This window comes from Marinobacterium litorale DSM 23545 (assembly GCF_000428985.1).
Taxonomy (GTDB): Bacteria; Pseudomonadota; Gammaproteobacteria; order Pseudomonadales; family Balneatricaceae; genus Marinobacterium_D; species Marinobacterium_D litorale.
In genome coordinates, this window is the sequence record NZ_AUAZ01000015.1 from 1 (window position 1) to 57,671 (window position 57,671).

Annotated in this window: 50 protein-coding genes (1 of these 50 running past the window's edge); 22 read left to right on the plus strand and 28 right to left on the minus strand. The window is 56.3% G+C overall.

Features of this window, described 5'->3' with window-relative positions:
* The 3 genes from G403_RS23135 to G403_RS25675 all read left to right on the plus strand — a co-directional run.
* Positions 1-345 (plus strand): integrase core domain-containing protein (locus G403_RS23135; RefSeq protein WP_027854176.1); only part of this gene is annotated, 345 nt, incomplete at its 5' end.
* Between the two features lie 361 nt (positions 346-706).
* The gene (locus tag G403_RS25670; protein WP_281171145.1) at positions 707-1,024 is read left to right on the plus strand and encodes an SAM-dependent methyltransferase; all 318 of its coding nucleotides are present in this window, start codon (positions 707-709) and stop codon (positions 1,022-1,024) included.
* The gene (locus G403_RS25675) at positions 993-1,397 is read left to right on the plus strand and encodes a tRNA (adenine(22)-N(1))-methyltransferase TrmK (RefSeq protein WP_281171146.1); all 405 of its coding nucleotides are present in this window, start codon (positions 993-995) and stop codon (positions 1,395-1,397) included. Before G403_RS25670 ends, G403_RS25675 begins: the two co-directional genes overlap by 32 nt.
* A 111-nt stretch (positions 1,398-1,508) precedes the next feature.
* On the opposite strand, the gene G403_RS0111805 is transcribed toward G403_RS25675, so the two are convergent.
* The 9 genes from G403_RS0111805 to G403_RS0111845 all read right to left on the minus strand — a co-directional run bounded on the left by G403_RS0111805 (position 1,509) and on the right by G403_RS0111845 (position 10,108).
* Positions 1,509-1,856 (minus strand): DUF3024 domain-containing protein, encoded by a 348-nt coding sequence (locus tag G403_RS0111805; RefSeq protein ID WP_027854177.1) that lies wholly within the window; start codon positions 1,854-1,856, stop codon positions 1,509-1,511.
* 64 nt (positions 1,857-1,920) lie between these two features.
* Complete coding sequence (locus G403_RS0111810) at positions 1,921-3,618, minus strand: DUF2326 domain-containing protein (RefSeq protein WP_027854178.1); 1,698 nt, start codon at positions 3,616-3,618, stop codon at positions 1,921-1,923.
* Complete coding sequence (locus G403_RS25880; RefSeq protein WP_027854179.1) at positions 3,605-3,838, minus strand: ABC-three component system middle component 6; 234 nt, start codon at positions 3,836-3,838, stop codon at positions 3,605-3,607. The genes G403_RS0111810 and G403_RS25880 overlap by 14 nt, the downstream gene beginning before the upstream one ends.
* A complete protein-coding gene (locus G403_RS0111820) occupies positions 3,825-4,373 on the minus strand; it encodes a hypothetical protein (protein ID WP_027854180.1) in 549 nt (182 codons plus the stop codon). The genes G403_RS25880 and G403_RS0111820 overlap by 14 nt, the downstream gene beginning before the upstream one ends.
* A gap of 4 nt (positions 4,374-4,377) precedes the next feature.
* Complete coding sequence (locus tag G403_RS0111825) at positions 4,378-4,632, minus strand: hypothetical protein (RefSeq protein WP_036233629.1); 255 nt, start codon at positions 4,630-4,632, stop codon at positions 4,378-4,380.
* 119 nt (positions 4,633-4,751) lie between these two features.
* Positions 4,752-5,852: a DUF6602 domain-containing protein gene (locus tag G403_RS0111830; RefSeq protein WP_156899689.1), complete on the minus strand. Its 1,101-nt coding sequence runs from the start codon at positions 5,850-5,852 to the stop codon at positions 4,752-4,754.
* 275 nt (positions 5,853-6,127) lie between these two features.
* Positions 6,128-6,331: a hypothetical protein gene (locus G403_RS0111835; protein WP_027854183.1), complete on the minus strand. Its 204-nt coding sequence runs from the start codon at positions 6,329-6,331 to the stop codon at positions 6,128-6,130.
* 440 nt (positions 6,332-6,771) lie between these two features.
* Positions 6,772-8,139, minus strand: coding sequence for a DUF1329 domain-containing protein (locus tag G403_RS0111840; RefSeq protein WP_084404020.1), 1,368 nt, complete (start codon positions 8,137-8,139; stop codon positions 6,772-6,774).
* Positions 8,140-8,161: 22 nt separating this feature from the next.
* Complete coding sequence (locus G403_RS0111845) at positions 8,162-10,108, minus strand: DUF1302 family protein (RefSeq protein WP_084404021.1); 1,947 nt, start codon at positions 10,106-10,108, stop codon at positions 8,162-8,164.
* 242 nt (positions 10,109-10,350) lie between these two features.
* Between G403_RS0111845 and G403_RS0111850 the strand changes: the two genes are divergently transcribed.
* From G403_RS0111850 to G403_RS0111865, 4 genes are all read left to right on the plus strand, one after another.
* Positions 10,351-11,409: an AraC family transcriptional regulator gene (locus G403_RS0111850; RefSeq protein ID WP_027854186.1), complete on the plus strand. Its 1,059-nt coding sequence runs from the start codon at positions 10,351-10,353 to the stop codon at positions 11,407-11,409.
* A 124-nt stretch (positions 11,410-11,533) separates the two neighbouring features.
* A complete protein-coding gene (locus G403_RS0111855; protein ID WP_027854187.1) occupies positions 11,534-13,276 on the plus strand; it encodes an acyl-CoA dehydrogenase family protein in 1,743 nt (580 codons plus the stop codon).
* A gap of 50 nt (positions 13,277-13,326) precedes the next feature.
* On the plus strand, positions 13,327-14,418 hold the full coding sequence (locus G403_RS23145; protein ID WP_051298928.1) for a YCF48-related protein: 1,092 nt from the start codon (positions 13,327-13,329) through the stop codon (positions 14,416-14,418).
* Positions 14,415-16,784: an efflux RND transporter permease subunit gene (locus G403_RS0111865; RefSeq protein ID WP_051298930.1), complete on the plus strand. Its 2,370-nt coding sequence runs from the start codon at positions 14,415-14,417 to the stop codon at positions 16,782-16,784. The genes G403_RS23145 and G403_RS0111865 overlap by 4 nt, the downstream gene beginning before the upstream one ends.
* On the opposite strand, the gene G403_RS0111870 is transcribed toward G403_RS0111865, so the two are convergent.
* Positions 16,781-17,533 carry a siderophore-interacting protein gene (locus G403_RS0111870; RefSeq protein WP_027854189.1) on the minus strand — a complete coding sequence of 251 codons (753 nt, stop codon included), beginning with the start codon at positions 17,531-17,533 and terminating at the stop codon, positions 16,781-16,783. The genes G403_RS0111865 and G403_RS0111870 overlap by 4 nt on opposite strands.
* Positions 17,534-17,725: 192 nt before the next feature.
* Here G403_RS0111870 and G403_RS0111875 point away from each other — a divergent pair, with 192 nt between their 5' ends.
* Positions 17,726-17,992, plus strand: coding sequence for a DksA/TraR family C4-type zinc finger protein (locus tag G403_RS0111875; protein WP_027854190.1), 267 nt, complete (start codon positions 17,726-17,728; stop codon positions 17,990-17,992).
* 48 nt (positions 17,993-18,040) lie between these two features.
* Here the strand turns inward: G403_RS0111875 and fadA are convergent, their stop codons facing one another.
* The 4 genes from fadA to G403_RS0111895 form a co-directional block, all read right to left on the minus strand.
* Positions 18,041-19,219, minus strand: coding sequence for an acetyl-CoA C-acyltransferase FadA (gene fadA / locus G403_RS0111880; RefSeq protein ID WP_027854191.1), 1,179 nt, complete (start codon positions 19,217-19,219; stop codon positions 18,041-18,043).
* Positions 19,220-19,233: 14 nt separating this feature from the next.
* Positions 19,234-21,402, minus strand: coding sequence for a fatty acid oxidation complex subunit alpha FadB (fadB, locus tag G403_RS0111885; protein ID WP_027854192.1), 2,169 nt, complete (start codon positions 21,400-21,402; stop codon positions 19,234-19,236).
* Positions 21,403-21,664: 262 nt separating this feature from the next.
* Positions 21,665-22,594 carry an electron transfer flavoprotein subunit alpha/FixB family protein gene (locus tag G403_RS0111890; RefSeq protein WP_027854193.1) on the minus strand — a complete coding sequence of 310 codons (930 nt, stop codon included), beginning with the start codon at positions 22,592-22,594 and terminating at the stop codon, positions 21,665-21,667.
* Positions 22,595-22,604: 10 nt separating this feature from the next.
* Positions 22,605-23,354, minus strand: coding sequence for an electron transfer flavoprotein subunit beta/FixA family protein (locus G403_RS0111895; protein ID WP_027854194.1), 750 nt, complete (start codon positions 23,352-23,354; stop codon positions 22,605-22,607).
* Between the two features lie 274 nt (positions 23,355-23,628).
* On the opposite strand from G403_RS0111895, the gene katG reads away from it, so the two are divergent.
* Positions 23,629-25,800, plus strand: a complete 2,172-nt coding sequence (gene katG, locus G403_RS0111900) for a catalase/peroxidase HPI (RefSeq protein ID WP_027854195.1) — start codon at positions 23,629-23,631, stop codon at positions 25,798-25,800.
* Positions 25,801-25,949: 149 nt separating this feature from the next.
* Here the strand turns inward: katG and G403_RS0111905 are convergent, their stop codons facing one another.
* Positions 25,950-26,720 carry a helix-turn-helix transcriptional regulator gene (locus G403_RS0111905; RefSeq protein WP_027854196.1) on the minus strand — a complete coding sequence of 257 codons (771 nt, stop codon included), beginning with the start codon at positions 26,718-26,720 and terminating at the stop codon, positions 25,950-25,952.
* 185 nt (positions 26,721-26,905) lie between these two features.
* Between G403_RS0111905 and G403_RS0111910 the strand changes: the two genes are divergently transcribed.
* The 4 genes from G403_RS0111910 to G403_RS0111925 are packed head-to-tail and all read left to right on the plus strand — an operon-like array spanning position 26,906 to position 30,709.
* Positions 26,906-28,039, plus strand: a complete 1,134-nt coding sequence (locus G403_RS0111910) for an aromatic ring-hydroxylating oxygenase subunit alpha (RefSeq protein WP_027854197.1) — start codon at positions 26,906-26,908, stop codon at positions 28,037-28,039.
* Positions 28,040-28,068: 29 nt separating this feature from the next.
* Positions 28,069-28,389: a 2Fe-2S iron-sulfur cluster-binding protein gene (locus tag G403_RS0111915; protein ID WP_027854198.1), complete on the plus strand. Its 321-nt coding sequence runs from the start codon at positions 28,069-28,071 to the stop codon at positions 28,387-28,389.
* Between the two features lie 19 nt (positions 28,390-28,408).
* On the plus strand, positions 28,409-29,617 hold the full coding sequence (locus G403_RS0111920; protein ID WP_027854199.1) for an NAD(P)/FAD-dependent oxidoreductase: 1,209 nt from the start codon (positions 28,409-28,411) through the stop codon (positions 29,615-29,617).
* A 39-nt stretch (positions 29,618-29,656) separates the two neighbouring features.
* Positions 29,657-30,709 (plus strand): TRAP transporter substrate-binding protein, encoded by a 1,053-nt coding sequence (locus G403_RS0111925; protein ID WP_027854200.1) that lies wholly within the window; start codon positions 29,657-29,659, stop codon positions 30,707-30,709.
* 151 nt (positions 30,710-30,860) lie between these two features.
* On the opposite strand, the gene G403_RS0111930 is transcribed toward G403_RS0111925, so the two are convergent.
* The gene (locus G403_RS0111930) at positions 30,861-31,448 is read right to left on the minus strand and encodes a hypothetical protein (protein ID WP_036233632.1); all 588 of its coding nucleotides are present in this window, start codon (positions 31,446-31,448) and stop codon (positions 30,861-30,863) included.
* A gap of 209 nt (positions 31,449-31,657) precedes the next feature.
* Between G403_RS0111930 and G403_RS0111935 the strand changes: the two genes are divergently transcribed.
* Positions 31,658-31,972 carry a co-chaperone GroES gene (locus G403_RS0111935; protein WP_027854202.1) on the plus strand — a complete coding sequence of 105 codons (315 nt, stop codon included), beginning with the start codon at positions 31,658-31,660 and terminating at the stop codon, positions 31,970-31,972.
* The gene (groL, locus tag G403_RS0111940; protein WP_027854203.1) at positions 31,969-33,600 is read left to right on the plus strand and encodes a chaperonin GroEL; all 1,632 of its coding nucleotides are present in this window, start codon (positions 31,969-31,971) and stop codon (positions 33,598-33,600) included. Before G403_RS0111935 ends, groL begins: the two co-directional genes overlap by 4 nt.
* Before the next feature lie 48 nt (positions 33,601-33,648).
* On the opposite strand, the gene G403_RS0111945 is transcribed toward groL, so the two are convergent.
* The 10 genes from G403_RS0111945 to G403_RS0111990 all read right to left on the minus strand — a co-directional run bounded on the left by G403_RS0111945 (position 33,649) and on the right by G403_RS0111990 (position 45,815).
* Positions 33,649-34,395 (minus strand): enoyl-CoA hydratase-related protein, encoded by a 747-nt coding sequence (locus G403_RS0111945; RefSeq protein WP_027854204.1) that lies wholly within the window; start codon positions 34,393-34,395, stop codon positions 33,649-33,651.
* 2 nt (positions 34,396-34,397) lie between these two features.
* Complete coding sequence (locus tag G403_RS23150; protein ID WP_051298932.1) at positions 34,398-35,363, minus strand: NAD(P)H-dependent flavin oxidoreductase; 966 nt, start codon at positions 35,361-35,363, stop codon at positions 34,398-34,400.
* Between the two features lie 12 nt (positions 35,364-35,375).
* Positions 35,376-35,939, minus strand: coding sequence for a DUF2889 domain-containing protein (locus G403_RS0111955; RefSeq protein WP_027854205.1), 564 nt, complete (start codon positions 35,937-35,939; stop codon positions 35,376-35,378).
* Entirely contained in the window at positions 35,926-37,617 is a 1,692-nt protein-coding gene (locus G403_RS0111960) for an AMP-binding protein (protein WP_027854206.1), read from the minus strand. Before G403_RS0111960 ends, G403_RS0111955 begins: the two co-directional genes overlap by 14 nt.
* A 125-nt stretch (positions 37,618-37,742) precedes the next feature.
* A complete protein-coding gene (locus G403_RS0111965) occupies positions 37,743-39,539 on the minus strand; it encodes an acyl-CoA dehydrogenase C-terminal domain-containing protein (protein ID WP_027854207.1) in 1,797 nt (598 codons plus the stop codon).
* A gap of 333 nt (positions 39,540-39,872) precedes the next feature.
* Positions 39,873-41,240 (minus strand): TRAP transporter large permease, encoded by a 1,368-nt coding sequence (locus G403_RS0111970; protein ID WP_027854208.1) that lies wholly within the window; start codon positions 41,238-41,240, stop codon positions 39,873-39,875.
* A 23-nt stretch (positions 41,241-41,263) separates the two neighbouring features.
* Positions 41,264-41,860, minus strand: coding sequence for a TRAP transporter small permease subunit (locus tag G403_RS0111975; RefSeq protein WP_027854209.1), 597 nt, complete (start codon positions 41,858-41,860; stop codon positions 41,264-41,266).
* Between the two features lie 38 nt (positions 41,861-41,898).
* Positions 41,899-42,969: a TRAP transporter substrate-binding protein gene (locus G403_RS0111980; RefSeq protein ID WP_027854210.1), complete on the minus strand. Its 1,071-nt coding sequence runs from the start codon at positions 42,967-42,969 to the stop codon at positions 41,899-41,901.
* 76 nt (positions 42,970-43,045) lie between these two features.
* A complete protein-coding gene (locus G403_RS0111985; RefSeq protein ID WP_027854211.1) occupies positions 43,046-43,828 on the minus strand; it encodes a 3-hydroxybutyrate dehydrogenase in 783 nt (260 codons plus the stop codon).
* Positions 43,829-43,865: 37 nt separating this feature from the next.
* Positions 43,866-45,815 carry an acetoacetate--CoA ligase gene (locus G403_RS0111990; protein WP_027854212.1) on the minus strand — a complete coding sequence of 650 codons (1,950 nt, stop codon included), beginning with the start codon at positions 45,813-45,815 and terminating at the stop codon, positions 43,866-43,868.
* Positions 45,816-46,022: 207 nt separating this feature from the next.
* Here G403_RS0111990 and G403_RS0111995 point away from each other — a divergent pair, with 207 nt between their 5' ends.
* Positions 46,023-47,468, plus strand: coding sequence for a sigma-54 interaction domain-containing protein (locus G403_RS0111995; protein WP_027854213.1), 1,446 nt, complete (start codon positions 46,023-46,025; stop codon positions 47,466-47,468).
* A gap of 76 nt (positions 47,469-47,544) precedes the next feature.
* Entirely contained in the window at positions 47,545-48,726 is a 1,182-nt protein-coding gene (locus tag G403_RS0112000; protein WP_027854214.1) for an acetyl-CoA C-acyltransferase family protein, read from the plus strand.
* Positions 48,727-48,734: 8 nt separating this feature from the next.
* On the opposite strand, the gene G403_RS24530 is transcribed toward G403_RS0112000, so the two are convergent.
* Entirely contained in the window at positions 48,735-50,633 is a 1,899-nt protein-coding gene (locus tag G403_RS24530; protein WP_051298934.1) for a sensor domain-containing diguanylate cyclase, read from the minus strand.
* Between the two features lie 194 nt (positions 50,634-50,827).
* Between G403_RS24530 and G403_RS23160 the strand changes: the two genes are divergently transcribed.
* Entirely contained in the window at positions 50,828-51,733 is a 906-nt protein-coding gene (locus G403_RS23160) for an ADP-ribosylglycohydrolase family protein (protein WP_036233634.1), read from the plus strand.
* A gap of 39 nt (positions 51,734-51,772) precedes the next feature.
* On the plus strand, positions 51,773-54,205 hold the full coding sequence (locus G403_RS23165; RefSeq protein WP_051298936.1) for an EAL domain-containing protein: 2,433 nt from the start codon (positions 51,773-51,775) through the stop codon (positions 54,203-54,205).
* On the opposite strand, the gene G403_RS0112020 is transcribed toward G403_RS23165, so the two are convergent.
* Complete coding sequence (locus G403_RS0112020; protein ID WP_027854215.1) at positions 54,202-55,083, minus strand: LysR family transcriptional regulator; 882 nt, start codon at positions 55,081-55,083, stop codon at positions 54,202-54,204. The genes G403_RS23165 and G403_RS0112020 overlap by 4 nt on opposite strands.
* 155 nt (positions 55,084-55,238) lie before the next feature.
* Between G403_RS0112020 and G403_RS0112025 the strand changes: the two genes are divergently transcribed.
* The 3 genes in view from G403_RS0112025 to G403_RS0112035 are tightly spaced (at most 36 nt apart) and all read left to right on the plus strand, a layout consistent with a single transcriptional unit that may run on beyond the window.
* On the plus strand, positions 55,239-55,841 hold the full coding sequence (locus tag G403_RS0112025; protein WP_027854216.1) for an FMN-dependent NADH-azoreductase: 603 nt from the start codon (positions 55,239-55,241) through the stop codon (positions 55,839-55,841).
* 36 nt (positions 55,842-55,877) lie between these two features.
* Positions 55,878-56,867, plus strand: coding sequence for a glutathione S-transferase family protein (locus G403_RS0112030; RefSeq protein WP_027854217.1), 990 nt, complete (start codon positions 55,878-55,880; stop codon positions 56,865-56,867).
* On the plus strand, positions 56,860-57,671 hold the 5' portion of the coding sequence (locus G403_RS0112035; protein ID WP_027854218.1) for a pirin family protein. The gene runs 34 nt beyond the window's last position; 812 of the gene's 846 nt are visible here — the first part of the coding sequence; its start codon is at positions 56,860-56,862; its stop codon lies beyond the right edge, outside the window. The genes G403_RS0112030 and G403_RS0112035 overlap by 8 nt, the downstream gene beginning before the upstream one ends.

Below are 57,671 nucleotides of genomic sequence, written 5' to 3' on the forward strand. Positions count from 1 at the left end.
GCTTGGAGTCGGCGAGGGCAGCCTGAAGGCATCCTGTTCCATTCCGATCAAGGATGTCAGTACACGAGCCTGAAGTTCCGCCAACGGCTTTGGCGCTACCGCATGGAGCAAAGCATGAGCCGTCGTGGAAATTGCTGGGACAACTCGCCGATGGAGAGGCTGTTCCGCAGCCTGAAAACGGAATGGGTGCCAGAAACCGGTTACTCCTCGCTACTGGTCGCCAAAATGGATATTGGTCGGTACCTGATGGATTACTACAACCGCCAGCGGCCACATCGTGCCAATGGCGGCATCAGTCCACTGGCGGCGGAAGAAAAACTTAAAACCGTGTCCGGGATTAGTTGACCACTACAGCTCGGCTGCACTGAAGGGGGAGGGGGTGCGGTTAGCTCGATGGGCGGTTTTTTATTGAGAAGCGGTTCTGATCTAAAGGTCGGGTGTTGGCCCGAAGCATCTGTTTAGAGCATTCTAATAAATCTGGATAGCGGCCATTTCTTTTGGCATATCAGACTAAACTATGGTGCCTATACCGACTCAAATAGGCTTATCGCCACCCTTCGCCTTTGCAACGTTATCGGTACGGAATGTCTATAGGACTTAGTCGATTCACTTTTTAGCATGCCCCCTCTTGAACAACGTGCTAGGTTCGTCTACCAAGATAAACGAAAAAACACTTACAATACGTTTTTTGAAAAGTAGGTAACGCTTGAAACTTAGTAACCGTTTAAAACTAGTCGAGAAAATGGTCGAACCTAACTATGCGCACATCTGGGACTGTTGCTGCGACCATGGTTTTTTAGGGGCTTCTTTATTATCAAAGAAAACCAAAGCGACTGTTCATTTTGTTGATATTGTGCCGGATCTAATCGATGAAATAGAAACCAAATTGAAACGTTTCTTTTCTGGTTCAGCATGGGAAGCCCACTGCTTAGATGTATCCCTGCTTCCGCTGCAGCGTTATGATGGCAATCATTTAGTTATAATTGCAGGAGTTGGGGGGGGATTTAACCGCCAAATTTGTTAAGGCAATTTGCAAAAGAAACCCAGAATTAAACATCGATTTTTTATTATGCCCAGTTCATCACCAATTTTATTTACGACAAAAAATAATAGATCTTAATTTAGGATTGAAGGATGAAGCATTAATAAAAGAAAATAATCGCTTCTATGAAGTTATTTTGGTTTCATCTGATGTTAAAAATAATAAAATTATCACAGAAATCGGAAGTAAAATTTGGAATTTCGAATCGGCTCAAGAGTACTTAAATAAAACTTTAGAGCACTATCAAAGAGTGCAGCAAGGACAAAAAAATGATGTGCAATATATCATTGATGCCTACAAAAAGGTCGAAATTCGACTGATTAAACCTGATGAATTAATATCTGGGTCAGAGTAATACTTCTCGAACCTAACTTTTTATAGAAATATTCCATCTTACGAATCGTTTAAAATGGACAGGAGCAATAAAAAATAGAGTAAAAATCCAGAGGGTGTTCATAGTTATGTGCTACCCGAAGAAACAGCCATTCTCATCGGCATTCACGATAGCAAAGAATTCCTCGATGGATTGTGACTCAGGTTCTGGCGTGTACGAATGCCACTTCAGATCGCTACGCATCCAGTAGATTTTCCAGCGCTGCGCTTTCTTCACGTAGGTAGCTTTTGCTACCGGTGATTCAATGATTGCTGACGGTTCCCGAAAATGAGGGCGGATCTCGACAATTTGCACGCTTTGGCCAGACACCCGAACGTCTATATCTAACTTGGGTCGGATATCGACTGGCGGCCTCCGATTTTCCAAAAACTCTGACGCGGCCCGCTCAATTTTCTTTGATTCAAACTCACCGAATGCCATCTGGATTATCCATGGGAATGCTCACATAACGTTGAAGTTATAAACCAGCTGCGATTAACTTCACCTAAATCCTAAAAAATTTGTCGTTTTCGGAAAGTTCAAGAATAGTAGATTCCTTTTTAAATATATCAAACCTTGAGTCAGCTAGTTTGTCGCTTAAAAGCGCTACAACGTATTGTCCATTCAAACTATCAGCCTGTTTAAAAATATCAAAAACTTGATTAACATCTACATCCTCGATACTATCATGAACCACAAAAGAGGGACGCTTAATATGAGTCGAGGTTACAAATTTAATGTAAGCAAGGTCGAATGCGCTTAACTCTCCTTTCTTTTTTCCTCCGGTTGGGTTTGGCGAAATATTAGCTATATCAAACCTGCATTTCTCAGTATCTAGATCAAACTCTAAATCGAAAATATACCTGTCGCCATAAAAATATTTGCTAAGTTCTCCAAAGTACTCATTAAATATTTCTACATTACTATCAAGGTCTTCGGTATTTTTCGATATTTCTTGAACAACCTTAAGTTTGCTATCTTCAAGTGATTGAATTTCGGCATTCGCATCTTCAATTTTATCCAGCAATGCCGATATGCCAGCAATCTTCTCCTTAATCTTCGTCAAGTCGTTGTACAGTATTCCAATAGACTTAAGCGTGTCTGGCTGCTTTATGTGTTTAAAAATTCCAGACTCAATCCTATGGAGAGAATCAATCTCGCTCCTTAACCTTTCTTCCTCTTCCTGGTATCTCGACATATCGTTTTCCAGGAGGTTCAATTTATTAGAGATGACTTTGTTGTGAAACACTACAAGATCTTCAAATGAACGCTTTAATCCATCGCTGATAGCGACTCCTGCCTCAGCGTAAATAGTCGCCAGCTCTTTACCATCGACACTAGTCGCACTTTCTCTGACCTTAACAACAGACTTATTCAGGTAGTTTAATCGGGTTTTGATCTTTGAATAGCTAATAGTCAGATCAGATATTTGATTTTGAATGCCCACCAGTTCTTTTACGCTCGAGTCTTGACTCCCTGAAAAATCGAACTCGTTAATCTTCTTTTGAATCTCGTCTTCTTCAACCTTTAATGGCGCAATCATTCTTTGTAATGCGCTTTCTCTATATGGGTTCCTATAAGCAGCTAAATGTTTTTTCTTGGTTCTAATTCTATTATTCAAGCTGGCCTTTTCCTTCAATAGATCCAAGCCAGAAAAACCGAATAGAAATAGATACATCTGGTCATAAATATCAGGCTTCGTATTGCCATGCAGAAACCTTGTAGTGTTCTGCATCTTATCATTAGTGTTTCTTATAAATTTATGAGAAATGTTTCTTATCGAAGGCTTATCATCTGTTTGACCAAAAATTTGTTTAGCCACAAGGTCTATATAATCACTCTTTTCACAAATTCTAGAGTCAATATAATAAATTGACGTTTTTGGATCAGTTGTTAACGTTCTGGCTATCTTATGACTTTTCTGATCGAAACCTTCAAATTCAAGCTCAACGCATATCGTGTTATCGTTTATCAAGCTAAACACAACCGGGATTGGTTTGCCGAATTCGGCTTCGGTATAAATATCCTCACCTGAAGACAGAAACAAATAGTCTAGTAATCTTGAAGGTGTAGACTTCCCAACACTATTACCCGTCCCTCCTGAAATAGAGGCCGAATTCAAGATTAAGTTCAACCCCTTTTTAAATGGCACTAATCTAATTAGCTCGCCATTTTTATAGACAGACAGCCTAACTAACCTCATACGTAATATTTCCTTTTTCGCTCAGACGAATAGCCCCAGCGACAAATAGCCAATCCAGTGTATATACAAAAACGTCATAGGACGCGTAAAACTCCGCCCTAACATCTTCAAACAAATTCTCTATCTCAATTTCTGTATAGTCATGTTCGGCCATCCTGTTTAGAATAAAGGCGCCGATATTTATAGGATTTAGTTTTGGGTCGGAGTCAATTGTGATCATTTGGGTTTTCCAAAACTATACATTCGATAATACTATAACTTGTTATCAAACTTACGCCGTAATCAATATCTTCTTCAAAGTAGCCATTTTTCAAATCTGATGAATTTTTAACGAACCTTTTAGTCAACAAAATCACTTCATCCACGACTTGGTCAGAATTAGATTTAAGTTTTTCCAAATCAAAGGGCTTAATGTTTATTGAGTATTTCTCCAATGCTCGATTATAGAAGATTTTCATTTGCCTTTTTAATTTTGTACTGCCATTTAGAATGGTCTGGTTCAATGCTTCAATTGATTCATCAATTAGCAAAGATGATTGTATATACTCTTCTATAATCCATTTATGGCTTGTTAGATCGTTGAAGTCGACCTTCACATCTATTTCAGCTGGGTCTCTATCTAAATTTATATCTGATTGATCACTTGTCGCTATAATTTCAATCAGCTTTCCTAAGATTGAGGGGCGAGCAGACCCGCTTTCATCGAAAATCGTAACAGGCCCATGATTGTCATTAAACGTTACGCCTTTTGACATTCCTTTAGCCTCTATTGTCAATGTTTACTGGGCCAGAATTTTCCTGAAAGTACTGTGACTTTTCGCCCTGACTAACCTTGTTCTCATTTCTCGTATTTGCCTGAAGGTTCGTGACTTCAATCTGCAAATTCTTTACCTTCTCTTCAGCCTTAGACCTGCCCAAATATTGAACAATTGCAATTATTGCAGCCACGAAAGAGAGCAAATATCCAATTATTCCGACAATTGGATTTGATAGAAATGAAGAAATTAGGTTCATACTTTCTATTCCTATTTCGTAGCCGACACTCTACGGTCGACTTGGTTTATAACGCTAAAACTTTGCGGCAATTTTGGAACCGCGAAGCGGTGGAAAAATTGTCCGACAACAGTGCCTTGTTATATTTTTACTTCAGAACAAGGTACTATCACTGGGCCTTCCTTGTTAAAAAACTCTACTGTAGCACCACTTTTTTCAAAAAACTCTTTTGCGCTGGCATAAGACTTAATATCGAGTCCTTTTGGAATGAAAACTGATAACGGTTTCATTTCGTCTAGAGATAGCGACAGAAGCTCTTCTCGTGAATCTGGAAATGCTCCAACAATTTGAGAAAAGGACACTATGTCAATTAAAAGCATGCTACCTTCGACTTCACAACGTTCTGGGCACGGCCGTATATTTCTATAGAGATAGCTTTTCTCATTATTGCCCATTTTCTCGCGGTTTTCTTGAATAACGTTACTCAAGAAAGCGCCCGCAGACCCCGTTCCCGGCGAAGGAATGGTATGAATTTCTAGGCCAAATTCATCCCCCTTCTCTATGATCTGAGTTTGTATGTAAAAATCTTCGTCCAGGAAATATATATCCGGAACGCTGCAATATGTTATTGGAATCTTACCCTGCGCTCCATTTGATTCGACAGTTAGCGATAGAACACAGTCTTCGAGAATATCCTTTAGCGCGTTAACAATCGTGTCTTTTTTGCACGACAGAGAGAATGCAAAAATATTAATAGTGTTAATTTCTTTATATTTCCTGCCGTTCCAGCCTAGATTGTTATAGAAAGTACTCCTTACAACGTCTTTCAAATTCGTAGCATTTAGGGTTTTCTTTACTTCAATTGCAGATATAGTGCTGCCAGGATTAATCACTACAAATTCGTCACACCGATACACCACACTTCTATCGGAATCATCGTAAACAAGGACATCAATTTGCTTGCCGTGCTTGTCTCTCGATGAGTCGTAAACAAAACCAGTGCCAATTTTATTATTAGTTGGAGCAAATTCTCTCAGCGTATTTCTAATCAAATTTTCATAAAAACTTCCAACTGTTGGAGCATGCTTGATAACGTTTTCGAACCACTGAGTTTCTGATTTTATCTTCCGATGAAATCGATCAGCCAGAAAGTTCTCTTCATTCCAGTATAGCTTTTCTAGGAGGCCAGTATTTTTGTCATTCAACAATGATACATCTGCCAGAAGGTTGCTGGAGGTCAACAATTTCTTGCTCTTCCTTAGGGCGCTTCTTCAATTGTACCTCCTAGAAATATAACGCCAAAAGAACCCGCGCCTATGGCGTCGGGTTGCTTGCCTTGTTAGCTGCTGCCGACTGGTTAGGACTCTTAAGATTTACCACCTGTTCACCAAGTATGGACAAAAGCTGGTTTCTATCTTTTACCTTCTCGGCTCGGATGATTACTAATTTATCCCAGCCCACAGTGCCTTCAAATATCTCTTCGCCTAGTTTTTTGTCTATTTCTCGTAGGTCAGCATCAAGTTTGGTTAGCAGAATCGGAGTAAGTTTTGGTCAATAGCTGCTGAGCGTTTGCTGTCTCTTGCTCTTGCGCAGCTTTAGCGGTAACCACGGCTGACTTTGCAGATATATACTCAACCCCTTTGTAGGCGCTCGCTACGATGCCTGCAATCAAGGTGAGAACGATCAGTAATTTTTCAACAACTTCAATTTTTTCTTTCATATCTTCCAAATTTGAACGGTGATGAACTTATGCAGCTAACATTATAATACTGCGCATGCGCGTATTTGCTCTCTGTCGAATACTCGGAGAGCTGTTATAACTATCTGAAGAGAAAGGATAAATCGAGATATCACAGCCATTCTCTTCCGGTGAAAACGAGCATGCGCGTTTTGCTGCGTTGCCGTGCACAGTATCCCGCAACGGCCAGTCCATACTCCCTTGATATTGGACGATTTTGCCGCGTGTTACCAGTCACAAATGAGCATGGCTAAGGGATAAATCAAGCACCCAGAGCTCACGCCCGTCAATACACTGTATGTACAGGCGGAAATTCAGATCAGCTTTTCCGTGTAATCGCCTAGTACAAACACCAAAGGCCGGCACCACTGATAAGAATCAGCAGCCCAGCCTTTGGATGTGGGTGGTTTGTGTGTTGTGGCTTAGTGGCCCATTCGGCGGATTGCCTGGGGGGTGAAGTCTTTGTAGGCGAAGCGTTCGCCGAAGTCGTAGCCGTCGCCTTCTTCATTGGTCAGGCCGGTGGCCAGGTAGCGGCCGGACTGGAGGTCGTAGAGGGTTTCGGCGGCGACCCAGGTGACCTGGGCGTCGCGGTAGGGCAGGGCGTGGGCTTCGGCCACGCGCCAGAGGTCGCCGCGGCCGTCGTAGTGGTCGGCGATGGCGATCTGCCAGCTGTCTTCATCCACGTAGAACACGCGCTTACTGTAGATATGGCGTTCGCCCTCTTTCAGCGTGGCTTCCACTTCCCAGACCCGGTGCAGTTCGTAGCGGGTGTGTTCCGGGTTCAGGTGGCCTTTGGCCAGGATCTGGTCGTAGGTCAGGTCACGGCTGGCCAGGGGGAAGCTGTTATAGGGGATGTAGAGTTCGCGCTTGCCCACCAGTTTCCAGTCGTAGCGGTCCGGTGCGCCGTTGAACATATCCAGGTTATCAGCGGTGCGCAGGCCGTCGGAGGCGGTGCCCGGTGCATCATAGGCGATCTGCGGGGCGCGACGTACACGGCGCTGGCCGGTGTTGTAGGTCCAGGCCTGACGGGGCTGGGAGACCTGGTTCAGTGTTTCATGAATCAGCAGCACATCGCCGGTGAGTCGGGCCGGGGCGAGAACACGCTGGAGGAAGAAGGCCAGCATATTGGCGGTCTGGTTGGCGTCCGGGTCGTCGCTCAGGTGTTCGGGCCAGCTTAACTTCTCTTCGATCTTCACCGGTGTGAAGTCGCCGTTGGCCTGCACCGGCACCTGCACGTAGGTGCGCTCAAGGGAGCCGCCGCGATAGCGGGTGATATGGTTCCAGATTACCTCCAGCCCGTTTTGCGGAATCGGGAAGGCCATCGCTTCGCGGAAGATGGTCAGGCCGTTGCCGCCGTCGTTCAGCTCTGTGTGCCGGGCGTTCCACTGTGCCACGTCATAGATGGAGTCGGGCAGGGCATGGGTCCGGTGGCTGGGGTACACGGGCATCCGGAAGCTGTCCGGGTAGCGCTTGAACATCGCTATCTGGCCGGGGCTCAGTTTGTCGGCGTACTGGTCCAGGTTCTCGGCGGTAATCGTGAACAGGGGCTGCTCACCGGCAAAGGGATCGGCGTAGCGGTCCTGGGTGGAGGGCAGGCCACCCTCCCAGGTCGGGATGGTGCCATCGCTGTTACCGGCTCGCTCGGCGCCGGTTGGGGTCAGTTGATTACCCAGCGCGGCGGCTTCCTGCTCGGAGACAGCGGCCCAGCTGTTGGCACCGGCCAGAGCCAGCGGCAGCACCATGAGCCGGAGCGATGCCTTCATATGATCCAGGGTGGAGGCTGTTTTCATTATTGTATCTCCCATTTGATGATTAGAAGGACACGGACGTGCTGAGGGTGAAGTAGTCGCGATCTTCCAGCGCGTTATAGTCCCCGCCCAGGAAGCTGGTGTAGCCAACCTCAAACTGGTACTGGTTCAGGTAGTCGGCGGTTAGCGTCAGGCCGATCGCTTTTTCGCCTTCCCGGAACGCCGCGCCCGGTTCCGGGCCGTAGCCTTTCAGGCCGTGCTTGATGCTGAGCTGGGGCTTGAGATTGACCCCTGACAGCACGTTGGGGTAGGTGAGGGCCGCACGGGCCACATAACCGAAGGAGTCCTGGGTGACAAAGCCGTCGTCGTCACCGGCGCTGTATCCCCAGGCACCGGCGCGGCCATATTTGATCGCGTTTTTACCCTCATCCAGGCCATGAACATGGGTCCAGCCCAGTTCGCCCACCAGTGCCAGGCGGCTGGCACCGAATACCCGGTCGTAGAATTTGACGAAGCTGGTCTGGAACTGGCTCACATCGTATTGATCGTACCCGGAGACCACGCCACCGGGGCCGGCTGATGCCACCCGCTGATCGGCGCTGGTGTTACCGCTGCCACCGGAGAACTGCTGAAGAATGGCGGAGACCAGCAGCGGGCCGTTAACCTGGATCGGTTGATCGTGTTTGAACGAGAACTCGCCCGACCAGGCCACATCACCCAGGTTGGTGTTGAAGCTCAGGCCCAGCATCTCGATCTGTTCCGGGTACTCGGTAAAGTAGGTGCTCTGGAATACGGCAGCGGTGCCCGCTGCGGTAGCCGCGGATTGGGCGGCGGATTGCGCAGCCATCATCTCGGCAGCGGTGGGCGCGGCCGGGTTGGCCGCATTGTTGAGTATGTACTGCTGAGCGGCGTTATTGGCAATGGCGCCCAGATCGGCGGCGGAGACCGGGGTGTTTACACCGCTGGAGATCGGCAGGCGGCTGTTATAACGGGCGAAGTAGAGTCCGAACTCGGTAAAGTTAAGGGACTCGGCAAAGTAGCGCAGCGCCACACCAAACTGTCCTTTGTCATCCGCCGGGCGGTAGCCGTCACTGTTTCTGTACACCACCGGGTCGAAGCCCAATGTGGCGCCGGTGAGGGCGCTGTTGAAGTATTGCTGATCGGTCAGTGCCAGGGGCACGCGGATGCCGTTACAGCCCTGGGCGGCAAAATCGTTGCTGGAGAAGTAGGTGCCGCAACCGTCGATGGCGGTGGCTTCCCATTCCAGCTGGTAGAAGGCTTCCATGCTCAGGTTGCCGGAGAGGCCGACGGAGGCGAACAGCTGGTTGCTGGGTAGCAGTGCGTCTTTCACTTCGGCCCCGGGGCGGCGGATTGCGCTCACGTCGATGGCGTTGATGCTGTTCAGGCCGCCCTGAATAAAGGCGCTTTCGCCCCAGTTGACCACCTGACGGCCCAGGCGCAGATCCAGTGGGTACTGGCCTTCGCTGCCGAGATCAAAACCGGCATACACATAGGCATCAAGCAGCTCGGCGCCGGAGAACTGTGCGTAATCGTTGAAATCGCTGTCGTTCAGTTCGCTGTCGGGCTCATAGCCGTTCAGCGTATTACCGTGGGGTTTATCGTCGTTTTCCAGAGCATCATCAAACCAGTATTTGCCGCGCAGGAAGAGACCGTGGTTGTTACGGCTCAGCTGGAGTTCATGAACGCCCTTGAGCGTTCGGGAGAAGGCATCGCCCCGTTCGAAGTTGAGGTCGCCATCATCGTAACTGCCCGACCCGGCGCTGGTTCCGCCGTTGGGGGCGGAGATCAGATCGGAGTCCTGTTTCTCGGCACGCCAGCTGGCGCCGAGGCTGATCTGTGAGTCGAACCGCCCCTCGTATTCTCCCAGGCTGAAGTCCAGCGCGAGTGCGTTCGGGGCGTAGACACCGCTGACCACTAATGCCAGCGCAGCAGGACGAAATAGAGCGGGGGCGCAGAGCTTGCCAGGCAGAGAGCCGTATTTCATTTCCATATCGTTCACCAGAGGATGTTATTTTTATATATCTCTGAGGTATAAGCGGGTGGCGTATTTAACCTTCTGAATTAGCGTCGTTTTTGAAAGGTTGCCGGTCCGTTTACCTCCCTCATTGCGACCTATCTTCAAATGCAGACACTATTTTCTCAATGACATTCCAGCGCAGTTTGACTGACAAAAGCGTTCCCTTTGACGTAAATTGAAAGCAAATAACCACAATAAAGAGGATGCAGGAGAGGATGAATCGTACCGTTACCGTACCCACCGGTTATGTCAAAAACCTGCTGCAGCAGGCGCGGATACAGGGCTTTGATGTTGATGAACTGCTGCAGATGGTTGGCATCGACGCCGCTGAGATCGAGAATCAGACCGAGTTCAGTGCCGAACGATTTGGAGCCCTGTACCAGCGCCTGATGTATATCGCTCAGGATGAGTACTTCGGCATGCTCAGCGGCGGTAAGGTGCCTAACGGGACTTTTCGCATGATGTGCCACGCCATTATTCATTGTCCCACTCTGGAGCGTGCGATCTATCGGGCCAGTGCCTTTCATGAGATCTGTCGCGGCGCGCAGATCAAACCGGTGCTGGTGCGCAAGGGGCGCTACGCCAAGATCACTTTTGCCGCCACCGACTGCGCGGATTTTGATTTTGCCGAGTTTCTGGCCAATGAGCCGCCGGAACGGATACGTACATCACTCTCCATGTGGCACCACTTTATCAGCTGGTTACTGGGCGCACGGGTTCAGCTAAAGGCCGCTTACTTCACCTTCCCTGAGCCCGATGATATCGAGATCTATCACCAGCTGTTCCAGTCCGAGCTGAAGTTTGAGCAGCATGAAAACGCTTTTGTGTTTCCTGCGCGCTATCTGGATCTGCCGCTGGTGCAGACGACCGAGACGCTGCGTAACTTCCTGAAAACCGCGCCCTATCAGCTGATCGCCATGGTGAATGATGATCCATCACTGAAATCTCGGGTGGTGGCGTTGATCGGCAAGGATTTCAGCCGCGAGTTACCCGGCGCGGAGGAGGTGGCCGGTGCGCTGAACCTGTCGGTCTCCACGCTGAGACGGCGTTTGCTGGATGAGGGCACCTCGTTTCAGGCGATTAAGGATGAGTGTCGTAAAGCCGCGGCACTGCACTATATGAGCTCGCCCCAGCTGTCGATCAATGATGTGGCGGAGCTGATGGGGTTTGATGAGCCCTCCGCCTTTTTCCGTTCATTCAAACGCTGGACCGGTATGACGCCGGGTGAATATCGCAAAAGCGAGGCGTTTCAACGGCATCTGATGCATGAATAGCGCTGTTGATGGCGGCGATGAACAAAAATGTCAGTGGATACGCGTCGATATGCCATTGTAGAAACCACCGCCAGTGACGATCCTGAATAGTAGATAAAAATAAGAGTCAGGAGCTTTGCCAATCATGCTTAATTACCGCTTTCCGCGCGATGAAGCGCTCTTTCTGTTGCAGGATGTCATTGCCCTGCCTGCGCTGGATGAGGTCGGCTCCGAGATGGTCGGCGCGATCATGGATGAAGCCGCGCGTTTTGGTGAAACCTGTATCGCTCCGGCGAATATCACCGGTGATCAGCAGCCCGCTACCCTGACGGAATCCGGCGTTGAAGAGACGCCGGGGTTCGCCGACATCTATCGACAGTTTCAGGAGGCGGGCTGGCCTTCACTGGCCGGCGACCCCGAGTATGGCGGTCAGGGGTTACCCAACCTGTTATCCACGGCCACCAGCGAGATCTGGCAGTCGGCCAATCTGGCCTGGGCACTCTGTCCGCTGCTGACCCAGGGGGCGATTGATGCGCTTTCCCACCACGGCAGCGAGGCCTTGCGCACCACCTGGCTGGCCAAGCTGATCAGCGGTGAGTGGACGGCCACCATGAACCTGACCGAGCCGGATGCCGGTACCGATCTGGCCGCGCTGAAAACCCGTGCTGTGCCGGAAGGGGATCACTACCGCATCAGCGGTCAAAAGATTTTTATCACCTGGGGTGATCACCGGATGGCTGACAATATCGTGCATCTGGTGCTCGCCCGGCTGCCGGATGCACCGGCCGGTGTGAAGGGGATCTCTCTGTTTCTGGTGCCCAAGTTTCTGCTGGATGAGCAGGGTGCGCCGTCACAGCGTAATGATGTGAAAGTGGTGGCGCTGGAGCACAAGCTCGGTATCCACGGCAGCCCCACCTGTGCAATGAGTTATGGCGACGACGGCGGTGCGATCGGTTATCTGGTGGGTGAGCCCCATCAGGGCCTGGCCTGCATGTTCACAATGATGAATGCCGCTCGCCAGGCGGTGGGTGTACAGGGCCTTGCGCTCTCTGAACGGGCCTATCAGGCTGCCCGGGGCTACGCCCGGGAGCGGGTGCAGGGCACGCTGCGTGATGGCAGCCGGGTCACCATTGTTCACCACCCCGATGTGCGCCGCATGCTGCTGCAGATGAAAGCCGCCTGTGAAGCGATGCGAGCCTTTGCCTACGAGGCTTCAGCGGAGGTGGACCGGGCCCGGGCTGCCACCGACGATAAAGAAAAGGCGGCGCGTGAAAAGCGCGTGGCTCTCTATACTCCGCTGGTCAAGGGGTGGATGACCGAGCTGGCTCAGGAGGTCTGCTCCCTGTCCGTGCAGGTGCATGGGGGCATGGGGTATATCGAAGAGACTGGCGTCGCCCAGCTCTATCGGGATGCGCGGATTCTGCCAATCTACGAGGGCACCACCGGTGTTCAGGCGCTGGACCTGATCGGGCGCAAGATCGCTGCCGATGGTGGTGAGGCCTTGAACGCGCTGTTCGGCGATATCGAGCGCAGTCTTAATGACTGTGGTGATGCACCGGAAGTGCTGCGCACCGGGCTGTCGGATGCGCTGCACGCGCTAGAGGACACGGTTCAGGTATTAATGACCCCCAACCCAGAAGACCCTCAAGCCGCGGCCGGTGGCAGTGTCAGTCTGCTGATGGCGCTGGGCTATTTGTGCGGTGGCTGGATGCTGCTTCGGTCGGCTCATCAGGCGGCTCAGCCTGAGGAGACCACCCCCTTCCTGCAGATGCGCCAACAGGTGGCGACGGCCTATGCCGAGCAACTGCTGGTGCGTTGTAACGCACTGGCGCAGTCGGCCCGTGCCGGAGCCAAGACGCTGATGCAGGTCGACGAAGCACAGTTTTAAGGGTTGTCACCGCTATACCCGTCCAATAATGCTAACAATGCGGGCTTTCCATGCTTAAACAATTAGTCACTCTCTCCTTGTTAACCCTTGGGCTCTGTACGCCTGCCTGGGCGCAGACCTACGACCGGCTTGATCAGCCTGCCATCGAGTCCAGCGATTCGATCAATGGGCTGCTGCTGGATATTGTGAACCCTCCCGGTTCCGATCGGCTGGTCGCAGTGGGGGAGCAGGGTGTGATCCTGTTCTCGGATGACGGTGGCGGTCACTGGGAGCAGGCGGGCGTACCCGCGTCGGTGTTGCTAACCGCCGTTGATTTTGTGGATAGCCAGCACGGCTGGGCGGTGGGGCATGATGGCACCATCCTGCACTCGGTGGACGGCGGCGCCAGTTGGCAGGCGCAGGTTGGCGGTTTGTCGCTGACCGAGTTGCAGCGTGATGCACTGGAGGCGCTGGTTGAGAACCCGCCCGAGGGGATCTCGCCGGAGCAGCTGGATAACTGGCTGTATGCCCTGGATGACGTAACCTTCGCCCTGGAAGAGGGTGCCATGCCGGCGTTGCTCGATGTGCGTTTTATCAATGCCCGTCAGGGGTTCGTGCTGGGTGGTTATGGTGCGCTGTTCCGGACCGATGACGGCGGGATCAGCTGGCGCAGTATCGGGCACCTGCTACCCAATCCGGACCGCCTGCATCTCAATGCGCTGTTGCCAACCCGCTCCGGGCGCCTGCTGATCGCCGGTGAGGCGGGGCTGCTTATCTACAGCGATGACCGGGGCCGCAGCTGGCAAAGTGCCGACTCTCCATATAGCGGTTCGTTCTTCGCTCTCCATGAGTCTGACCAAATCTACCTGATGGGCCTCCGGGGCCATCTTTACAGCTCTGCCAGTGGACTGGACTGGCAGCTGGAGCCGCTACCTACGGATGCGACCCTGAGTGCAGCCGCCTCTGGCCCGCAGCAGGTGATTCTGCTGGGGCAGGGCGGGGCGTTGCTGATTAACGAGGGGCAGGGGTTTCAACCGGTGAAGGGATCACGCCGTGGCTCCTTCAGTGCCGGGCTGGTTCGGGACGGCACGCTGTGGCTGGTGGGTGAGGGCGGTGTGACCGCGCTGGACCTGGCTGAGCTTAAGCAGGAGGGGCGCTCATGAGCCGACTGGATAACCTGCTGCTGGCGCCGATCCGCTTCTGTGAGCGATGGCTGGAATATCTGCTGTTTGGGTATCGCTTACCGGTCGCTTTGGCATTTCTGCTGATCACCCTGTTTCTGGGTGTCCAGGCCGCGCAGATTCGCCCGGATGCCAGCTTCGTCAAGATGATCCCCACCGATCATCCCTGGGTCGCCAACTACCTGGAGCACCGGGATGATCTGGCCGGGCTTGGTAACAGTATTCGCGTGGTGGTGGCTCCGACCGACGGCGATATTTTTCAACCGGAGTTTCAGCAGACGCTCAAGGCGATCACGGACGAGCTGTTTTATATCAAGGGGGTAGACCGCTCGGCGGTGCGCTCCATCTGGACGCCCAACGTGCGCTGGACCGAGGTGACCGAAGAGGGTTTTGTGGGCGGCCCAGTGATTCCCCGCGATTACGACGGTTCCGCTGCGGCTATGGAGCGACTGCGCCTTAATATTCTGCGCTCCGGTCAGGTGGGCCGCCTTGTGGCCAATGACTTCGGCTCGGCACTGATCGAGGTGCCGCTGTTCGATACCGACCCGGAAACCGGCGACAAACTGAATTACCAGCGTTTTTCCGAGCAGCTGGAAACCCTGATCCGGGATAAGTACAGCTCTGATCAGGTGCAGATCCATATCACCGGTTTTGCCAAGGTGGTGGGCGATCTGATTCAGGGGGCGGTGCAGGTGGCGCTGTTTTTCGGCGTGGCGATTCTGGTCACGCTGGTGCTGCTCTACCTCTATTCACACAGTTTGAGTGGTACGTTGATTCCGCTGCTCTGTTCGCTGGTGGCGGTGGTCTGGCAGTTGGGGCTGCTGCACTGGCTGGGCTATGGGCTCGATCCCTATTCTATGCTGGTGCCGTTTCTGGTGTTCGCCATCGCGGTCAGCCACGGGGTTCAGGTGATCAATACGGTGCGCCTGGAGGCCGCCGGCGGTGCCTGCAAACTGACGGCGGCACGGCTGGCGTTCAGAACCATCTTTATTGCCGGGCTCACCGCTCTGATATCAGACGGCCTGGGGTTCCTCACCCTGATGGTGATCGATATCCAGGTGATTCAGGATCTGGCTGTAGCGGCAGCGCTCGGTGTGATGGTGATCGTGGCCACCAATCTGTTGCTGCTGCCGGTACTGATCTCCTGGACCGGTATCGGTCAACGGGCGATCAACAAGGTGCGCCATGGCCGCGAGCCCAGTCTTTTGATCTGGAAAGCACTGACCCGCTTTGCCCGGCCTCGTGGCGCGATGATCGCGGTCGCCGTGGCGCTGGGTCTGGCTCTGATTGGCTTTCAGGGTAGTCGGGCGTTGCAGGTGGGGGATCTGGGCGCCGGTGCGCCGGAGTTGAGAGCAGACTCCCGCTACAACCTGGATAACGCCTACATCACCAGCCACTATGCCAACTCCAGCGATGTATTCGTGGTGATGGTGAAAACGGCGGCGGAGCAGTGCTCCAGCTTCCAGACATTGCAGATGGTGGACCGCTTTCAGTTCTACCTGGGTAACCTGCCGGGCGTGCAAAGCAGTGTGTCGCTGGTGGATGTGGCGGAGCGGGTCACGGCGGGGCTTAATGAGGGGAACCTTAAATGGCGCAGCCTGAGCCGCAACCAGTATGTGATCAACTCCTCCCTGCGCCAGGTGCCCCAGGGCTTGATGAACGGTGACTGTTCGCTGCTGCCGGTGATTGTCTTTCTGGAGGATCATCGGGCGGAAACCCTGGCGACGCTGACCGCGGCGGTGGATCGCTTTGCCGAGCGCTACCAGACCGATCAGGTTAGTTTCGTGATGGGGGCCGGGAACGCCGGTTTTGAGGCCGCGACCAATGAGGTAATCACCGACGCTCAGAACGAGATGCTGATCTGGGTGTATGGGGTGGTCAGCCTGCTTTGCCTGCTTACCTTCCGTTCCATACGCACGGTGGTCTGTATTATCGCCCCGCTGGCGCTGACCTCACTGCTCTGTCAGGCACTGATGGCGCGACTGGGCATCGGTATCAAGGTGGCTACGCTGCCGGTTATCGCGCTGGGGGTCGGTATCGGTGTGGATTACGGGATCTATATCTACTCGCGGCTCAATACCTTGCTCAAGCAGGGGCTGGAGTTGCCGGAAGCCTACCTGGAAACCCTGCGCAGCACCGGTAAGTCGGTGGCCTTTACCGGGTTTACGCTGGCGATCGGCGTGGTGCTCTGGGTATTCTCGCCGATCCAGTTCCAGGCCGATATGGGCTTGCTGCTCACCTTTATGTTCCTCTGGAATATGCTGGGTGCGCTGATCCTGCTGCCGGCTTTAACCTGTCTGCTTAATCCGGTGAAAGCGGGGGATGAGGTGGCACAGACCGCGCTTTAGGCGCGGTCCTGCTCGGCATCCCGGCTTTTGGTCACCTTGTGTTGCGCCTCACTCTGGCCCAGCTTCCAGTAGCTCGAAATATAGAGCTGTTCGCGGGGGACTTTCAGCGCCTCCCGGAGGTGCTGGCGCAGCTGTTTCATGCTGCTGAATTCACAGGCGGCCCAGACGGAAGGTGTTCCGTCCGGCAGGGCAAGCATGCGGACATGTTCCACCAGCCTTTCACCCTTGGGGTCCGGGCTTGGGTTCACCAACCAGTGCAGTTGGATACCCAGCGGGCGCTCCAGTGTCTGGATATCGGCTGGATCCATCACATCGATCACGGCATGGCCCATGGCATGTTCGGGCAGCTGTGCCAGATTAACACTGATCGCCGGCAGGGCGGTCATATCGCCGACCAGTAAGAACCAGTCCGCTTCCTGATTGATCATCTTTTTAGGCCCGGGGCCACCTACCAGTATGCGATCACCGGGGCGGGTGTTTCGTGCCCAGAGTGAAGCCGGGCCGGAGCTGCCATCATCATGCAGATTGAAATCCACATCGATCTCGCCATCGCGCTGGTGACGGATGGTATAGGTGCGCACGTCGGGCTTTTCCGCTTCGCCTTTGGGGAAATAGAGCTTGATGTAGGCACTCTGCTGATCACTCGGGAACTCCGCCATGGCGGAGCCTCCCAGTGTGATCCGCTGCATATTGGGGGTAATACGGCTGGATTGAATCACCTCCAGCTCTCTCGGTGCGGGTTTTGCCATCGTTCGATTGTTCTCCCAGGGGGAAAGGTCATGTCGTGGACTCTAAGGGTAGCAATCTGAGGCGATGCGCTCCATGACAGTCTGACTTTTAACGGGTGAACCGATCTCACGCACTCCGGTGTCGCGTCCAGCTATACTCACCGGAAACAAGCGGCGTAAAGTAATGTTTTGGTCAACGGTTTGGGAGTCGATATGGCAAGCGGTTGGGCGCAGGATGGTGCGGTACAGGATCAGATTGATGCGACGGTGGATTCAGCGGTGCAGCGGGCAAAGAGCCTGATCCCGCAAGGGGAGAGCCTGACACACTGTGAGGAGTGCGAAGCGCCGATTCCGGAAAAACGTCGGGTGGCCATTCCCGGTGTGCGTTTCTGTATCCGTTGTCAGTCCGAGCAGGAGGCTCAGGCCAAAAATGACGGCCTCTATAACCGTCGTGGCAGTAAGGATAGTCAGCTCAGATAAACCGCAGCCCGGGTTTTGGCCGGGCTGCGTCATTTCCGATCTGTGATGTTAGTTCAGACGTTCAAATACCGTGGCGATACCCTGGCCCATGCCGATGCACATGGTTGCCAGGCCCAGGGTGGCGTCTTTCTGCTCCATCACATTCAGCAGGGTGGTGGAGATCCGGGTGCCGGAGCAGCCCAGCGGGTGGCCCAGCGCGATAGCGCCGCCGTTCAGGTTGACCTTGGTATCCAGCTCATCGAGCAACCTCAGCCCTTTCAGCACCGAGATCGCCTGAGCCGCGAACGCCTCGTTCAGCTCGACAATATCCAGGTCGCTGGTGGTCAGGCCTGCACGCTGCAACGCTTTCTGCGAGGCGGGCACCGGGCCATAGCCCATAATTGATGGATCACAACCGGCTACTCCCATGCTTAGGATACGTGCTCGCGGCGTCAGCCCCAGTTCGTTGGCACGGGCCGCCGACATCACCAGCATGGCTGAAGCACCATCGGATATGGCCGATGAGGTGCCTGCCGTCACAGTCCCGCCCTTGGGCATAAAGACCGGCTTGAGGGTAGAGAGAGATTCCACTGTGGTTTCGGGCCGGATCACCTCATCCTGTTCCACCAGGATCTTGAAGCCCCGTTCATCATGGCCTTCCACTGGAAGTATCTCGTTGTTCCAGCGCCCCTCCTGCTGAGCCTGGTAGGCGAGCTGATGGGAACGGGCACCAAAGGCATCCTGCTCCTCGCGGGAGACCATGTTCATTTTGCCCAGCATCTCGGCGGTCAGCCCCATCATCATCGAGGCTTTCGCGGCCTGCTTGGAAAGCGCCGGATTGATATCCACCCCATGATCCATGGCCACGTGGCCCATATGCTCCACACCGCCGACGATAAAGGTATCGCCATTGCCGGTCTGGATCGCCTGCACCGCGGTATGCAGTGCCGACATGGAGGAGCCGCACAGACGGTTGACGGTCTGACCCGCCACGGTGTGCGGAAGTCCTGCCAGCAGGGAGGCGTTGCGGGCGATATTGAAGCCCTGCTCCAGGGTCTGGTTAACACAGCCCCAGATCACATCTTCAATCTGGTTCGGATCCACTTCTGGGTTGCGTTTCAGTAGCCCGGTGATGGTCGCGGCAGAGAGTGCTTCGGCGCGGACATTGCGAAAGGCACCACCCTTGGAGCGCCCCATGGGTGTGCGAAGACCGTCGACGATCACCACATCAGTAGGTTTAAGGCTCATGCTTTGCTCTCCTTTCACTGTCCAGCGCCGCTCTGGGCCGTTGCAAAATAGGTTTCACCGGCGGCTGCCATGTCGCGCATCCGGGCCGTTGGTTGATACAGCTTGCCCAGCTCGCCGAACTGCTCAGCCTGAGCACAGAAGTTGTCGAGTCCGATCTGATCGATGTAGTAGAGCGCGCCACCGCGGAACGGCGGGAAGCCAATACCGTAGATCAGTGCCATATCGGCTTCCGCCGCACTTCCGACAATACCCTCTTCCAGACAGCGGACTGTTTCGATGCACAGCGGCGTCATCATGCGGGCGATAATCTCCTCGTCGGAGAATTCACGGGGTGTACCCAGTGTGCCTTCCAGCAGTTTGGGTAACTCCTCGTCCACAAGCTTTTTGGGTTTGCCCTTGCGGTCCAGTTCATAGCGGTAGAAGCCCTGGCCATTCTTTTGACCCAGACGGTTCAGCGTGTGCAGGCGTTCGATGGCGGTTTCACCTTCATGGCCCATACGATCCGGGAATCCCGCGGCCATGACGGCATCGGCATGACAGGCGGTATCGATACCAACCACGTCAAGCAGATAGGCCGGGCCCATGGGCCAGCCGAACTTTTCCATGACTTTGTCGATCTGGCGATAGTCTGCGCCATCGCGCAGCAGGGCAGAGAAACCGGCAAAGTAGGGGAAGAGCACTCGGTTGACTAAAAACCCGGGACAATCGTTAACCACAATCGGCGTTTTGCCCAGCGCCTTGGCGTAGGCGACCGTTCTTGCCACAGCAGCATCGGAGGTCTTTTCGCCCCGAATCACCTCAACCAGTGGCATACGATGTACCGGGTTGAAAAAGTGCATGCCGCAGAAGTTTTCCGGGCGCTTGAGTGCCGAGGCAAGCTCCGTGATCGAGATGGTCGAGGTGTTGGAGGCGAGGATGGCGTCATCCGTCAACTGAGCCTCGGTCTCGGCCAGTACGCTTTTCTTGACCTTGGGGTTCTCCACGACGGCTTCGACCACCAGGTCAACGCCTTCAAAGTCGCCATAGCTCAGAGTGGGGCGGATATTGGCCAGCGCCTTGGCCATTTTGCGGGCATCGATCTTGCCCCGTTCCAGCTGTTTGTTCAGCAATTTGGAAGCTTCCTCGAGACCCAACTGAAGCGCGTCCTCGCGGATATCTTTCATCAGAATCGGCGTGCCGCGGGACGCACTCTGGTAAGCGATACCGCCACCCATGATGCCTGCTCCCAGCACCGCCGCCTGCTTCACCGGCGCGGTCTCAGCCTCGTAGCGTTTGCCGACTTTCTTGACCTGCTGGTCTTTCAAAAACAGACCTACCAGTGCGGCAGTGACAGGATGAACGGCCAGTTTGGCAAAGCCCTGGGTTTCCACCTGCAGGGCTGCATCGCGCTCCAGATTGGCGTGACTCTGGATGGTTTTCAGGGCGGCCATGGGGGCCGGGTAGTGAGGCCCGGCTTTGGCGCCGATAAACCCCTTGGCGGACTCGAAAGCCATCATCTGCTCAACCTGATTCAGGGCGATAGGGCTCTGTTTTTCATGACGACGGGCCTGGACGTCGAATTTTCCGGCGATGGCGTCTTTCAATAGTGCATGCGCCGCCTCATTAACCTGCTCAGGCTCGACCACCGCATCCACCGCACCGTCCTTGAAGGCCCGGTCGGCGCGGTATTCGCTACCGCCGCAGATCCATTCGTTGGCGTTATCCACACCGATCAGGCGCGGCAGGCGCACGGTACCGCCCCAGCCCGGATAGATACCCAGCTTAACCTCGGGCAGACCTACTTTGGCCGTTTTAGCCATCACCCGGTAATCACAGGCGAGACAGATCTCAAAACCACCGCCCAGAGCCAGCCCGTTGATGGCGGCTACGGTGGGGAAGGGCAGATCTTCAATCTGGCTGAACAGGGCGTTGATCCGGGAGAGCCCTTCGGTAATGGCTGCGTCTCCGGCGCTGAACAGTGCCATGAACTCGGTAATATCGGCGCCAACGATAAAGCTTTCCTTGGCGCTGCGAATGACGAGACCGCGCACATCCGATTGTTGTGTTAGCGCCTTGATGGCGTCCTCCAGCTCGGCCAGTGTGGCCTGGTTGAGGGTATTCACGCTCTGCGCGCCGGTGAATACCAGCTCGTAGATCCCCTCCTCAACCGCTGCGACGTTTATCGACTTTCCTTCCATCAACATGGTCAGGCTCCGTAGCAGTGTGGGGCAATGGCCCCGTTCTTGTTATTGATCACTTGATCTAAGTCTAGAGGGCTGCTGGATTTCAACAATGACAGGAAGCGCCAAAGCATTTGACGTTATCGTTCAACTGCCCGGTTTTACGGTGATAAGGCTTTGATAAAAGCGCTGACAATTATGTGCAAAGTGTGGGCTTTGGTGTTGTCTGAACGTAAAAAGCCCGGCCGGAGCCGGGCAAAATCACCAGGGATAGGTAGGGTGGAAATTAGAGCTGGCTTTCCAGGGCGGGGAGCGCATCAAACAGATCGGCTACCAGACCATAATCGGCCACCTGAAAAATGGGTGCTTCCTCGTCTTTGTTGATAGCGACAATCACCTTGGAGTCTTTCATACCCGCAAGATGCTGGATGGCGCCGGAGATGCCCACGGCGATATAAAGCTCGGGGGCAACCATCTTGCCGGTCTGACCCACCTGCATATCGTTGGGTACAAAGCCCGCATCAACCGCGGCCCGGGATGCGCCCACCGCGCCGCCCAGTTTATCGGCGACGGCTTCCAGCAGAGCGAAATTCTCGCCGTTGCCCAGACCGCGACCACCGGAGATCACGACAGATGCCGTGGTCAGTTCGGGCCGGTCGGACTGTGCCAGTTGTTGATCGACGAAGCGGGAAACCGTGTTCTCGAAAACTGTTTCGACCCGTTCGATGGGTGCGTTACCGCCCTGGCCGGCAACGGCCTCGAACGCGGTACTGCGCACCGTCATCACTTTGATCGGGTCCAGCGACTGGACAGTGGCGATGGCGTTACCGGCGTAGATCGGACGGCGGAAACAGTCGGCGCTTTCGATGCCAATCACCTCTGAGATCTGGTTTACATCCAGCAAAGCTGCCACCCGGGGCAGCATGTTCTTACCGCTGGTTGTGGCCGGGGTCAGGATATGGCTGTACTCCCTGGCGAGCGATACCACCAGCCTGGCGATATTCTCGGCCAGCTGCGCGCCATAGGTTTCATGGTCGGCGTAGAGCACCCTGCTCAGGATACCGATCTGGGCGGCAGCTTCTGCAACCGCGCCACACCCGGCGCCTGCGACGAGCAGATCGATCTCGTCGCTTATCTGACGGGCGGCCTGCAGCGTATTCAGAGTGGCCGGTTTCAGTGTGCTGTTATCGTGTTCCGCTATGACCAGTACTTTCATGATTACCTCCTCAGATCACCCGGGCTTCGTTCTTCAGTTTCTCCACCAGCGCCTCAACGTTGCCGACCTTGATCCCGGCCTGACGCACAGGCGGTGCTTCCACTTTGAGCAGCTTCAGGTTCTGGCTGAGGGTAACGTTCAGCTGTTCGGGCTCCTTCACTTCCAGCGGCTTACGCTTGGCCTTCATGATGTCGGGCAGCTTGGCATAGCGGGGTTCATTCAGGCGCAGGTCCGTTGTGATAACAGCGGGCAGATTCAGATTCAGGGTCTGCAGGCCGCCGTCGATTTCGCGGGTGACATCGACGCTGTCGCCCTTAAGCTCCATTGAGTAAGCGAAGGTGCCCTGTCCCCAGTCGAGCAGGGCTGCCAGCATCTGGCCGGTCTGGTTGTTATCGGAATCGATCGCCTGCTTGCCCAGCAGCACCAGGTCCGGCGATTCCTGGCGTGCTATGCTGGCCAGCAGTTTGGCGATGGAGAGCGGATCGGCGGCTTCCTGAGTATCGACGCGAATGGCGCGATCAGCTCCCAGTGCCATGGCGGCTCTTAACTGCTCTTCGCACGCTTTGTCACCGACGGAGACAGCAACCACTTCATTAGCCTGTCCCGACTCTTTTAAGCGCATCGCCTGCTCGATGGCGATTTCACAAAAGGGATTGAGCGCCATCTTGACGTTAGCCAGGTCCACATCACTGCCATCGGCTTTAACGCGCACCTTCACGTTGTAATCGATCACTCGTTTAACCGCGACCAGTATCTTCATTTCAGCCTCTCTTATTGTTGTCCGGTGACTGGTTGCATCCTATTCGAGTGGTTAATAAGAACAATGACATAAAGGGGCTGTTTAACTGACATGAAACGTCAATTGAGAAACTCTATGCCAGGCATAGAGAGATAAAAATTTCGCTTTTGTCGCGGGCTGCTAGCTTTAAGTAACTGAAAACAGCGTTCTTACGCGCCTGGCATTCCGATGCGAACGACACGAAAAACCACGGACGACGGGCGCGCCACACTCCAAAGAGCAGAGAGGACCTCAAATGAGTAACAACAATACCTCCGCTGGGAAATGCCCCGTCATGCACGGTGGTAGCACTGCCACCGGACAATCGGTGATGAGTTGGTGGCCGGAGTCACTGAATCTGGACATTCTCCATCAACATGATCGTAAGACCAATCCATTGGGTGAGTCGTTTGACTATCGCGAAGCGGTTAAGACGCTGGACTTCGATGCGGTGAAGCAGGATCTGCATGCGCTGATGACCGACAGTCAGGCATGGTGGCCGGCGGACTGGGGTCATTACGGTGGCCTGATGATTCGTATGGCCTGGCATTCGGCCGGTTCCTACCGTATCGCCGATGGTCGTGGCGGTGGCGGTACCGGTAATCAGCGCTTTGCGCCGCTTAATTCCTGGCCCGATAACGTGAGCCTGGACAAGGCACGGCGCCTGCTCTGGCCGATCAAGAAAAAGTACGGCAACAAGCTCAGCTGGGCTGATCTGATGATTCTGGCCGGTACCGTGGCCTATGAATCGATGGGGTTGCCGTCGTTTGGTTTCTCCTTTGGCCGTGAAGATATCTGGCACCCGGAGAAAGATACCTACTGGGGCGCGGAGAAAGAGTGGCTGGCACCGTCTGACGAGCGCTATGGCGATGTGGATAAGCCCGACACCATGGAAAATCCGCTGGCCGCGGTACAGATGGGGTTGATCTATGTAAACCCGGAGGGGGTGAACGGCCAGCCGGACCCGTTGAAAACCGCCCAGCAGGTACGCGAAACCTTTGCCCGCATGGCAATGAATGATGAAGAAACCGTTGCGCTGACCGCCGGTGGCCACACTGTGGGTAAGTGCCACGGTAACGGCGATGCCGACGCACTGGGACCAGAGCCCGAGGCCGCGGACGTGGAAGAGCAGGGCTTTGGCTGGAAGAACCCCAACCAGACCGGCAAGGGGCGCTATGCCGTCACCTCCGGTATTGAAGGGGCCTGGACCACCCATCCCACTCAGTTCGATATGGGGTACTTCAAGCTGCTGTTCGGCTATGAGTGGGAGCAGAAAACCAGTCCTGCCGGTGCTCACCAGTGGGAACCGATCAATATCAAGGAGGAGGATAAACCGGTGGATGTGGAAGATCCGTCTATCCGCCACAACCCGATCATGACCGACGCCGATATGGCGATGAAAATGGACCCGATCTATCGCGAAATCTGCGAAAAATTCATCAAGGACCCCGAGTACTTCAAGGATACGTTCGCGCGAGCCTGGTTCAAGCTGACTCACCGTGATCTGGGACCCAAGACGCGTTATATCGGGCCGGAAGCACCGTCGGAAGATCTGATCTGGCAGGACCCGGTACCGGCTGGTAGCACTGACTACTGCGAGGAGGTGGTCAAGGCGAAGATCGAGGCCGCCGGTCTATCCATTGCCGATAGAGTGAGTACCGCCTGGGACAGCGCCCGCACATACCGGGGTTCCGATATGCGCGGCGGTGCTAATGGGGCGCATATTCGTCTGGCACCGCAAAAGGAGTGGGCAGGTAACGAGCCGGAGCGTCTGGCGCGGGTTCTCAGGGTGTATGAGCAGATATCGGCCGATACCGGCGCCAGTGTGGCTGATATTATCGTGCTGGCCGGAAACCTGGGCATCGAGCAGGCGATTCGTGCGGCCGGCTACGATGTGCCGGTTCCCTTCCTGAAAGGGCGGGGCGATGCGAAGCAGGAGATGACCGATGTCGATTCCTTTGAACCGCTGGAGCCATTAGCCGATGGCTTCCGTAACTGGCAGAAGAAGGACTACGTGGTCAAACCGGAGGAGATGTTGCTCGACCGGGCCCAGTTGATGGGGCTGACGGCCCCGGAGATGACGGTTCTGATCGGCGGTATGCGGGTGCTTGGTACCAACCATGGTGGCACCAAACACGGTGTATTTACCGATCGCGAAGGTCAGCTGACCAACGACTTCTTCGTCAATCTCACCGATATGGCCTACAGCTGGAAGCCGGTGGGTAACAACCTGTACGAGATCCGTGACCGCAAGACGGATGCCGTAAAATGGACGGCGACCCGCATCGATCTGGTGTTCGGTTCCAACTCGATTCTGCGCTCCTACGCGGAAGTTTACGCCCAGGATGACAACGGCGAAAAATTCGTCCGGGACTTCGTCAAGGCGTGGACCAAGGTGATGAACGCTGACCGGTTCGATGTGGTGTAACCGCCACAGTTTGAAAAAGCAGATAGTGAAAAAAGCCAGCGCCTTAAAGGCGCTGGCTTCAGCGCACTGACAAACCCCGGTCATATCGATTGGGGTCGGCCTTATACGCGTACTCATACATCACTTATTCACCTGAGACTAACCACTGATCAGAAGGGCAGTCGGCCCTCGACGACCAGCGCAAACAGCTGGTTCTGCGTCCCGATACCGATTTTCTCGTACAGATGACGTCGGTGAGTCAGCACCGTGTTGACGCTGATATTGAGATCCAGCGCAATCGCCTCGGAATTGTAACCGAGCACAATCCGTGCGCCGACGTCGATCTCACGCGCCGTCAACAGGTCGCCGCAGGTCCCCTGCAGCCGCGACATTACCCAGGGCAGATCGAAATGCACCTGCTGCTGGCCGGCAAAGGTGATATGCCTTTCCAGAATCGATGCCAGTACCGTACCGCTTTCCTCCAGCGGTTGCGCATCTAGCTTGCGCCGCGAGGTGTCGTGCAGCTTGTACAGGTTGAGGCAGAACGGCTGACCGTTGCTTTGGCCCATGAAGGCGATCTTCTCGCGGATTCCACAGCGGTCCATCAACTGATGCCGATATTCAGGATCGTACAGTTCCTCGACCTGCTGTTGGCGGATCTTCAACCCCGCTTTGCGCTCCTGCAGGCTGGGAAGATTCGGGTCTCGTTCATAGTACACCTCGTCATAAAGACGACGACATTCTTGCGCCAGCCCGTCACGAATCGAGCCGGTGGTAAACAGCGTATAGGGATGTTTCATGAACGCCGGATAGGAGACGAGAATGCAGTGATCCGCGCCGGTCAGGCGGTTCAGGCTGTGGCTCAGAGTCTGATCGAAGCGGCGCTGACCGATACTGGCGATCAACTGTTCGAGCGGCCACTGGCCGGTTGCTGGGTTCATCTGGTGGCCTCGTGTGCGGTCTTGTTTTTATATTCACCACAAAAATTATGGTGTGGACCAGTGTTCGCAGTATTGCACGCGGCAGCGCCATTTTCGACCCTCACAAGATCTTGTGAGTGTCACTAAAGATGCCCTCCGTTACTTTTGATCTCACAGGCTGATCATAAAAGTAACAGGAGAGCCCCATGTCCCTGACTCGAGTCCAGAAAGCCGCCCAGGTTGCCGGGCGCACCATGGCCGATCGCCACACTCCCTTTATCCACAACGAATGGTACGTCGTCGCCCTAAGCCACGAAATCAGCCGTGAGCTGATGTCACGCACGGTGCTGGGCCGCCAGCTCGTGCTATTCCGCAAGGAAGACGGCAGCCCGGTGGCACTCGACAACCGCTGCGGTCACCGCAACTTCCCGCTGTCACGCAGCGCACTGGAGGGCGATACCGTCGTCTGCGGCTATCACGGCCTGCGCTACAACGAGAGGGGCGAGTGTGTCGAAGTGCCCTCCCAGTGCAACTGCGCCGGTATATCGATCCGCAATTATCCGCTGCACCAGCAGGGGCCGGTGATTTGGATCTGGATGGGTGAACCCGAAGAGGCTGATATTGACAAAATTCCGGCCATGCCAATGCTCGATGAGGGCTGGGTCACGTCCGAAGACTACATGCACCTTAAAGCCAGCTATGTCTACCTGCATGAGAACCTGCTGGACCTGACCCACCTGAGCTTCCTGCACGCGAAGACATTCGGCACGCCGGATTACGCCCGCGCCAAATTCGACACCGAGATCACCGAAGACCGTTTCTGGCTCAAGCGCTACGTGGTCCCCACCCGTCTGCCGCCGGTCTGGGCCAAGCCGACCGGGCTCGAGGGGAGGGATGCGGCGCGGATCACGACATCGGATTTTGTATCACCGGCGCTGCATATCGTCCATGCCGAGTTTTACGACATCGCGCTGGATGAGTCCGAGCGACCCGACCAGCGGATCAAGACCGCCCATATCCCGACGCCGGAAACCGCCACCTCGACGCATTACTTCGTTGTTCATGGTCGTAACTTCGCTCTCGAGGAGAACGAAGTCACCGGATTCATGCATGAGCAGCTGATGGCCGCGTTCGACGAGGATGTCGTCGGCCTTGAAGCGATGGAGGAGCTGCTTGCCTCACGCAGCGAAGAGGACGATTTCTTCGAGATCTCGCTGACCGCTGATGCTGCCAGCGTTGCGATGCGCCGCTACCTGAAACGGCGCGCAGAGGCGGAAGCGGCTGAGAGAACGAGCCCGCAGGCCGCAGGCGGCGCCAAGACCGCACTGGCCTCAGCGTGACCCGCGCGCATTGAACCGGAGAAGTAGCCATGACCATTGAAATTCAAGTTACCGACGACCTGGGCCAGACACAGACCCTGAACGGAGAAGACGGCAATACCCTGATGGAGCTGCTACGCGACGAAAGCTCCGGCGTGGATGGCGTCTGCGGTGGCTGCGCCGCCTGCGGCACCTGCCATATCGTCGTCGCCGAGGAGTGGCACAGCCAACTGCCGCCGCCCGGCATGGACGAGGAGATCCTGCTCGAGGCGCTCAACGAGCGTACCGACGGGTCACGCCTGAGCTGCCAGATCCGGCTTGCACCGGAGATGAGCGGCATGGCCCTGACCATCGTACCGGCTGAGTGTTGAGCGCACAGGGAGTCCATCCATGCAACGACTCGTTATCGTTGGTGGCGGTCATGCCGCCGCCCAGCTGATCCGCACGCTGCACAAGAGGGGCTTTGACGGCCGGATCACCCTCGTCAGCGACGAAAACATGATGCCGTACAACCGGCCGGTGCTGTCGAAAGAGTACCTGAACGGCCAGATGGAGGAGGATCAGATCTATCTGCTGCAGGCCGCGATGTACGAAAAACTCGGGGTAGAGATGCGCCTGGGCCGGCGCGTGGAGCGGATCGACCGCGACAACCGCAGTGTCTGGCTCGACAGCGATGAAAGGCTCGATTACGACCAACTGGTGCTCGCCACCGGCGCCACGCCGCGCCGTCTTGATCTGCCGGGCAGCCGCCTGGCCGGCATCCACTACCTGAAAACATTCGACGATGCCCGCCAGTTGCGCGAACGATTTCAGCCGGACCAGCACCTGACGGTCATCGGCGGCGGCTATATCGGCCTCGAAATCGCCAGCGCTGCCCGCAAAATGGGGCTGGAGGTAACGCTGCTCGAGCGCGGGCCGCGTATTCTTGGCCGTGTCGTCGCACCGGAGGTCGCCGATTACTTCCACACCCTGCATATCGCGCAGGGGGTGGAAATCCGCACTGGCACCGAACTGACCGGCTTCGACGGCGAATCCAGTGTCGAGGCCGTCACACTCGCAGACGGTGGGCGCTTAGCCACTGATCATGTTGTTATCGGTATCGGCGTGGAACCGGCCGACCGGCTAGCACAGCAGGCCGGTATGGACTGCGACAATGGCATTCTGGTCGATGCCGGCTGCCGCACCTCGGACCCGGCGATCTATGCCATCGGTGATTGTGCACGCCAGTACCAGACCCACTACGGACGCTGGGAACGGCTCGAATCGGTGCAGAACTGCAACGCCCATGCAGCGATGCTGGTCGCAGCCCTGCAGCAGCGTGACGCCCCGGCTCCGGAAATTCCCTGGTTCTGGTCGACCCAGTATGACCGCCGTCTGCAGATCGCCGGCCTCAATCAGGGTTACACCGAAGTCATCCGTCGCGGTAGTGGCGAGGCCTGCAGCTGGCTCTATCTGCAAGACGGATGCCTGATCGCCTGCGATGCGATCAACCGCCCCGCCGATTTCCTGCAGGCGAAAAAGCTGATCGCCGCCAAAACCCAAATGGACAGGCAACGGTCGCAGGACCCGTCCCTGTCCCTCAACAATTGCGCCTGCTAAGCAACCGTCCTACCGACAACAATAAATAAGGTAATCGCTATGCTGAACAAAAAATGCCTCACAACTGCCATCGCCGCTATCACGCTGGGCGCAAGCCTGGGTGCCTGGGCTGAAGAGCCTATCATTATGCATGTCGCCACGGCGGGACCTCCGGGCCATGTGCAAAATAGCGTTGTGTTCCCAACCTGGGGCAGCTGGATTGAAGAGGCTACTGAAGGCCGCGTAAAGATTAAGCTCGAATACGGTCTCGGTGACCAGAGTTCCTATTTTACGCTGGTGGAGGATGGCGTCGCCGATGCAGCCTGGAGCTTCCATGGCTATGTCCCCGGACGCTTCCGCCTGACAAAGATGGTTGAGCTGCCAAACCTGGGTGTAAACGCCGAAGCCGCTTCCGCTGCGTACTGGGAGGTGTATCAGGAATACTTCGCCGACGCCGGTGAACACAGCGGTTTAGAGCTTATGGGGCTTTTTACGCATGGCCCGGGCCAGATCTTCAGTAAGCAGCCGGTTAACTCCCTGGCTGATCTGAAGGGCAAAAAAATCCGCCTAGGCGGCGGTATTCAGCAGGAAATCGGGGAGCGCCTCGATGTCACCGCTGTTGGCGCACCCGGACCAAAAGTTTACGAACTAATGCAGCAGGGGATCGTCGATGGCGTTTTCATGCCGGCGGCCAGTGAGAAGGATTTTCGTCTCGCCGAAGTCGCCCCTCACTTGACCCTGATGCCGGGCGGCCTCTATATGGGCAGCTTTGCAATCTTCGCTAATGAGGGGTTCCTTGATCGGCTGACACCTGAAGACCGTCAAGCCGTGCTTGATGTTTCTGGAGCTCGCCTATCCGCCCTCGCCGGACAAGCTTGGGACCAGTCCGACAAGGCCGGTATCGCCGCAGCGCAGAAACACAATGTTACGATCAAGCAGGTGGCTGATGATGCGCCCATGGCCAGGCAGTTCTGGAAACTGACGGCCGGTATCGACAAGGAGTGGCTCGAAAGCGTTAGCAATATGGACGTCGACGCCGAAGCCGCGTTGAAAGCTTTCCGTCAGGCCGCTCGCTCCTATCAGGCCAACAATAACCAGGTTGCATCACAGTAACCGCGGCGAAACTTAAGAGGCCTCGTTGAAAGCCTCTCAGCGCACTGACAACCCCGGTCATATTGATCGGGGTTTTGTTTTTTCACTGGGCCACTACACCAATAGCGAATGCGCGTTTGGGGCCACTCAACCCAGAGCGGCCCTTTTGCGTTCAGTGGCTCTGGTTGGGCGAACCTTCCAGTGATACGCCCAGGGCTTTAAGCTGCTGCGCCAGTGCCGGGTCTCCGGTGTGTTGCCAGCGCTGGTAGAGCGCCAGAATCTCCCGTGCATTGAAGCGCTGTTCACGGTGACAGATCCGGGCCACCAGTTCGATCATCTGAGCAAAACGTGCAGCCAGTTCGGCAAAGGCGTTGCGCATCTCCAGGGCGTGGGCGGCCAGGTAGTCGTATGCGCCGCTACCCATGCCGACAAAATAGTCGCGGCCTATTCCTTTGCGGGCATAGTGCTCGGGGAAGAGAGCGCCCAAAAACAGGGCCTGATCACCCAATTGGCGCAGCAGCAGGCAGCGTTCCCGCTCAGCTGCACACTGCTGAGCGTCATCATAAAGCAGTGCCAGGGGTCTGAGGCCAAAGTGGCCATCCTGGTAGCTGAACAGGGCTTCACTGCGGCTGAAGCGCTCCAGCATATTGCCCAGATACCAGCGTGTTTCCTCGTTGGGTAGCGGGTCTGAAGCGTCCATCAGTTGCTTGCGAAAGTACTCTGCCAATCCATACCGACCGGCTTGGTGCACCCGGGTCATAGGCTAAGCCTCCTGATTACAAACACACTTTAAAGCTAGCAAAAAACGGGCACATTGGGTCGGAAACCGAAATGCATAAAAAATTTTATGGGGGGCTCTTGAAACTTGCTCTCGGCGGCCCTATTTGAGATTCGCTGGCGCAATGGTGCGTCCGCTTTTCTTTTTATTGCCTGTTTATTGAGTAGGTTGTGTAAGGAGGAAATTTTCGTATGAGCATTCGACCTCTAGATGATCGATTGGTGGTCAAGCGCCTGCCGGCAGAGACCACGACCCGCAGTGGAATCGTGATTCCGGATAGCTCTGCGGAAAAGCCAAGCCAGGGCGAAGTGATCGCCGTTGGCGAGGGGGCTCTGCTGGAGAATGGCAAGCGCCGTCAACTGGATCTGCGAGTGGGTGACCGTGTGCTGTTCGCCAAGTATTCGGGTACTGAAATCAAAATCGAGGGTGAAACCCTGCTGGTGATGCGCGAAGCCGATGTGCTCGCGGTTATTGAAGAGATCCAGTCTGAGGAGAAAGCAGCATGAGTGCGAAGAGCGTTAAATTTTCCAACGATGCCCGTCAGCGGATGCTTACCGGTGTAAACACGCTGGCCAATGCAGTGAAAGTGACACTGGGCCCTAAAGGGCGCAATGTGGTGCTGGATAAGAGCTTTGGAGCACCGCGTATCACCAAGGATGGAGTGTCCGTAGCCAAGGAGATCACCCTCAAGGACAAGTTCGAGAACATGGGCGCTCAGATGGTGAAGGAGGTGGCGTCCAAGACCGCCGATATCGCCGGTGATGGCACCACCACAGCAACTGTGCTGGCTCAGGCCATTGTGCGGGAAGGACACAAGGCGATCGCATCCGGCATGAACCCGATGGACCTCAAGCGCGGTATCGATGCGGCATTGAAGGCGGCGTTGGATGAGCTGAAAGCGCTGTCGACGCCCTGTACCGAGAGCAAATCGATCGGTCAGGTGGCCACCGTTTCGGCTAACTGGAATGCCGATATCGGCAAAATTCTGGCGGAAGCGATGGAGAAGGTGGGGCGCGATGGCGTGATCACCGTGGAAGAGGGCAAATCGCTCGACAACGAACTTGAGGTGGTCGAGGGGATGCAGTTCGACCGCGGCTACCTGTCGCCCTATTTCGTGACCAATCAGGAGCGGATGCAGGTGGAGTTTGAGAGCCCCTATATCCTGCTGTTCGACAAGAAAATCTCCAATATTCGCGAGCTGCTGCCCGCGCTGGAAGCGGTGGCCCAGGCCGGCAAACCGCTGCTGATCATTGCCGAGGATATCGAAGGCGAAGCGCTGGCAACTCTGGTGGTGAACAACCTGCGCGGTATCCTGAAGGCCGCGGCCGTTAAAGCGCCGGGCTTTGGTGATCGACGCAAGGCGATGCTGGAAGATCTGGCCGTACTGACCGGTGGCACCGTGATTTCCGAGGAGGTAGGCCTGTCACTGGATAAGGTAGAACTGGCACAGCTGGGTACCGCAAAACGTGTGGTGATCAGCAAAGAGAACACCACCATTGTTGATGGTGCAGGGGCCAAAGCCGCGATTGATGGCCGGGTTCAGCAGATTCGCCAGCAGATCGAAAACACCAGCTCCGATTATGATCGCGAGAAACTGCAGGAGCGGGTGGCCAAGCTCGCCGGTGGTGTGGCTGTGATCAAGGTGGGCGCGGCCACTGAAGTGGAGATGAAAGAGAAAAAAGATCTGGTTGATGATGCACTCCACGCGACCCGTGCCGCCGTTGAGGAGGGTATCGTAGCCGGTGGTGGTGTAGCGCTGGTGCGTACCGCGGCCAAGCTGGCCGAAAAGGGTATCGATACCGCCAACAACGACCAGGCGCTGGGCGTCAAAATCGCGCTGCGCGCGATGGAGGAACCTTTGCGCCAGATCGTCACCAACGCCGGTGAAGAGGCGAGCGTGGTGCTGGACAAGGTGAGCCGGGGCGAGGCCAACTTCGGTTACAACGCCCAGAGCGGCGAGTATGGCGACATGCTGGAGATGGGCATCATCGACCCGGCCAAGGTGACCCGCTCTGCGTTGCAGAACGCGGTATCCATCGCCGGATTGATCCTGACCACCGAGGCGATGATCGCAGACCGTCCCCAGGAGTCCGACAGCGCAGGTGCGTCTGCCGGCATGGGTGACTGGGGCTGATAAAAAAAGACTTGGAGAAGAAAGCGGCCGGGGGCTCGTCTCCCGGCCTTATCCCGCCTGCAGAAATGAAGTGAATGCCTGCTGGGCTTCCCGCGAACTCAGGCGGCTGGCAAACAGGCGGGCTTCACGGTCAATGACCGTGTGCAGCTGTTCCCGCTGGCCGGCTTTCAATAACTCCTTGCCTAACTGAACCGCCTCTTCAGGCAGTGCTGCTATGCCCCAGGCGCTCTCCAGTGCCGTGGCTTCCAGCTCAGAGCGACTGACAATCTGATTGACCAGACCGCAGTTCTTGGCCTGTTCCGCATCAAAAGGCTTGCCCTCAATCAGCAGCTCGAATGCCTGACGCTGACCCAGGGCCTGAGGAAGTAACAGACTGCTGCCGCCCTCGGGTACCAGCCCCAGGCGTACGAAGGGCATCTGGCACTTTAGATTGTCCGCCGCGATCACCCGGTCACAGTGCAGTAGCATCGTGGTACCGATGCCCACCGCGTCACCGTGGACCGCAGCCAACAGCGGCTTTGGAAAGTCCACCAGCGTGTGCAGGAAGCGGACGATAATGCCCATCTGGCTCGGGTCCTGAGCGCCGTTCAGAAAATCAGCAATATCGTTGCCGGAGCAGAACGCCTCGCCGCTGCCGGTGAGCAGTACCACCCGGACATCCGGTTCGGACCTTGCCAGCTCAAGCTGTTCCACCAGTGTGTGGTACATCCTTTGCGTCAGGGCATTTTTCTTATCCGGGCGGCTTAGCCTCAATTCGACCACGCCACGTCTATGTTCGATCCGTTCAACGCACATACTCACTCCATAAACCGGCTGTTGTCCCGATTGAATCCGTTACTTGCATCGTTAAATTCACGGCGCATCCGCGTAATCAGCTCGCTGACCGGGGGCTGGTCTTTGATTGAGCCCACGCCCTGTCCGGCAGACCAGATGGTTTTCCAGGCCTTGGCTTCTTCACCGGCGCCGGCCAGCTCCGCGCCCACGTCCGCCTTGTGGCGGGAAGGTGAGTCATCATCAAGCAGGCCAGCCCGGGCCAGGCTGGGCTGCAGGAAGTTGGCAGGAATGCCGGAGACTTTCGGGGTATAGACGATATCGCCGGCACCGCACGCCTGAATCATCGCCTTGTAGGCGTCATCGGCCCGGCTCTCGCGGGTGTTGATAAAGCGCGTCCCGGCGTAGGCCAGATCGGCGCCAAGCATACGGGCGGTGGCGATATCGCGGCCGCTGGAGATGCAACCGGCGAGCAGCAGCGTGCCGTTGAAGAACTGGCGGATCTCATTGATCAGGGCAAAGGGGCTCAGGGTTCCGGCATGACCACCGGCGCCTGCGCAGACCGCGATCAGGCCATCCACACCGGCTTCGGCCGCTTTGCGGGCATGGCGGATATTGGTCACATCGTGGAAGACCAGACCGCCGTAGCTGTGTACCGCATCGACCACGTCCCTGGCTGCCCCCAGAGAGGTGATGACCAGAGGCACCTTGTGTTTGACGATCAGTTCCAGATCATCCTTAAGCCGCGGGTTGGTCTTGTGGACGATCAGGTTGACGCCAAACGGAGCAGCGTCAGCACTCCCGGCCAGCGCAGACTCGATCTGGTTCAGCCAGTTTTCGAACCCTTCACTGGTGCGTTCGTTCAGTGCGGGAAAGGTGCCGACGACACCGGATTTGCAGGTCTCGATGACAAGCTCCGGGCCAGAAACAAGAAACATAGGCGCTGCCACCAGCGGCAGACGCAGGTTGCTGAATTGTTCAGGGATACTCATTGAAAATAGTCCTTACTCCAGTCCCGGCTCGGTTTCCGGTATGTACAGGTGCGGAATATGTTTGCGAATCACTTCACCATGCTGTGACCAGCCGTGGCAGCTGTTAAGCATCACTGAAGTCGCCTGCTCCATTAAATCTTCTCGATCCTCCGGCCAGAGCGTCTGCACCGCTGTGGTTGCAAGCGGCGGTAGCAGCTCATTGAGGTGGGTGCAGCCGTTGATGCCACCCAATAACTCCTTGGCCAGTTTGTGCCAGCCGGGGCCGATACGTGTGCCTTCCAGCTGCTTGAACGCGTTGGCGATCTCCGGACAGTGGGGAAAGGGGGAGGCATCGATCTGCGCTTCGACCCGGTGGATCGATAACCGGTTGTCCAGTGTCAGGCGCATCCACATATCGTGGAAGGGCTCTCCGGCGCTGACATAGCCTTCACTGCGGTACTCGGTCTCCACATCCCGGGTTTTTACGTCGGTCATCCGGGCTTCCACATCCCAGAGCCCATCGTCCCGTTCAAATCCCAGGCAGTGGACCTGACGGGTGTGAACAAGGCGACGGCGGGCGGGTTTAGTCAACGGCATGGGCAGCCTCCTGCTTTTCGTCTGTAGTTGAGCTGCAGCGCAAGGCCCGTCGCATAATCTTGCCCACGTTGGTTTTCGGCAGCTCTTCAGCAAACTCGATTACTTTGGGTACCTTGTAGCGGGTCAGCCTTTCACGGCACCAGGCCCGCAACTCTTCCGCCTCCAGTTGCTCATCCTGCCTTACCACAACGATTTTTATAATCTCGCCGCAGCTAGGGTCAGGCAGTCCGATAGCCGCACACTCCGTCACACCGGGATGGGCGGATACGGTGTCCTCGATCTCATTGGGATAGACGTTAAAACCGGAGACGATGATCATATCCTTGGAGCGATCGACAATTCGCAGATAGCCATCCGGTTCGCGAACCGCGATATCGCCGGTGCGCAGGTAGCCCTCGGCGGTAAAGCTTTTTTCCGTATCTTCCTCGCGCTGCCAGTAGCCCGCCATCACCTGCGGCCCCTTAATACACAGTTCTCCCGGCGCGCCGTCGATCACGGGTTGGCCATCGCTATCGAGGATCTGTACGTCGGTGCATTTCACCGGCTTGCCGATGGTGCCCGGTCGCACGTCATTGGGTGGATTGATCGACACGGCGGGGGAAGTTTCTGTCAGGCCATAGGCCTCAACGATGGTGCAGCCGGTGACCGACTGCCAGCGCTTCAGTGCATCCTGGGTCAGAGCCATACCGCCGGAGAGCGTCAGTTTGAGCGCGCTGAAATCGAGCTCGCGGAACGCCGGATTGTTGCACAGGGCGATAAACAGGGTGTTCAGCCCGAGAAACGCACTGAAACGCCAGCGTTTAAGCTCTCGAACGAAGCCGGAGATGTTGCGCGGGTCCGGAATCAGAACACTGTGACCACCACAGGCGAGTACGATCTGGGCCACGGTAAAGGCGTAGATATGGTAAAGCGGTAGCGGCGAGATCACCGTATCACACCAGTCCTTGCCGGCCGGAGCGATGGCGTCCTGGCCCTGCAGCATATTGGACAACAGGTTGGCGTGGGTCAGCATCGCACCCTTGGAGACACCTGTGGTGCCGCCGGTGTACTGCAAAATAGCCAGGTCGCCCGGTTCGCAGGCGACCGGCGTTGGCCGTCGATTCAGGTGCTTGACCAGTGCGCTACGTAATCCGATGGCGTCGGGCAGGGAGAAGGGCGGTTCCATCTTTTTGACATACTTCACCGCGGCATTGAGCAGGTGGCGCTTGGTGAACCCGTGCAGGTCACCGACCTGAGTCAGAAACAGGTGGCGGATCTCTGTTTTCTCGATGACCTGTTCCGCCTTGTGCGCCATCGACTTGTGGATCACCAGCGCTTTGGCGCCGCTGTCGCGGAACTGGTGCTCCATCTCCGCTGCGGTGTACAGCGGGTTGGTGTTGACCACCACAAGACCTGCGCGTAACGCGCCGAATACTACCACCGGATACTGGATCAGGTTCGGTAATTGTATGGCGATGCGGTCGCCGGGCTTGAGGTCGGTATCACGCTGCAGGTAAACGGCAAAGGCGGCGGAGAGCCGGTCCAGCTCCGCGTAACTCAGGGTGCGGCCAAAGCTCGTGAACGCAGGGCGCGCGGAGTAACGAGCGAACAGATCCTCTATCAATCCCGGTAAATTGCGGTAGCCCTGAGGGTTCAGATCGGCCGGTACCGAACTGGCGTTATCTCTGTATCTGTACATTGTCTGCCCGACTCAGTCTGTTATTTTTTTGTGGCTATCGTTGGGCGTTACAGCAGCCATTTTCGGCGTTTATAGATCCTACCTGAAAATGGCCACTGAAAGCGGTACTTATTCCCGCTGCCTGTTCAGAACTGGAAATGTTCGGCATCCAGCGCCTGCAGGTTTTCCACACCGGACAGCATGGTTTCCACCAGAGCCCGGGTGCGCGGCAAAATACGTTCGAAGTAGAACTGAGCCGTGTTCAGCTTGGCGCGGTAGAAGGCGGCATCCGGATTTTTTGCAGCCAGTGCCTGCTGGGCCACCGATGCGCTCCGGGCCCAGAAGTAGGCCAGGGTCACATAACCGGAATACATCAGATAATCCACCGAAGCCGCGCCGACCTCATCCCGGTTCATCATCGCTTTCATACCCAGTTGCTGGGTCAACTCGCCCCACTCGCGGTTATGCTTCTGCAGTGGGCCGATAAAGGCCTTCATGCCGGACTGCTCCTGGTTGGCCTCGCAGAACTTGTGGATCACCCGGGTGAAGCTCTTCAGGGTTTCTCCCTGGGTCATCAGTACCTTGCGACCCAGCAGGTCCAGCGCCTGAATCTGAGTAGTGCCTTCATAGAGCATCGAGATACGGGCATCACGCACGTTCTGCTCCATACCCCACTCACTGATGTAACCGTGACCGCCGTAGATCTGCAGGCCGTGGTTAGCGCACTCGAAGCCGAGTTCGGTCAGAAACGCCTTGGCAATCGGGGTCAGCAGCGCAAGCTGGGTATCGGCCAGCGCTTTCTGTTCCGCATCGGCCAGTTTGCTCTGGTCGACCAGTTGGGCGCAGTAATAGATCAGGGCCCGGCCGCCTTCGGCAATCGCTTTCTGGGTCAGTAGCATCTTGCGCACTTCCGGGTGCACGATGATGGGGTCGGCCGGTTTATCCGGTGCCGCGGCACCGTTCAGGGCCCGCATCTGCAAACGATCCTTGGCGTAGGTGAGCGAATTCTGAAAGCCCCACTCGGTATGGGCCAGCCCCTGCAGCGCCGTACCCAGCCGTGCCGTGTTCATAAAGGTGAACATGCAGTTCAAGCCTTTGTTGGGCGGGCCGATCAGATAGCCGGTGGCCTCGTCGAAGTTCATCACGCAGGTAGCGTTGCCGTGGATACCCATCTTGTGTTCGATAGAGCCGCATTCGAGACTGTTCGCCTCGCCACAGCTGCCGTCAGCCGTGGGTATAAACTTGGGTACGATAAACAGGGAAATACCCTTGGTGCCCTGGGGCGCATCCGGCAGCCGGGCCAGAACGATATGGACGATGTTCTCCGCCATATCATGTTCACCGGCTGAGATGAAAATCTTGCTGCCGCTGATGCGATAGCTGCCATCCTCGTTGGGCTCGGCGCGGGAACGTAACAGACCCAGATCGGTACCGCAGTGGGCTTCGGTCAGGCACATGGTGCCGGTCCATTCTCCGGAAACCAGCTTGGTCAGATAGGTCTGCTTCTGCTCGTCGGTGCCGTGGGCTTCAAGCGTGTTCATGGCACCGTGGCTGAGACCGGGATACATGCTCCAGGCCCAGTTGGCGGTACCGACCAGCTCGTTGATGACGATGCCGAGGGATTCCGGCAGTCCCTGTCCACCCCACTCAGGGCTATGGGCCAGGGACGGCCAGCCACCTTCGATAAACTGTTGGTAAGCTTCTTTGAACCCGTCCGGCGTGGTGACTTTACCGCCCTCAAAGCGGCAACCCTGGGTGTCGCCTTCACGGTTAAGTGGCGCCAGTACCCGCTCGGCGAACTTGGCACCCTCTTCAATAATGGCGCTGACCATCTCCGGGGATGCGTCTTCGCAACCGGGCAGTGACTGGTAGTGCTGCTGCATATCGAGCAGCTCATTGAGCACGAACTGAATATCACGCTGAGGTGCCTTGTACTCCGGCATAACCCTTACCTCTTGTTATTGTTAGCGGCTCCTGATTTGAGCCTTATGTTGCTACTAAGGATCGGGGATGAACGCTCTGATACCAATAACAAAAGCTGCCATTATTAGTGGCAAAAAGTGCCATCGTGAGGCGGGGTGCTTTTAAAAGTCAGCTGTGCTGGTCGAAATGGAGTTTACGGCAATGACAATTTCGGTCATGCGGGTGGCTGTAGCGTTCATTGGTGAGCGGTGAGAACAGCGGTGGTGACAGAGAGCAGAGTGTAAAAGCACGGGTACCCGACAGCGGCGGTGTACCCGTGAAAGGTGCGAGTGGAGAGAACAGTTCAGACGGAATTAACCCGCCCCGTAACGCACAGCCGGTAGCCAGAGCACCAGGTCTTCCCAGAAGAACACCAGCGCTACGGCGGTTAACTGGATCAGGATGAACGGAATCACCCCTTTATAGATATCGGTGGTTTTGATCTCGGGAGGCGCAACGCCCTTGAGGTAAAACAGCGAGAAGCCCACCGGTGGCGTCAGGAAGGAGGTCTGCAGCGCCAGAGCGAACAGCACGACGAACCAGGTCAGATCGAAGCCGAGGCTGGCCACCACCGGTCCCACCAGCGGCAACAGGATCAGACTGATCTCCAGCCAGTCCAGGAAGAAACCCGCCACGAAAGCGATCAGCAGGATGACAGCGACAATGCCGCCCGGCGAGAGCGGGATGGAGCTCAGCAAACCGGCGATAAAGTCATCCCCGCCGAGGGAGCGCATCACGACGGCAAAGGCGGTTGCCCCCAGGAAAATACCGAACACAAAAGCCGTGGTCAGGCTGGTCTTAACGCTGACATCCTTGAGCACCGCCATGTTCAGGTTGCCATTCATCCAGGCGAGCAGGGTTGCACCCAGCGCACCGACACCGGCGGCTTCGGTGGGTGTGGCGATACCGAAGAATATTGAGCCCAGCACTGCCAGAATCAGCCCCAGTGAGGGCACCACCGCTTTCAGCGTGTCGATCACCATTTTGGCGTTGACCGGCGGCAGGTCCGTTTTCGGGCTGGTTATTGATGGCATCAGAATGGAGATTACCACCACGTAAATCATGTACATGGCACCGAGCATGACACCGGGAATCAGTGCGCCCATAAACAGGTCACCCACGGCCAAAGAGAGCTGATCGGCCATGATGATCAGCATGATACTGGGTGGGATCAGAATCCCCAGGGTGCCGGATGAGGCGACGATGCCGCAGGCGAATGCCTTGGAGTATCTCTGTTCCAGCATCACCGGCAGGGAGAGCATCGACAGCAGTACAACGGATGCACCCACAATACCGGTGGAAGCGGCCAGCAGGACACCGATCAGGACGACGGCGACGCCGAGACCGCCGCGGAAACGGCCGAACAGGTTGACGAAGTTCTTCATCAGCTTCTCAGCCACACCGGAGCGATCCAGCATCAACCCCATGAATATGAACATGGGCAGGGCCACCAGCACCCAGTTCGACATCTGCGCGTAGATACGCTGTACCATGACGCCGAAGATGCGCCAATCGGTGAGAAAGTAGGTGTCCACATCGAAGTATTCGAACGCGATGATCGAGCCGACGCTGAACACCACGGATACCCCGGCCAGGATCCAGGCCACCGGGTAGCCGGTAAAAATCAGCAGTATGAAGGTGACCAGCATGCCGATCACGATCAGTTCATTGGTAGCAAACACTCAAGGCTCCTCGTGGCAGCAGATTATTTATTGTTATCGCCGCGGGGCTTGGGCCAGCCGCAGAGGAAGGAAAGCACTCTGAAGAAGCGGCCCAGGGCGGCCAGAATCATCAGCGCAAAGGCGAGTAGCATTACCGACTTGATCAGCCAGCGTGCCGGCAGCCCGCCGGGTGCCGCCGAAACCTCTCCGATCTGCCATGAGCGTTCCACGAACGGCCAGGCGAAGTAGAGGATGAAGCCGCAGAACGGCAGAAAGAACAGACTGATACCCAGCAGCTCAATCAGGGCGCGTTTGCGTCGGCTCAGGTGCTCAGCCGCCACATCGACACGAACGTGATCGTCATGCATGAAGCAGTAGGAGAGTGCCACCATGAAGCCGATGGCAAACAGGTGCCACTGTAACTCCTCCAGCGCGACGAAGTTGGTGCCGAGGAGGTAGCGCATAACCACATTGCCGACGATCAGGAGCATCAGTATCACCCAGATTACCGAGGTGTACCGGCCAAAGAAATCGACAATACCTTCGAAAAGATCGGAGATCGCAGTACGAGGATAAGAGAGCGTCCCCCCGTGGGGGACACTCTCATCAATGCGATCCAGATCCACGTCATATTCAGACATAGTGAATATCCGTTAATCCAGTCATGGAACAGGAAGGATTACTTGTCCGCTTCTTCGAAACCGAAGTCACGCGGCAGGTAGCCGTAGTATTTCCACGGACGGTGCTCTTCCTGGAATGCCTTCATTGAAGAGTAGACCTTGTCGAACATCGGGTCAGATTCGGAACGACGCTTCATTACCCGGTCTGTGGCTTCTTTGAATGCGTTCAGGATTTCCGGGCTGTACTGGTGCAACTGTACGCCCTGTTCCTCAAACTTCTTCAGCACCGCGCCCTGCAGGGCTTCCGCCTTAGCCAGTGCGACGGTGTTAGCGGCTTTACAGGTGTTTTCGATCAGCGCCTGAGTTTGACCATTCAGACCGTTCCATTCATCCAGGTTGATATACAGGTACTGGTTGGTGGAGGGCTGGTGCCAACCGGGCAGGTAGTAGTGCTTGGCCACCTGATAGAAGCCGAGTTGCTCATCGACCACCGGCATGGAGAACTCGGTGGCATCCAGAACACCGGTTTCCAGTGCCTGGTAGAGCTCACCACCGGGCAGCAGGGTGACGGACATACCGAACTCGGACATGATCTCGCCGCCGACACCGGCAGCACGGAACTTGAGACCCTTGAATTTCTCCAGGCTGTCCATCTCTTCACGGAACCAGCCAGCCGCTTCCGGTGAGATGGTGCCGCAGAGAATCGGATAGACATTGTAGGGCTGGAACAGCTCTTTCAGCAGGTCATCGCCACCGTGGTGATACATCCAGGCGATAAATTCCTGTGATTCCAGACCGAACGGGGTTGCGCCAAAGAGTGCAGACGCCGGGATCTGGCCCCATTCATACCCCATCCAGGAGTAACCGGCGGGGATGTTGCCGTTACTGACGTTCTCGAAAACGCCCAGCGCGGGAATCAGCTTGCCCGGCTCGAAGGTGCGCAGGGTGACCTGCCCGCCGGACATCTCATCCAGCATTTTTGCCACCTCCGGCATGGTGTCACCCAGCGCGGTCAGCGAGGAGGGAAAGCCCATTGGAACCTGCCAGCGGACCTTGTCGAACTCGGCCATAGCGGCCGTTGAAGTCGCCAGGGTCAGGCTCAGTGCAGTTGCTTGAAGTGCTTTCTTCATGGTTGAGTCCTTTTATTTTTATTGCTGGTTTTACTTTTACGACGCTAGTGATGCCTGCATGAGCAGGCGGGATGGATCAGTGTGCTGTCCAGCCGCCATCAATTGGCAGTGCCGTGCCGGTGATTGCCTTGGCAGCGTCTGAACAGAGAAACAGGGCCAGCTCGCCGATTTCTGCCGGAGCCACAAACTCCGGATAGGGGGCTTTGGCGTTGATCAGGCCACGCTTCGCTTCTTCAAAACTGGTGTTGTTCTGCTCGGCGAACTCCTTAAGCTGGTCTACCAAGAGCGGGGTGTCGGTCCAGCCCGGGCAGATACAGTTGGCGGTAATGCCCTTGGCCGCATTTTCCAGTGCGGTGACCCGGGTAAAGCCCACCAGGCCATGTTTAGCCGCGCAGTAGGCAGCCTTGTTGACCGATGCCACCAGGCCATGGACCGAGGAGATGTTGATAATGCGCCCCCAGCCCTGATCGATCATCGCGGGTAGTGCCAGACGCGAGGTGTGGAACGCGGCACTGAGGTTGATTGCGATGATCTTGTCCCAGGTTTGCGGCGGGAAATCCTGAACCGGAGATGTGAACTGAATCCCGGCGTTATTGACCACCACTGTCGGCGCGCCGACCTCCTCATTGATGCGCTCCATCAACCGTTCGATCGCTTCGGGTTGGCTGATGTCCGTCTGGAAGTAGTGGGGGCGGTGACCAAATTCGGTATCGAAGCGCTGGGCGATTGCTTCACCCTCCTGGATCGATTCCAGACCGTGCAGGATTACCTCCAGGCCATTGCGTGCGAAAACTTCGGCAATTGCCAGACCGATGCCGCTGGTGGAACCGGTGATCAGTGCCAGTTTGCGAACACTCATTGTGCAGTCCTCGTTTTTATTCTTGGGGTCGTCTGTGTCAGTCCTGCAGCTCCGGGCGGTCCCGGAACAGCTCGAGCGCTTCTGGATTGGCCAGCGCGTCCTTGTTTTTCACGGTTTGCCCCATCACCACCTGGCGCACAGCGAGCTCAACGATCTTGCCGCTGATGGTGCGCGGGATATCGTCTACCTGAGCGATCACCGCCGGTACATGGCGGGGGGTGGTATTGGCGCGAATGGTGGTACGAATCCGCTTGCTCAACTCATCATCCAGCGTGACACCCTCGCGCAGGCGAACAAACAGCACGACACGGACATCATCCTGCCAGGGCTGGCCGATGCAGATGCTCTCCAGTACTTCCTCGACTTTCTCTACCTGACGGTAGATCTCGGCCGTACCGATGCGCACGCCGCCCGGGTTCAGCACCGCATCGGAGCGGCCGTGGATGATGACGCCGCCGTGCTCGGTAATCTCACCGTAGTCGCCATGGGCCCAGATATTGTCGAACTGAGCGAAGTAGGCGTCATGAAAGCGCTCGTTATCGGGATCGTTCCAGAACCCGATCGGCATGCTGGGAAAGGGTTTGGTGCAGACCAGCTCGCCTTTGTCGCCACGCAGGGGCTGGCCCTGGTCATCAAAGATATTCACGGCCATACCCAGGCCCCGGCACTGCAACTCGCCGCGCCAGACCGGCAGAATCGGGCTGCCCAGCGCAAAGCAGGACACAATGTCGGTGCCGCCGGAGATAGAGGAGAGCTGAAGGTCCTGTTTGATATCCCGGTAGACGTACTCAAAGCTCTCGTGGGAGAGCGGAGAGCCGGTGGAGAGGATTGCCTTGAGCGCTTCCAGGTTGTGGCTTTCGCGCGGTTTAATGCCGGCCTTTTCGAGGGCGGCCAGGTACTTGGCGCTGGTGCCAAAAACGCTGATTCGCTCTTGTTCCGCCATATCCCAGAGCACACCGGGACGGGGGGAGAACGGGGAACCGTCGAACAGGACCAGTGTGCAGCCGGTGGCCAGGCCCGATACCATCCAGTTCCACATCATCCAGCCGCAGGTGGTGTAGTAAAAGAACCGGTCTTCACGGCCGATGTCGGTGTGCAGCACCAGCTCTTTCAGGTGCTGGAGCAGGGTTCCGCCCGTACTGTGAATAATACACTTGGGTACGCCGGTGGTGCCGGAGGAGTACATCACATACAGCGGATGATCAAACGGCAGTGGCTCGAACTCGATGGTGGTCGCTGTGTCATCGCAATAGTGGTCGAGCAGCGCCGCTCCCGGCAGTTTTTCCAGGCTGGGGGTCTCATCGAGAAAGGGGACAACGACGACCTGCTCGATGGACTCGATCTGAGTCAGGATACCAGCGACCTTCTCCAGAGAATCCAGGTGTTTGCCGTTGTAGATATAGCCGTCGGTGGTGAACAGAACACGGGGTTTTACCTGGCCGAAGCGGTCGACCACGCCGTTGATGCCAAAGTCGGGTGAGCAAGAGGTCCAGGTGGCACCGATCGATGCGGCGGCCAGCATGGCGATGGTGGTTTCCGGCACATTGGGCATGAAGCCCGCTAATATATCGCCTTTGACCACGCCCTGTCGGCGCAAGGCGGCCGCCAGGCCCGCGACCCGACGATACAGCTCCGCGTAGCTGTACTCCACACGGCGGCCATCTTCACCGCAGAAAACGATTGCGGGCCGATCATCGCGAAAACGCAGCAGATTCTCGGCAAAGTTGAGTCTGGCCTGGGGGAACCAACGGGCTCCGGGCATTTTGTTCGGCTCTTGCAGGACGGTATTGCCTTTTTCCTGCGCTTCGATACCGACATAATCCCAGAGGTCGTTCCAGAAGCTGTCGTTCTGCTCGACGCTCCACTGCCAGAGCGAGTCGTAGTCGTGAAACTCACGCTCATGACGGGCGTTGACGAACTGCATGAAATCCCACAAACGGGTAGAGCGGATACGCGCCTGAGAAGGCGTCCAGAGGGGTTGTTCCATAGTGATCCCTAGTTATTTTTCTTGGATGACCAAAGGTATAGCCCATGTAGAGCAGGTTGCTTGCCAATATTTGTAATTATTTGTTTTTAAATTAAAAAATATATTTAATCGGAATTTTCACGGTTCTGATTGTATAAATTATTGGACACGTTGTATCGATTGGTTGACACTTGATTGTCAAATAATAAAGACAGTCTGGATGTGTCCATGAGTTTGACAGGCTTCGCTTCGGAAGCAGTGCGCGAGCGCGTACTCTCCTACCTGCATCGTTCCTTCGAAACCTTCTACGAACACACCATCGCCGTGGATAAACATGGGGTGGTGAACTGGATCAGCGACAGTTACTGGCGCTTCCTCGGTTTCTCCGAGCCTCCATTGGGAAAGCACATTACCGATGTAATCCCCAACAGTTACCTGCCCCAGGTCATCGCCACCGGTGAGCCGGTGCTGCTGGATCTGCTGTCGGTACGTAATCAGTGGGTGCTGGTCAGTGTTGTTCCGCTGCACAACGAACGGGGGGAAATAGAGGGCGGGTTTGGTTTTGTGGCCACCGACAGCCCTTCCGGTATGCGGCCTCTGCTTGAGCGCTACAACCAGATGCAGCGGGAGGTGCGTAACGCGACGCGTTTCCGGGATGCGCGCAGTGCCCGCTATCAGCTCTCTCAGATTGCCGGGCAGAGCGACGCGATCCGTTTGGTGAAACAGCAGATACGCCAGGCGGCGCGCTTTGATGTATCGGTATTGCTCACCGGTGAGACCGGGACCGGTAAGGAGCTGTTTGCCCACGCTCTGCATGACCTCTCGGATCGCGCTGAGAAGCCTTTCGTCTCCATTAACGTAGCGGCTATTCCGGAAACATTGATCGAAGCGGAGTTTTTCGGTGTGGCCCCGGGCGCGTTTACCGGTGCCAAAAAAGAGGGGCGGCCGGGAAAGCTGGAGATCGCCGGCGAGGGTACCCTGTTTCTTGACGAAATAGGCGATATGCCACTGCCGCTGCAGTCCAAACTTTTGCGGGTATTGCAGGAGCGAGAGTATGAGAAAGTGGGATCCAACGAGGTTCAGACCACCGGTGTGCGTATTGTTGCTGCGACCAGCCGCGATCTGATCCGGATGGTCGCCGAGGGGGAGTTCCGGGCTGACCTGTACTACCGGCTCAGCGCGATGCCCATTCAGTTACCGGCGCTGCGAGAGCGCCCCGCCGATATCGAACCACTGAGCGAGCGTATTTTGGAGGAGTGTTGCGCGCGTCTCGGGATGATAACCAAGGTGCTCAGCGCGGATGCGGTGGTTCTGTTGAGCCGGCACGACTGGCCGGGCAACGTCCGTGAGCTGTACAACGTGCTTGAGCGCGCCTGCATTCTGAATGAGTCCAGTGGCTATATCGACGCCGCGTTACTGATGTCATTGATGCAGGGGCATTCCGTCGCATCTGTCCTTGCCTCGAATACCGGTGCTGTTGATGTCAGGGAGTCGGTGGCTCCGGACGCCGTTCAGCCCGGTTCTGTGAATCTGAAAAGCCGTTTGCAACAAACCGAAGCTCAGGTTATCCGCGAAGCGCTGCAGCTGTGCAATGGTAACCGCTCGCGCGCGGCTCAGGCGCTGGGTATCTCCCGTGCGGCGCTCTATCAGAAGCTGGAGCGGCTCGGCCTGTGAGACTTTCGGATGGCTGGTCATTCTTTCGGCAGCTGCTATTCTCGAACACCCTAAAAGAATAAAAAGGAGTTTGAAGATGACTCGCGATGTGGTTGTACTCAGTGCTGTGCGTTCGGCGATTGGCACCTTTGGCGGCGGTCTAAGTGGTATTGAGCCTGCTGAACTGGCCGGCCAGGTGATGAAAGAGGCTGTGGTTCGCTCCGGTGTGGATCCGCAGGTAATCAATTACGTCACCGTGGGCAACTGTATACCGACCGACTCCCGCTTCGCCTATGTGGCGCGGGTGGCATCGATACAGGCCGGCTTACCGATGGATTCGGTGGCGATGGCGGTTAACCGGTTGTGCAGCTCGGGCCTGCAGGGGATCGTAACCACGGCGCAGAATATCATGTTGGGTGATTGCGACTACGGCATCGGCGGCGGGGTCGAGGTGATGTCCCGTGCCGGCTACATGTCACCGGCCATGCGCAGCGGTGCGCGAATGGGCGACACCAGCCTGATCGATATGATGGTAGCCACCCTGAGCGATCCCTTTGGGGCGGGGCACATGGGTATCACGGCCGAAAATCTCGCCGAAAAGTGGCAGATTACGCGTGAAGAGCAGGATGCACTTGCTGCCGAATCCCATCGGCGCGCGGCTCAGGCGATCGCAGAAGGACGCTTCCAGTCCCAGATCGTGCCGATTACGTTGAAAACCCGTAAGGGCGCGGTGGTTGTGGATACGGATGAGCACGTCAAGCCGGATACCAGTGTGGAAAAGCTGGCCGCCATGCGTCCTGCTTTCAAAAAGGATGGGACGGTAACGGCGGGTAACGCCTCGGGCCTCAACGACGGCGCAGCGTTTATGGTTCTCGCATCGGCGGAACAGGCAAAAGCGGCCGGTCATAAGCCGATGGCGCGGGTGGCGTCCTACGCCGTAGCCGGTGTGTCCAACGAGATTATGGGTGAGGGCCCGATCCCGGCCACCAAGCTTGCGCTAAAAAAGGCGGGGCTATCGCTGGATCAGATGGATGTGATCGAATCCAACGAAGCTTTTGCTGCTCAGGCGTTGGCGGTGGCCAAAGGCTTGGGGCTGGATATGGAGAAAACCAATCCCAATGGCGGTGCCATCGCGTTGGGGCATCCCATCGGCTGTTCCGGTGCGTTTATCGCCACCAAGGCGCTCTATGAGCTGGAGCGGGTTCAGGGCCGGTATGCGCTTGTCACCATGTGTATTGGGGGTGGTCAGGGGATTGCGGTCGTTTTCGAACGTCTGTAAGCGCCGGATCAGGTTTCCGTTACTTCTTCACCCACGTAGAGCCGGATGCAGTTGCGCCCGGCTCGCTTCGCCCGATACATCGCCTGATCTGCACGGTTGATCAGCATCGCCGCGTTTTCCGCGTGCTCCGGGTAGAGGGCGATACCGATACTCGGTGGTGTGACGAACGCCTGTCCGGACAGCATGAACGGCCGGCGCATACTGGCCAGTATTTTTTCGGCAACTTCGTACGCGCCCTCCGGAACGCTGATTTCCGATAACAGAATCACGAATTCATCACCACCCGTGCGCGCCACCGTATCGCTGCGTCGAACACAGTGGCTCAGGCGCTCGGCCGTTTCCACCAGCAGAGTGTCGCCGGCATCATGCCCAAGACTGTCGTTGACTGCTTTGAAGTTATCAAGATCCAGAAACATGACAGCGAGGGAGCGGTTATATCGCTCGGCTTGTCGAATTGCGGTATGCAAGCGTTCGTCCAGCAATCGTCGGTTCGGCAGACTGGTCAGAGCATCCGTATAGGCCAGGTAGCTGGTGCGGGCTTCGGCTTGTTTACGCTCGGTTATCTCCTGATGCGTGCCAAACATTTCTAACGGTTCGCCGTTTTCTGACCATGAGGCCACTTTGCCTCGATCCAGCACCCAGACCCAGTGGCCGTCCCGATGTCGCATGCGCACTTCCAGTTCGTAGTAGGGGCTCTCGCCATTAAAATGCTGTTGAAGGCGTCGGCCGGACTCTTCGAGGTCGTCGGGGTGGGTGTGCGCTTGCCAGGTCTTGATTGATACTGGCTGCAGCTCCGCCAGTGAATATCCCAGAATCTCTGCCCAACGCTCGTTGTAGGTTGTCTCGCCGGTCTGAACGTTCCACTCCCAGGTGCCCACGTTAGTACCTTCGATGATGCTGGTCAGGCGCTGGCGTTCGGTCTTCAGCTCCTGTCTGATCTTCATTTCTTTGCGGAAATAACGCCGCTCCTTGCGCAAATAGAGAATTCCGGCGGCGACAACAGCGCCATAAGCGCTGCAAAGTGCGAGGGCGAGCCAGTGCCATTCAGCGTAAGCAGCCTGTTTGTCGAACAGCGTTAGAACCACCAGCGGGTCGCTGAGCTGGAGCCCGGCAGGGGCGACGGTGCGAATGTCAAACAGTGCAGCGTCGGCACCGGGATAGAGATGGCCACCGGCCAGAGTGCGGCTTGAAGCGCTGGTGAGATGTTCTGTGACCGGCGAGTTCTCGGTCAGCCCCAGATTTGAGGGTGCATTTTCCGGCAGCGCGGGTACGCTGAGTAGTTGCGAGCCACTACCGTGCAAAACGACAAACCGAACGCCTTTACTCTCTTCTCGTAGCTGTAGCTTCATCATGTCGTGCAGGCGAGATGTGTTCAGTGAGGCAACCACAACACCGGTAAACTGGCTCCAGGGATCATTGACTTTGCGTGACAGTGTAAAGATCACATCATTGGCCAGGCTGAGAAAAGGCGCACTCAGAATAAGTGTGGATTCATCATCAGCGTCCCGGGCCCGGGTGAAGTACTCCCGGTAAGAAAAATTCTGCCCGGTGACAAAGCTCAGACTTGCAGCGATAGCATCCCCTGAGCTGTTGAGTACGGAGAAATTGTCCACGCTGCCAACCAGCGTATGCAGCCCCTCTGCCCGGGTTTCCAGGGTGCTCAGCGGAATGCGTCCGGTCAGGTATCGTTCCGCGCTTTGGCCCAGCATGGCGAGAACCGTATCCGCTTCCCGCAGTTGCTGCTCGAGTTGCTTCTCGGCCAGCGTGGAGCTGATATCCAGGTAATTGACGGCACGGGCGGTCTCCATCCGGTAGGTCAATGCCAGGACGACGACCAATGCACAACCCAGTAATGCGATGAGCGCATTAAAAGCCAGACGTTGGCGTTGGTAGGTGTGTCGGGGCATAAACAACTCGGGTTAAAGAATACCGGTCAAACGGAAGCGACATGATGAGCCCATATTAACATGTTGTGGCCCGGCGCAGGGGTAACCGACGCATCTGTTGAGCTGGGTCGTATTTCCGTCGTTTTACGGTGGTAGGCTGGTACGACACAGTAACGGGGAGAGCTGCATTGAATAACAGGGACAGACTAAAAGGAATGATGGTAGGGCTGGCGGTGGGCGATGCTCTGGGCGCACCGGTGGAATTTATGGAACCCGGTAGCTTTGAACCAGTCTCCGGCTATAGATCGGGTGGTCCCCACGGGCTTTTACCCGGCTACTGGACCGATGACACATCCATGGCGTTATGTTCGGCGGTCAGTTTGCACGAGTGTGGCGAGTTCAACCCAGCAGACCAGATAGACCGTTTTCTACGCTGGTTTCGAAAAGGCTATCTCTCTTCCACGGGACGCTGTTTCGATATCGGCCGGCGTACCCTGGAAGCACTGGTCAGGTACGAACGCACAGGCGAGGTGTATGCCGGTGAAGAGTCCTATGACTCGGCGGGCAATGGCGCGCTGATGCGGTTGGCGCCGGTGATAATCTACGCGCTGCAACACGCGCAGGACCCTCAAACCTTAGCCCGGGAGCATGGTCGGCTGACCCACGCTGATCCACGTTGTATCGAGTCCAATGCTGTATTTGCGCGTCTGCTTTCCGTGGTGCTGGAGGGGGTCGACAAAAGCCGTTTGTTGGAGCGTCTGGCTTCCTGGTCTTCCGAAATCAGTGATGTTGAAGTGGCGCAGGTGGTGGCTGGCTCTTACCGTGACAAGGTGCCCCCGGCGATTCGTGCATCAGGCTATGTGGTTGCTTCTCTTGAGGCAGCACTCTGGGCTTTTTATCGCAGCGATAATTTTGCCGAAGGGGCATTGATGGCGGTCAACCTCGGTCATGATTCTGATACAATTGGCGCAATTTTCGGACAGTTGGCAGGCGCTTTCTACGGCATTGAGGCCATTCCGACGGAATGGCGCGACGGGCTGTATCAGTATGATGCCATTGTTGAACTGACCGACGCGATAATCGATGGAGTGACGATAGACCTGCCACCGGGTTGGAAATAAACGGCCGGGGGGCCGGGTGCTCGCGTCACGGAGACAGACATGAGCGACATTCTCCCGGACGCTGGACAAGAGATACGCAAAATACGGCGGTACTCGCTGCTGGCGCTGGTTATCTGGTCATTACTTTTTGCCGGTGCCTTTACCTATTTCGAAGCGCTTAACGCCAATAGTGCGTTGGTACTGGCCCGGGAGACTGCGCTTGCCAATATCAATCGCGATACTGCGCTGCGGGCGTGGGTCAGTAGTCATGGCGGGGTGTTTGTGCCGCGCGCCAACGCCGAGCCCAACCCCTACCTGCCGCCGTCACAGAGGACCGATGAAACTGTTAGCGGTCAGTCGTTAACCCGGATGAATCCGGCCTATGTGCTACGTGACTTTTATCGTCACTACAGCGACGATCTGGGGATTCGCAGCCGCTTGGTGGGGCGCAGTCCGATCAATCCGGAGAATATCGGTGATGACTGGGAGCGTGACCGTCTACAGATGATGGTCTCCAGTGACCGGGTTCAGTATTTTGAAGTCACCGATATCGATGGCCGGCCGTTCCTGCGCGGGGTTCAACGGCTGCAACTTGAGCCCAGTTGCCGGGAGTGCCATCAGGCTGTCTCCGATCATCGCCAGCACCTGGGTGCGATCAGTGTTTCGGTGCCGATGCAGACCATACTTGCGCAACAGGAAGCGACCACCCGTCCGGTCTACCTGGGCAGTGGTGTTATCTGGTTTTGCGGTGTTGGCATCATTCTGCTTTTGAGCGAGTTAACCCAGCGCCGCATCAGCGAACGCGAAGAGTCCGAGCGGAAGCTTCGCCGCGCCGCTACCGTCTTTACCAGTTCGCATGAGGGTATTGTTGTTGCCAGCCTGAAAGGGGAGGTGTTAGCGGTGAATCCGGCGTTTACCTCGATCACCGGTTACCCCGAGGCTGAAATACTGGGACGTAACCTGAGCCTGCTGCAATCCGGACATCACGATAAAGCGTTCTATCAGAAGCTCTGGCAGTCGATATCCGAGAAGGGCTACTGGCGTGGCGAAATCTGGAACCGCAGACGCAGTGGCGAGGTGTATCCGGAATGGCTGACGATCAGTGCTGTAAAAGACTCTGCCGGGAAAGTAGCCAACTACGTTGGGGTATTTTCCGATATTTCGCTGATCAAGCAATCTCAGGAGCAACTGGAGTACCTGGCCTATCATGATCCGCTGACCGGATTGCCCAATCGAGCCATGCTCAAGGATCGACTGGATCATGCCGTGGAGCGACTGCATCGCAGTGGTGCCCACGGGGCCGTGATGTTCATGGATCTGGATCGCTTCAAGGCGGTGAATGACAGCTACGGTCATCCGGTTGGGGATGAGGTTTTAAAAAGCGTGGCCCAGCGTTTGGCTGGCCGACTGCGTGAAGGCGACACCCTGGCGCGGCTGGGTGGTGATGAATTCGTGGTGTTGCTGGAGGATCTGGAATCACCGGAAAGTGTCGCTGTGGTGGCACGTGATCTGATAACCCTGTTCAACCAGTTGTTCGATATCGGTGAGGACCGTCAGGTTTCGCTGGGGCTGAGTATCGGGATCTGTCTGTTTCCGGAGGATGCCGAGCACACTGACGATATTCTTCAGCATGCCGATGCGGCGCTTTATCAGGCCAAGCAAGCCGGGCGTAATACCTACCGTTTCTACACTGAAGCGTTGACTCAGGCGGCTCGCGAGAAGTTATCGCTGGAATCTTCATTAAGAATGGCGATCGAGCGCGATCAGCTGGTGCTGCATTATCAGCCGTTACTGGATCTGCAGACACGCAAGATAATCGGGGTTGAAGCTTTGGTTCGCTGGGATAGCCCTGAGCATGGCTTTATCTCCCCGGGCACTTTCATCCCTTTAGCGGAGGAAACGGGCCTGATTGTTCCCCTGGGTGAGTGGGTGATGCGCGAAGCCTGCGGTCAGATGAGAGCCTGGCTTGATCAGGGGCTGGAGCTGGGTACCGTGGCGGTTAACCTGTCGCCGGTACAGTTCCGCCATGAGGATCTGCTGGGTATGGTGCGCTCCGCCCTCGAGGAGAGTCGGCTCGACCCCCGCTATGTGGAGCTTGAGATCACTGAAAGTGGTTTGATGGACAACATCGAAGCGGTGGAATTGCGGATTGATCGGCTTAAGGCGATGGGGCTGCGGATGTCGATCGATGATTTTGGTACCGGTTACTCCTCCATGGCTTATCTGCAGCGTTTTTCCATCGATAAGCTCAAGATCGATCAGAGTTTTACCCGGGCGATTGAAGAAAACCGGCTGGAGCAGCCGCTGGTTACTACAATCGTGAGCCTGGCCCGGAGCTTGAAGCTCCAGGTGTTGGCAGAGGGGATCGAAACGGAGGTTCAGCTCAATTATCTCCGTGCATTGGGTTGTGATTTGGGACAGGGATACTTGTTCAGCCGTCCATTGCCTGCGCAGGAGATCACGCGGCTTCTACAGCAATCACAAACGACCTAAGACAGCTGCTTGACCGCCTTGTGAATCAGCCCCGCCAGGCGTCGGACACCCGGACTGGCCAGATCGGCATCACGCAGAATCAGGTAAAGATCGGCGTAGCGCTCGGCACCACTGGCCAAGGGTAGAGGTTTGAGTTCTCCCCGCTCCAGTTGATCGCGAATCTTGAACTCCGGGTACCAGGAAAAGCCGAGCCCCGCACTGGCGCAGCGGATCGATGTGCTCATATGGCTCACGGTCCAGCGCTGATCAGCGCCCAGCCAGCCCGCATCCAGACTCCGGCTCCCCGAGTCCCGCACCACGAGCTGTCGGTACTGCCTCAGATCTGAGTGGGTGAGCGGGCGATCAAATCCATGTAGCGGATGCTGCGGATGGGCAACGGGGATAAAGCGTATTCTCAGCAAGGGATCACCGACAAATCCCGGCGGCACCCGGCTACTGATCACCAGCTCTGCGTCCCCTCGGGTCAATGTCTCATCGGTACCACTCAGGGCGGTTTCCAGCAGTTCAATCCGCACAAAGGGCGCGTCTTCGGCATACGCCCTGAGCGCCTCAAGAATCACCGGCTCTGGGAAAATGATATCAATGGCGATCCGAATCATCGCTTCTGACCCGCTGCTGTAGTGAGCCGCCAGCTCCTCGGTCAGGCGGGCATTCTCAAGCAGGGACTGGGCCTGATGGTAGAGTGCGGTCCCCGCCTCGGTCAGCCGGGCCTTGCGGCCCTCGATACGAAAGACGGCCAAGCCCAGCTTTTCTTCCAGCCGCTGAATTGAATAGCTGACCGCCGACTGGCTTTTATCGAGTGCTTCCGCTGCCTGCGCATAGCCACCGTGATCGACCACGGCGACCAGTGTATGCCACTGTTCCAGAGTGATTTTCACGGGACCCGGCTCCTGCTCTGACGTTGGTTCGATGCGTTTATCTCTTTTATATCAGTAAAACTGATCAAATAGAGCTGTTTATTCGCATTTAATATCCGATCAGTGAATAGATAATAGGAAGCGTAGTCATCATTCATCGAAAACGGAGTCACTTCATGGCTAAGCTTCTGTATGTAAAAAGCAGTATTTTTGGTGATCAGGGTCAGTCCAGTCAGCTGGCAGAGTCGCTGATCAATGACTGGAAAGCGCAGAACCCAGGCGGGGAAGTGGTCGAGCGTGATCTTGCCGGTGATCCGATCCCACACTTGGATGCGGGACGTTTTAACGCATTTATCACCGACCCTCAGGAGCGTACTGCCGAGCAGCATGCGGTGGTGGAGTTCTCAGACGCCCTGATCGACGAGATTCGTCAGGCCGACAGCGTTGTTATCGGGGTGCCGATGTACAACTTCGGCGTGCCGTCGCAGATGAAAGCGTGGATTGATCATCTGGCTCGCGCCGGCGTCACCTTTAAGTACACTGAGTCGGGCCCTGTCGGGCTGTTGGAAGATAAGCCGGTCATTTTACTGGCCACGCGCGGCGGGCAGTACAAAGACGATGGACTGGACTACCAGATTCCCTTCGTCAAACAGTTCCTGGGCTTCATCGGACTCAACGATACCCGGGTGATCTTTGCCGAAGGGCTGGCAATGGGGGATAGCGTCAAAGATCAGGTGTTGAGCGCGGCGCGCCGCAGCCTAGGCGAGCAGCTACAGTAATCCGAGTAATGAAACGGATAATCAGGGGAGGTCAGCATGGGGCTACTGGTCAATGGTCAATGGCAGGATCGGTGGTATGACACCGATTCTCACGGTGGGCGTTTCGAGCGGGATAGCGCGCGGTTTCGCAACTGGGTCACATCTGACGGCGCAGCAGGTCCATCCGGTGAGGGGGGCTTTGAGGCAAAGGCTGGTCGCTACCATCTGTATGTCTCCTATGCCTGCCCCTGGGCGCACCGAACCTTGATTATGCGAGCGCTCAAAGGGTTAGAGGCACAGATTAGCGTAGATGTGGTTGACCCGCTGATGCTGGAAAACGGGTGGACATTGTCCGGTCAGTTTGAAGGTTCTACGGGGGACTCCCTCTACGGGGCGGAGTATCTGCATCAGGTCTACACCCGCAGCAAGCCTGATGCCTCGGGACGGGTGACTGTCCCGGTTCTGTGGGACAAGAAGCGTGAGCAGATTGTCAGTAACGAGTCTGCCGAAATCATCAGGATGTTAAATAGCGCTTTCGATGCGGCAGGTGCCAACGCGGGGGATTATTACCCGAGCGCCCTGCAGGATGAGATCGATAGCTGGAATGACCGAATCTACCCCGCTGTTAACAACGGCGTTTACAAAGCCGGGTTTGCGACCTCTCAGGACGCATACGATGAGGCGGTGGAAGGACTGTTTGCGGAGCTGGACAGGATCGATGCTCATCTGAGCAAACAGCGGTTCCTGGCTGGTGACCGATTAACGGAAGCTGATATACGTCTCTATACCACGTTGATCCGGTTCGACCCGGTCTATGTCAGTCACTTCAAGTGTGACCGTTATCGAATAGCGGACTATCCGGCGCTGTCGAACTATCTGCGGGATCTGTATCAGCGGCCGGCATTCCGGGACACCACCCGTTTCGATCATATCCGGAACCACTACTACCGTAGCCATCCCACTATCAACCCGACCGGCATCATACCGGTAGGGCCAGCGTTTGATCTAACAGCACCCCATGGGCGCGAGGAACTTGGTGATGACTGAGTACACCGTGAAGCGCGTGATTCGTGCAATTGACAGCTCCGATGGTGCAGGGGTCCGGTTGCGCCGGAGTCTGGGACAGGGGGGGAATACCCGCATCGATCCATTCCTGATGCTGGATATGTTCTCGTCGGACAGCCCCGATGACTACATAGCCGGCTTTCCGGCTCATCCGCATCGGGGCTTCGAGACAGTGACCTACATGTTGGATGGCGTGATGCGTCACCGCGATCATCTGGGGCACGAAGGGCTGCTGCGTCCCGGTGGTGCGCAATGGATGACAGCCGGCAGAGGCGTAATTCACGAAGAGATGCCGCAGCAGGAGCAGGGTTTGATGCGGGGATTTCAGCTTTGGGTCAACCTGCCCGCTGCGGAGAAGATGAAGCCGGCGGCTTATCAGAATATTGAGCCGGAGTCCGTGGCCGAAACGAGTGACAGTCGGGGCAACCGGATACGTGTCGTGGCGGGTGAGCTGAACTTTGCCGATCAGCTTCTGCAGGGGCCTGTGGTCGGTGTCAGTCGCTCACCACTGTTTGCCGACATATCACTGGTCGGTGGCAGTGAGCTTGTGTTTGACCTGCCTGACGGTTTGGCGGGCTTCGTGTATCCGTTCGAGGGTGAGGCGTTGTTGGCCGGAGCCGAACTGGAAACCCATGCCGCCAATGAACTCTCATCGGGCAACCGGTTGCGACTGAACGCCAAAGAGCCCGCCCGCTGTCTGCTGGTGGCGGGCCGTCCGATTGGTGAGCCCATCGCCCAGTACGGCCCGTTTGTTATGAATACGGCCGAGGAGATAGAGCAGGCGTT

Coding starts and splice junctions, on each gene's coding strand:
- groL (WP_027854203.1), top strand. CDS start 31,969: ATGAGTGCGAAGAGCGTTAAATTTTCCAACGATGCCCGTCAGCGGATG.
- G403_RS0111985 (WP_027854211.1), bottom strand. CDS start 43,828: ATGAGTGTTCGCAAACTGGCACTGATCACCGGTTCCACCAGCGGCATC.
- G403_RS0111910 (WP_027854197.1), top strand. CDS start 26,906: ATGTCCCTGACTCGAGTCCAGAAAGCCGCCCAGGTTGCCGGGCGCACC.
- G403_RS24530 (WP_051298934.1), bottom strand. CDS start 50,633: ATGCCCCGACACACCTACCAACGCCAACGTCTGGCTTTTAATGCGCTC.
- G403_RS0111980 (WP_027854210.1), bottom strand. CDS start 42,969: ATGAAGAAAGCACTTCAAGCAACTGCACTGAGCCTGACCCTGGCGACT.
- G403_RS0111960 (WP_027854206.1), bottom strand. CDS start 37,617: ATGTACAGATACAGAGATAACGCCAGTTCGGTACCGGCCGATCTGAAC.
- G403_RS0111820 (WP_027854180.1), bottom strand. CDS start 4,373: ATGTCAAAAGGCGTAACGTTTAATGACAATCATGGGCCTGTTACGATT.
- G403_RS0111895 (WP_027854194.1), bottom strand. CDS start 23,354: ATGAAGATACTGGTCGCGGTTAAACGAGTGATCGATTACAACGTGAAG.
- G403_RS0111990 (WP_027854212.1), bottom strand. CDS start 45,815: ATGGAACAACCCCTCTGGACGCCTTCTCAGGCGCGTATCCGCTCTACC.
- G403_RS23150 (WP_051298932.1), bottom strand. CDS start 35,363: ATGAGTATCCCTGAACAATTCAGCAACCTGCGTCTGCCGCTGGTGGCA.
- G403_RS0111930 (WP_036233632.1), bottom strand. CDS start 31,448: ATGACCCGGGTGCACCAAGCCGGTCGGTATGGATTGGCAGAGTACTTT.
- G403_RS0111965 (WP_027854207.1), bottom strand. CDS start 39,539: ATGCCGGAGTACAAGGCACCTCAGCGTGATATTCAGTTCGTGCTCAAT.
- G403_RS0111825 (WP_036233629.1), bottom strand. CDS start 4,632: ATGAACCTAATTTCTTCATTTCTATCAAATCCAATTGTCGGAATAATT.
- G403_RS0111810 (WP_027854178.1), bottom strand. CDS start 3,618: ATGAGGTTAGTTAGGCTGTCTGTCTATAAAAATGGCGAGCTAATTAGA.
- G403_RS0111845 (WP_084404021.1), bottom strand. CDS start 10,108: ATGGAAATGAAATACGGCTCTCTGCCTGGCAAGCTCTGCGCCCCCGCT.
- G403_RS0111975 (WP_027854209.1), bottom strand. CDS start 41,860: ATGTCTGAATATGACGTGGATCTGGATCGCATTGATGAGAGTGTCCCC.
- G403_RS0112025 (WP_027854216.1), top strand. CDS start 55,239: ATGGCTAAGCTTCTGTATGTAAAAAGCAGTATTTTTGGTGATCAGGGT.
- G403_RS0111875 (WP_027854190.1), top strand. CDS start 17,726: ATGGCAAGCGGTTGGGCGCAGGATGGTGCGGTACAGGATCAGATTGAT.
- G403_RS0112000 (WP_027854214.1), top strand. CDS start 47,545: ATGACTCGCGATGTGGTTGTACTCAGTGCTGTGCGTTCGGCGATTGGC.
- G403_RS0111890 (WP_027854193.1), bottom strand. CDS start 22,594: ATGAAAGTACTGGTCATAGCGGAACACGATAACAGCACACTGAAACCG.
- G403_RS0111925 (WP_027854200.1), top strand. CDS start 29,657: ATGCTGAACAAAAAATGCCTCACAACTGCCATCGCCGCTATCACGCTG.
- G403_RS0111935 (WP_027854202.1), top strand. CDS start 31,658: ATGAGCATTCGACCTCTAGATGATCGATTGGTGGTCAAGCGCCTGCCG.
- G403_RS23145 (WP_051298928.1), top strand. CDS start 13,327: ATGCTTAAACAATTAGTCACTCTCTCCTTGTTAACCCTTGGGCTCTGT.
- G403_RS0111945 (WP_027854204.1), bottom strand. CDS start 34,395: ATGTGCGTTGAACGGATCGAACATAGACGTGGCGTGGTCGAATTGAGG.
- G403_RS0111835 (WP_027854183.1), bottom strand. CDS start 6,331: ATGAAAGAAAAAATTGAAGTTGTTGAAAAATTACTGATCGTTCTCACC.
- G403_RS0111805 (WP_027854177.1), bottom strand. CDS start 1,856: ATGGCATTCGGTGAGTTTGAATCAAAGAAAATTGAGCGGGCCGCGTCA.
- G403_RS0111995 (WP_027854213.1), top strand. CDS start 46,023: ATGAGTTTGACAGGCTTCGCTTCGGAAGCAGTGCGCGAGCGCGTACTC.
- G403_RS0111920 (WP_027854199.1), top strand. CDS start 28,409: ATGCAACGACTCGTTATCGTTGGTGGCGGTCATGCCGCCGCCCAGCTG.
- G403_RS0112030 (WP_027854217.1), top strand. CDS start 55,878: ATGGGGCTACTGGTCAATGGTCAATGGCAGGATCGGTGGTATGACACC.
- G403_RS0111865 (WP_051298930.1), top strand. CDS start 14,415: ATGAGCCGACTGGATAACCTGCTGCTGGCGCCGATCCGCTTCTGTGAG.
- G403_RS0111870 (WP_027854189.1), bottom strand. CDS start 17,533: ATGGCAAAACCCGCACCGAGAGAGCTGGAGGTGATTCAATCCAGCCGT.
- fadA (WP_027854191.1), bottom strand. CDS start 19,219: ATGAGCCTTAAACCTACTGATGTGGTGATCGTCGACGGTCTTCGCACA.
- G403_RS23160 (WP_036233634.1), top strand. CDS start 50,828: ATGATGGTAGGGCTGGCGGTGGGCGATGCTCTGGGCGCACCGGTGGAA.
- katG (WP_027854195.1), top strand. CDS start 23,629: ATGAGTAACAACAATACCTCCGCTGGGAAATGCCCCGTCATGCACGGT.
- G403_RS0111915 (WP_027854198.1), top strand. CDS start 28,069: ATGACCATTGAAATTCAAGTTACCGACGACCTGGGCCAGACACAGACC.
- G403_RS25880 (WP_027854179.1), bottom strand. CDS start 3,838: ATGATCACAATTGACTCCGACCCAAAACTAAATCCTATAAATATCGGC.
- G403_RS0111850 (WP_027854186.1), top strand. CDS start 10,351: ATGAATCGTACCGTTACCGTACCCACCGGTTATGTCAAAAACCTGCTG.
- G403_RS0111840 (WP_084404020.1), bottom strand. CDS start 8,139: ATGAAAACAGCCTCCACCCTGGATCATATGAAGGCATCGCTCCGGCTC.
- G403_RS0111905 (WP_027854196.1), bottom strand. CDS start 26,720: ATGAACCCAGCAACCGGCCAGTGGCCGCTCGAACAGTTGATCGCCAGT.
- G403_RS0111855 (WP_027854187.1), top strand. CDS start 11,534: ATGCTTAATTACCGCTTTCCGCGCGATGAAGCGCTCTTTCTGTTGCAG.
- fadB (WP_027854192.1), bottom strand. CDS start 21,402: ATGTTGATGGAAGGAAAGTCGATAAACGTCGCAGCGGTTGAGGAGGGG.
- G403_RS0111955 (WP_027854205.1), bottom strand. CDS start 35,939: ATGCCGTTGACTAAACCCGCCCGCCGTCGCCTTGTTCACACCCGTCAG.
- G403_RS23165 (WP_051298936.1), top strand. CDS start 51,773: ATGAGCGACATTCTCCCGGACGCTGGACAAGAGATACGCAAAATACGG.